Raw genomic sequence first — 55741 nt, forward strand, 5'->3', positions numbered from 1 at the left:
CGATCTACAAGCGTATCTCCAACAATATGCTGATTTCGAGCACGCAGGAGAAGACGCAAGCCGATCGCCAGATCGCCGATCTGCGCATCAAGACACCGACACGCGGCGCGCTGGCATCCAGCCTGTCGGGCGGCAACCAGCAGAAGATCGTCATCGGCAAATGGCTGGCGCACGGCGCCAAGCTGTTCATCTTCGACGAACCGACGGTCGGCGTCGATGTCGGGACCAAGGCCGAGATCTACCGCCTGTTCGGCGCGCTGCTGTCAAAGGGCGCCGGCATCATCCTGATCTCGTCCTATCTGCCGGAAGTCTATGAACTCGCCGACACGCTGCACGTGTTCCGGCGCGGCAAACTGGTGGCGACGCACGGTTTTCACGCCGCCAGCCACGAGGATATTCTCACTCAGGCGCTCGCCGAGAAACAAGAAAAGCTGGGAGGACAGATATGAGCACCGAGGCGATTGCCGTCGAAAAACCGAAGCGCAACTATAATGTCCTGTTTGGGCTGACGCTTTTGGCGCTGCTGGTTCTGCTCTGGATCCTTCTCTCCGTGGCGACGACGAGCTTCGCCTCCGCCAACAACATGGCCAATCTCTTGCGCCAGGGCTCGATGATCGCCATCATGGCGGTCGGCCAGACTTTCGTCATCATCACCGGCGGCATCGACCTGTCGGTCGGCGCCGTGGTCGGTTTCGCCACGGTGGTCGTGGCCATGATGATCAATGCCGGCTTCCCCATCTGGCTCGCCATTCTGGTGACGCTGCTGGTCGGCGTCGCCATCGGCATGTTCCACGGCTTCGGCATCGTCAAGATGGGCCTGCCGCCCTTCATCATCACGCTGGCAACGCTGACCTCGCTGCGCGGCATCGGCCTTTTGATGACCAACGGCAATTCGATCAACATCAACAGCGACACCTTCACCGCCTTCTCGCGCAATTCCTTCATCGGCATCCCCAACCTGTTCTGGATGGTGATCCTGGTCGGCATTCCGGCCTATATCTTCCTGCACCACAGCCGCTGGGGCCGATACCTGTTTTCGGTCGGCTCCAACGCCGAGGCTTCGCGTCTGTCCGGCGTCAATGTCCAGCGCACCATCTACATGGCCTACACGCTGTCGGGCCTGTGCGCCGCCTTTGTCGGCGTGCTGCTGGCCGCCCGCATCGGCATCGGCAACCCGACGCAGGCCGAGGGCTGGGAGCTGCAGGCGATCGCGTCTTCGGTCATCGGCGGCACCTCGCTGTTCGGCGCCGTCGGCTCGGTGCACGGACCACTGCTCGGCGCCTTCATCCTGGCCACCATCAACAACGGCGCCAACCTGCTCAACGTCAACTCGTTCTGGCAGCGCATCATCACCGGCGCGCTGATCATCATCATCGTCTACTTCGACGGCCTGCGCCGCCGCGGCAAGTAGCGACCCCGCAATCAACCGCCGGTTCGCCACACCAACGGGCCGGCGATTTCATGACTGGATTAGCGCATGAAAGCCGTCCTCTGCCGTTCGCCCGGCGATCTTGTCCTTGAAGACCGGCCTTCACCAGAGGCACCGCCTGCCGGCTGGGCGCTGGTGGCGGTCAGCCATGTCGGCATCTGCGGCACCGACTACCACATTTTCGAGGGCAAGCACCCATTCCTCGCCTATCCCCGCATCATGGGCCATGAGGTGTCGGGAACGATCCTCGAGACCGGCGACGGCGTCGATCTTGCCGTTGGCGAGCCGGTCGTCATCAACCCCTATCTTTCCTGCGGCAAGTGCATCGCCTGCTGGCACGGCAAGCCGAATTGCTGCGTCAGGATCGAGGTGCTGGGCGTGCATCGCGACGGCGCCATGTGCGAACGGATCCTGGTGCCGGCGCAAAATCTCTATCCGGCCAACGGCCTGTCGCTGGCCGACGCCGCCGCAGTCGAGTTCCTGGCCATCGGAGCGCATGCCGTGCGGCGCGCTCGCGCCGACCCTGGCGCCCGCACGCTGGTCATCGGCGCTGGCCCGATCGGGCTCGGTACCGCCATCTTCGCCCGCATCGCCGGGCTCGACGTGACGCTGCTCGACATGAGCAGTGAAAGGCTCGCCTTCGCCGCGAACGAGCTTGGTTTCCAGACCCTCGACGGCTCGCGCGGCGCGGTGCCCGATCTGGTCAAGGGAGCGACATCAGGCGAAGGCTTCGATGTCGTCTTCGACGCCACCGGCAACACCCAATCGGTGCAGTCGGCTTTCGCCCATGTCGCGCATGGCGGAACGCTGGTGCTGGTCTCCGTCGTCAAGGACGACATCAGCTTTTCCGATCCGGAATTCCACAAGCGCGAGATGACGCTGATCGGCAGCCGCAACGCGCTGCGCGCCGACTTCGATCACGTCGCCGCCTCGATCCGCAACGGCGCCGTGCCCCTGGCCAAGCTCGTCACACACCGCACCACACTCGCCGGCACGCCGCGCGATCTCGCCCGCTGGGCACACGAGAAATCCGGCCTGATCAAGGCTGTGATCGAGGTCGGATAGAGGCGCCTGTTCGACACGAATTCGGAGATCGTTGAGCGCCCAACTTGGTAGATCTGATGCTTTGGCGACTAGCCGCAACATCCATCGCTTCGTCATCCTATGGCGGAGCGAGGAGCGAAGCGACGCGGCGCAGACCATAGGATCCATGCCGTGACCTGAGAGCGTTGCTTCGGTGCAGAATTCTGCGCCGCTGCGCTCTTCGCCCGAGATCGCGGCATGGATCCTTGGGTCTCCGCGACGGAGCTGCGCTCCTGCTTCGCCCAAGGATGACGACGTTAGCTACAGCGCCGACAGCTTCAGCTCCACCCGCTCGGCCGGGAAGCGCGACTCGGAAAACTGGATCGGCTGGCCGTCCGGCGTGACGTTGACGGCAACCGTGACCAGCACGATGGCGCCCGGCAGCAGGTCGAGGTCGGCAAGGTCCGCCGCATCGGCATGGCGCGCCGACAGCACGGTCGATTGCCGGAGATAGTCGTCGATGCCGAAACGCGCCAGCGATGCGGTGATCGAGCCGGTTTGCGCCATCGCGGCATCGATGCCGGCAAAGCGCCGGGCCTCGAACCAGCCGGCAGCACGCGACACCGGCCGTCCGTCGGCTTCGCCGCGCGTTTCCAACCGGATCACATCGGCTCCCCTGGCAAGGCCAAGGCCCTCGGCAACGCGCTGGCTGGCCGGCTCGATCGACGAGGCGAGCAGGACGATGTGCCGTTCCGTCGTTTGCCCTTGCAGCCCTGTCGAAAAGCGTGTGCGCGCGCCGATCGGATAGGACAGCCGCTTGCGCGACAGTACGAAGGTGCCGCGCCCCTGCTCGGCCCGCAGCACGCCTTCCCTTACAAGGGCCGATATGGCGCTGCGCACCGTGTGACGGTTGACGCCATAGCGTTCTGCCAGCGCCACCTCCGGCGGCAACGCTGCATTCTCCGTGAAATCGCCGATGGCGATCGCATGCAGGATCTTGTCGGCGATCTGCCGCCACAGCGAAACGCCACTGCGCCGCTCGATGCTGTCCGCTGCCAGCCGCCCGACTATCATTGCCCCAACCTTCCAGCGCCCAGTCTTATATCGCTGTCATCCACCCGTCATGGACACGCGTTAGATAATAGGTATAATTTGTATAGTTGTCTATATCAATAGACAAATTGACAAAGAGGAATGCTGCTGATGCGAGGACAGGAAGCCCGCGACCAGGCCGAGCGCAAGGCCGCCATGGCGACACTGGCGCAATCCAGCGGCGATGACATCGTCCGGCTCTGGAATGAAGCCGGATTGCCTTCGGAAGCAGAACTGCTGCGCGGCCCCGAGACCGGGCTGGTCACCGTGCGCGGCCGCATCGGCGGCGGCGGCGCGCCCTTCAACGTCGGCGAGGCGACCGTCACCCGCGCCACCGTCCGGCTGCCCTCCGGGCAGGTCGGACATTGCTATGCGCTTGGCCGCGACAAGCAGAAGGCGAAGCTGGCGGCCATCGCCGACGCGCTGTGGCAGGATCCTGCCCGCCGCAATGAAGTCGAGACCGGACTGATAGCGCCCCTGCGGTCGGCTCTGACCGCAGCGCATGAAAAACGCCGCGCCGAGACGGCGGCAACGAAGGTGGATTTCTTCACCATGGTTCGCGGAGAAGACTGATGGACATTGCAGCGCAATCGATAGAGGGCGGTTTCGCCGATCCGGTCTTCAATGCCCAGACGGTGTTCCGCGCCGTCATGGACGCAATGGCGCGGCCAGGCAGCGTGCAGCCGCTGCCGGCCTTCGCCCGCCCGCCGGCGCCGCTCTCGGCGGCCGCCGGCGCCATCGCACTGGCGCTGTGCGATAACGACACCCCGCTCTGGCTCGACCAGACCCTGCAAGCTTCCACCGCGATCAGACCCTGGCTTGGGTTCCACACCGGCGCGCCATTGGCCAACACACCGGCCGATGCGCATTTCGCCTTCATCGCGGCCCCGGCCGAGATGATGTCGCTCGATGGTTTTTCGCAGGGCACCCAGGACTATCCCGACCGTTCGACCACGCTGATCCTGCAAGTCGGCGATCTCGTGTCCGGCACGCCGCTGTTGCTCGAAGGTCCCGGCATCGAAACCAGCGCCACGATCGCGCCGGCACAGATGCCGCGCCATTTCGTCGAGCAGTGGAAGCAGAACATCAAGCGCTTTCCCAGAGGCGTCGACATCATACTCGCCACATCAGATGGCATTGCCTGCCTGCCGCGCACGACGCGCATCAAGACAATGGAGGCGTAAAAAATGTATGTCGCGGTAAAAGGTGGCGAAGCCGCAATCGCCAACGCCCACAGCCTGCTTGCCGACCGCCGACGCGGCGACCGTTCGGTGCCGGCCCTTCGCCTCGACCAGATCGTCGAGCAGCTGGCGCTCGGCGTGGATCGGGTGATGAGCGAAGGCTCGCTCTACGACCGAGAGTTGGCGGCACTCGCAATCGTCCAGGCGCGCGGCGACCTGATCGAGGCGATCTTCCTGGTGCGCGCCTATCGCACCACGCTGCCGCGCTTCGGCTACACCAGGCCCATCGACACCGCCGGAATGCTGGTCGAGCGGCGCGTGTCGGCGACCTATAAGGACCTGCCCGGCGGCCAATTGCTCGGGCCCACATTCGACTACACCCACCGGCTGCTCGATCCCGAGCTTGCCGCCGGCGCCGACGTCGCCGAGCCCTTGCGGCGCGAGACGGAAGCGCAAGCCATGCCGCGCGTATCGGCGATCCTCGCCCGCGAAGGCTTGATCGAACCGGACGGCGACATGCCGCAGGACCATGTCCCCGGCGACATCACCCGCGAGCCGCTGGAATTCCCGATGGCGCGCGACATCCGCCTGCAGGCGCTGTCACGCGGCGACGAGGGCTTTTTGCTGGCGCTCGGCTATTCCACCCAGCGCGGCTATGCCCGCAACCATCCCTTCGTCGGCGAGATCCGCATCGGCGAGGTCGAGCTTGAGCTCGACGTGCCCGAACTGCCCTTCGCTGTCCCGCTCGGCACTGTCCGCGTCACCGAATGCCAGATGGTCAACCAGTTCAAAGGCTCAGCCAAGGCGCCGCCGCAGTTCACCCGCGGCTACGGCCTGGTCTTCGGCCAGAGCGAGCGCAAGGCGATGGCGATGGCGCTTTGCGACCGGGCGCTGCGCGCCTCCGAACTCGGCGAGGATGTCGTCGCCGCCGCGCAGGACGAGGAGTTCGTCATTTCGCATTCCGACAACGTCCAGGCGACCGGCTTCGTCGAACATCTGAAGCTGCCGCACTATGTCGACTTCCAGGCCGAACTCGACCTCGTGCGCCGCATGCGCGCCGAATACGACGCCCGCGGAAATGCCGACATGCTGGAAGACAAGAAGGAGGCGGCGGAATGAGCCTAGTCGCCCGACCCGCCATCACCGCCACCGCTGTCGTGCGAATGGTCGCCATGCCCGCCACTGTAGCCGCCGCCGATGCCAACGCTCTCGCCATGCGCGCCTTCCCTGGCTGCGGGAAAAACCATTCTTCGGAGGATAAACGCGACCACGCCGACGAACGCCAGCAGCAGAATTCCGATATGCAGCCAAGCGGTCTGGGTCATCCGATTTCGCCCCTGTTTCCGCGTCCTGGACGCCAATTCAATAGCACAATGTGGATGTGATCGCCATGACCGACATCGCCACCTACAACTTCGCCTATCTCGACGAGCAGACCAAAAGGATGATCCGCCGGGCGATCCTCAAGGGCATCGCCATTCCCGGCTACCAGGTGCCGTTCGCCTCGCGCGAAATGCCGATGCCCTATGGCTGGGGCACCGGCGGCGTCCAGGTCACCGCTTCAATCATCGGCCCCGATGATGTCTTGAAGGTGATCGACCAGGGTGCCGACGACACCACCAACGCAGTCTCGATCCGTGCCTTCTTCAAGAAGGTCGCCAACGTCGCGGTGACCACCGACACAGCCAGCGCCACCATCATCCAGACCCGCCACCGCATCCCCGAGCGTCCGCTGACGGCGGGCCAGGTGCTTGTTTATCAGGTGCCTATCCCTGAGCCGCTGCGCTTCCTTGAACCGCGAGAGACCGAAACGCGCAAGATGCATGCGCTGGAGGAATACGGCCTCATGCATGTCAAGCTCTACGAGGACATCGCCAAACACGGCCGCATCGCCACCACCTATGCCTATCCGGTCAAGGTCGAGGGCCGCTATGTGATGGACCCGTCGCCGACGCCGAAATTCGACAATCCCAAGATGCATCGCTCACCGGCGCTGCAGCTGTTCGGCGCCGGCCGCGAAAAGCGCATCTATGCGGTGCCGCCGTTCACCGACGTGGTCAGCCTCGACTTCGAGGATCATCCGTTCGAGGTGCAGACCTTCGACCAGCCCTGCGCGCTGTGCGCGGCCGAGAATGTCTATCTCGACGAGGTCATCCTCGACGACCATGGCGGCCACATGTTCGTCTGCTCGGACACAGACCATTGCGAGAAGCGGCGCAACGCCCCTACCTCCCCCTTGTGGGGAGGTCGCGCCGAAGGCGCGGGGGGTCTTGACCAATCTACGGCCCACTCAACCCCCACCCCGGCGCTGCGCGCCGACCCTCCCCACAAGGGGGAGGGTAAGGAGAAGCAATGACCGACGAACCGCTGCTGCGCGTCTCGGCACTTTCCAAATTCTACGGCTCGCGCGTCGGCTGCGACAACGTCTCCTTCGACCTGTGGCCGGGCGAAGTCCTGGCTGTGGTCGGCGAGTCCGGCTCCGGCAAGACGACATTGCTCAACTGCCTGTCGACGCGGCTGCTGCCCTCCTCCGGCACCGCCAGCTACCGCATGCGCGATGGCCAGTTCCGCGAACTCTACCGCATGAGTGAGGCCGAGCGCCGCTTCCTGATGCGCACCGACTGGGGGTTTGTCCACCAAAACCCGGCCGACGGCCTGCGCATGACGGTATCGGCCGGCGCCAATGTCGGCGAGCGGCTGATGGCGGTCGGCGACCGCCACTACGGCAAGATCCGCGCCACCGCGGTCGACTGGCTGTCGCGCGTCGAGATCGACGAGGACCGCATCGACGACGAACCGCGCGCCTTTTCCGGCGGGATGCGCCAGCGCCTGCAGATCGCCCGCAACCTCGTCACCGGCCCGCGTCTGGTGTTCATGGACGAACCGACCGGCGGCCTCGATGTCTCGGTCCAGGCGCGCCTGCTCGATCTGTTGCGCGGGCTGGTCACCGATCTCGGCCTGGCGGCCATCGTCGTCACCCATGACCTTGCCGTGGCGCGGCTGTTGTCGCAGCGCATGATGGTGATGAAGGACGGCCGCGTCGTCGAAAGCGGCCTCACCGACCGCGTGCTCGACGACCCGCGCGCGCCCTACACCCAGTTGCTCGTTTCCTCGATTCTGCAGGTTTGACGATGAAGTCTCAAAGCGCGTGTTCGCGAAACCTTGGCGCGAGGCACCCCCCTCTGGCCTGCCGGCCATCTCCCCCGCAAGGAGGGAGATCGGCTGTCCCTGCTGCTTTCACCAATTACCAAGGCTGCAAGAAAAGCGCTGCGGGTGAAACTGCCAATCTCCACCCTTGCGGGGGAGATGTCCGGCAGGACAGAGGGGGGTGCCTCGCGCCGACACCTCGCAAACACCCGCTTCGAGATTTCACCGTTATTCCGCACATGCAATTGCATTGGCCAGAGGGGGGTGCTGGCCCGCAAACCAACAGCGATTGGAGGACCTTCTGATGCCGACGCCCCTCGTTGTCTCAGACGTCGCCAAGAGCTTCACCATGCATCTGCGCGACGGCATCAAATTGCCTGTTATCGCCGGTGTCTCGTTCTCGATCAGGGCCGGCGAATGCACCGTGCTCGGCGGCCCGTCCGGTGCCGGCAAGAGCTCGATCCTGAAGATGCTCTACGGCAACTACGCCGTCGACGAAGGCCAGATCATCGTCAGCCACGATGACGGGCTGATCGACCTCGCCACTGCCAGCCCGCGCACCGTGCTTGCCGTGCGCCGGCAAACGATCGGCTATGTCAGCCAATTCCTGCGCACCGTGCCGCGCGTTTCGGCGCTGGATGTCGTCGCCGAACCGCTGGTCGAGCGCGGCGAGGATCGCGAGATTGCCCGCGGCAAGGCACGCGCCTTGCTGGCGCAGCTCAACCTGCCGGAGAAACTCTGGGCATTGCCACCTGCGACCTTCTCCGGTGGCGAGCAGCAGCGCGTCAACATCGCACGCGGCTTCATCACCGAGCATCCGATCCTGCTGCTCGACGAGCCGACCGCCTCGCTCGACGCCAAAAACCGCGATGTCGTGATTGAACTCATCGCCGCCAAGAAGGCGGCTGATGTCGCGCTGCTCGGCATCTTCCATGACCACGACGTACGCGAGGCGGTTGCCGACCGCATCATCGACGTCACCGCTTTCGCTCCCGGAAAAATCGCCGCATGACCAGGAAATTGTCCGAGACGCCGCTGGTCCATCCGACGGCGGATGTGCAGAATTCGACGCTCGGCCGCTGGACCGAGATCGCCGACCGCAGCCGGGTGTCGGAAAGCGAGCTTGGCGACTATTCCTACATGATGCAGGACTGCGCCGTCTGGTGCGCGACGATCGGCAAGTTCGCCAACATCGCCGCCAGCGTGCGCATCAACGCCACCAACCACCCGACCTGGCGGCCAACGCTGCACCATTTCACCTATCGCGCCTCGGACTACTGGGACGACGCCGAGCACGAGACAGAATTCTTCGCCCAGCGTCGCGCCAGGCGAGTCACCATCGGCCACGACACCTGGCTCGGCCACGGCTCGACCATCCTGCCCGGCGTCACCGTCGGTGACGGCGCGGCGATCGGCGCCGGAGCCGTCGTCTCGAAGGACGTCGCCCCCTACACCATCGTCGCCGGCGTGCCGGCCAAACCGATCCGTGAGCGCTTCGACCGCCGCACCGCCGACCGTTATCAGGCGCTTGCCTGGTGGGACTGGGATCATGCCAGGCTGCGCGCTTCGCTCGACGATTTCCGGGAACTATCGGCCGAGGCCTTCCTGGAAAAATACGAAGGATAATTCTTCACATCATCGTCATGGCAGCCACATGGCAGGACCTGTTCGATGACTCTCTCAAGCTTTTTCGAGCAGCAGGCTCCCGTGATCGAAATCAAAACTCCCGCCTTCTGCGGCTTCAGGGACATGGAGCACTTCGAGGACCTGCTGGCCCTGGGCCGGCCATAACTCCACACCTGTGGAGCGTAACAAAACTGACATCACCGCGACACGGCAGGTTCATGTGGCTGCGTTAGGCGAGTGCCTGACGATCAATATGGTCCAGACTGGAACCTGCCCCATGTCAGCAAATTCCGCCACGCTCGAAATCCGCGGTGTCAGCCGCCGATTTGGTAAGAACACCGCCGTCAGCGACATCAACATCGCCATCCCACAGGGTCAGATGGTTGGCATTATCGGCCGTTCGGGCGCCGGCAAATCGACCCTTCTTCGCATGATCAACCGTCTCATCGATCCCAGCCAGGGATCGATCTTTTTTGACGGCGCCGAGGTTTCCCAGTTGCGCGGCTCGCCGCTGCGGCGCTGGCAGCGTGACTGCGCCATGATCTTCCAGCAGTTCAACCTGGTGCCGCGCCTCGACGTGCTGACCAACGTGCTGCTCGGCAAGCTGAACCACCGTTCGACCATCACCAACCTGTTCGGCATGTTCTCGCGCGCCGAATGCGCCGAGGCGGTCGCGGCACTCGAGCGGCTCGACATTGCCCGCATCGCGCTGCAGCCCGCAGGCACCTTGTCGGGCGGCCAGCAGCAGCGCGTCGCCATTGCCCGCGCCATGATGCAGCAGCCCAAAGTGATCCTCGCCGACGAGCCGATCGCCTCGCTCGACCCGCTCAACGCCAAGGTGGTGATGGATTCGCTGCAGGACATCAATCTGCGCGACGGCATCACCGTCGTCACCAATCTTCACACGCTGGACACCGCCCGCACCTACTGCAACCGCATCATCGGCATGGCCGCCGGCAAGGTCGTCTTCGACGGCCCGCCGGAAGAACTCAACCGCGAGGCCGTGCGTCTCGTCTACGGCGCCGACAGCAATGGCCAGGAAATCTCCGAGGCCATCACCTCGACCAGCGTTGCCTTCAGCCGAAAGATCGCCGCATCCGCCGGACCGCTCGAGCCCGCATTCCCGGGATACTGAGAGCGGCCTGGATCGACAGCCCGCGTCAAGGGCACCTGTCAAAATCGAGAACGCTGCCGGCGCGGGGCCGGAACCTACAGGAGAGATTACAGATGTTCAGGAAGATGGTTTTCAGCGCCGTTTCGGTGCTCGCCATGGCGACCAGCATGGCCCATGCCGCCGACATGAAGGAATTTCGCGTCGGCATTCTCGGCGGCGAAAACGAAACCGACCGGCTGCGCAACTACCAGTGCCTCGCCGACCATCTGAAGGCCGAATTCGGCTTCGAAAAGGTCTCGCTGTTCCCCGCTGCCGACTATGACGGCGTGATCCAGGGCCTGCTTGGCGGCACGCTCGACGTCGCCGAACTCGGCGCTTCCGGCTACGCCAGCATCGCTCTCAAGGACCCGAAGGCGGTCACCCCGATCCTCACCACCCAGCAGACCGACGGCGCCACCGGCTACTATTCGATCGGCCTGGCGCTGAAATCCTCCGGCATCACCGATATCAAGTCGGCCAAGGGCAAGAAACTCGGCTACGCCGATCCGGATTCTACCTCCGGCTATCTGATCCCGCTGACCCAGATCCCGAAGGACACCGGCGCTTCGAACGAAACCTTCTTCGCTTCGACCCAGTTCAACGGCGGCCACGAGAACAACGTTCTGGCCGTGCGCGACGGCAAGGTCGATGTGGCGGTGGACGATTCCTCCGGTATCGGCGACTTCAAGGACGGCTACACCTCGGGCACCTTCCACAAGGAAGTCGCCAAGGGCGCCGTCGACCCCAACGACTTCGTCGAAGTCTGGCGCTCGGGCCTGATCCCGAACGGCCCGCTGGTCGTGCGCACCGCGCTCCGCGACGAAATGACCGCCAAGCTCGCCGACTTCTTCACGCAGTTGCCGAAGAAGGACAAGGCTTGCTTCGAAGGCGTCGAAGGCGGCGACTTTACCGGCTACGTCCCGGTCAAGGCGGACTTCTACAACGTCATCGTCGAAGCCCGTAAGGCAGCCATTGGCGGCTAACGGCGAAATCAGGAAGGGCGGCGTCGATAAAACGCCGCCCTTCTTGCATGTCCGATCATGACCCTTTCCGTGACAGCCCCTTCCGGCGCCACTCACCAGATGGCCGACGCCTGGCGTCGCCAGACGTCCTTGCGCCGGCTCTACACCGCCATCGGTGTCGGCCTTCTCATCATCGCGCTTGGCAGCACCATGTGGTTCGCCGACGAGGCCAATGCCGGGCATTTCTTCGACCGGTTGCCGCATTTGCTGGACTTCCTGAGCTGGCTCGTCCCCAAGGACTGGAACGATGTCTGGCGGGCGATGTTCGATATCGCTTCCCCGCATGACACCGGCACCCAGGAATTCAACTTTCCGCTTGGCCGCTCGTATGTCTGGGACAGCTTCTACATCCCCGAATATTTCGAGCTGATGCTGACCACGCTCAACGTGGCGCTGGTCTCGACCTTCATCGGCTTCGTCTTCGCCGTGCCGTTCTCCTTCATCGCGGCGCGCAATCTGACGCCGCATCCGGTGCTGCGGCTGATCGTCAAGCGCCTCATGGAGCTGCTGCGCGCCTTTCCCGAGATCGTCATCGCGGGCCTGTTCGCCGCCATCGTCTCGATCGGCCCGATCGCCGCCATCATCGCCATCGGCCTGCATTCGATCGGCGCGCTGGGCAAGCTGTTCTACGAGATCAACGAGAACATCGACATGCGCGCCGAGGAAGGACTGAGGGCTGTCGGCGCCAACTGGTTCGAGCGGGTGCGCTTTGCCGGCCTGCCGCAGGTGCTGCCCAACTTCATGTCCTACACGCTGCTGCGTGTTGAGATAAATGTCCGCATTTCCACCATCATGGGCGCGGTCGGCGGCGGCGGCATCGGCGAGGAGTTGAAGCTGTCGATCTCGCGCGGCTTCGGCGCCAAGACGATAGCTCTCGTGCTGCTCCTGTTCACGACGATCTTCATCGTCGACCAGTTCTCCGCCTGGCTGCGCCGCAAGCTGGTCGGCGAGCAGGCTTTCGTGGTGGGGGCTTGACCATGGCTGCCTTGACCGCCGATCAAATCCAGTCGATCGAAGAGCGCTTCCCGCAGGTGTTCCAGCGGCCGTTCCACAAGCGCTTCGGGCCGCTGATGCTGCTTGGCGGCATCTTCCTCTACCTGCTCTATGCCCTGTGGTTCTTCAACCTGCCGCAGGTCATGCGGGAATCGCACTGGGAGCGCCTGCCGTTGTTTCTGACCCAGTGGATCAGCTACGACGTGCAGCCGATCTTCCGCCTCGACGAACCGCAGATCACCGCCAAATATCCACGCTTCTCGGTGCTCGGCCCGAATCCAGATCCGGACTGGGTCAAGACCAATGCCGATGGTTCGGTGACGGTCCTTATCGACGGCACCGCCAACTCGATCACCTTCGCCAAGACGCAGGCGACGATAATTGCCCATGGTGAGACCGTTGCGGTCGCGCTTGGCACCGGCAAGCCGCTGATCTCGGGGCCGGTACCCGGCTGGATCACCGCGCATGAAGATGAGGTCGTCGCCGACATGGGCTTTGCCGGCGAGGCCCGTGTCGCCGTTGACCGCGTCAGGATCCGAAAGCGATTTCTCGGCTGGGCAAACTTCGTCTTCGACACCCGCTCGCCCTTCTTCGGCAAGTCGGCAAGCGAAGTCGCCTCGCTGATCGTCTCCGGACCGGAACTGAAACCAGGCACGTCCAATCTGGCGCTGGCCGGCGACAACATCTGGAACAACGCCCAGTGGCAGCATGGCGATGTCTGGACGAAGCTCCTGCAGACCATCGTCATGGCCTTTCTCGGCACCATGCTTGGCGGCATCGTCGCCTTCCCGCTGGCCTTCTTCGCCGCCCGAAACATCACGCCCAGCCGGCTGGTCAACCAGGTGCTCAAGCGCTTCTTCGACTTCATGCGCTCCATCGACATGCTGATCTGGGCGCTGTTCTTCACCCGTGCCTTCGGGCCGGGACCGCTGGCGGGCAGTGCAGCCATCTTCTTCACCGAGATCGGCACGCTCGGCAAAACCTATTCCGAGGCGCTGGAGAACATCGACGACAAACCGCGCGAGGGTATTACCTCGACCGGAGCCAACGGCCTTCTGGTGCAGCGCTACGGCGTGCTGCCGGAAGTGGTGCCGGTGTTCATCAGCCAGACGCTCTACCAGTGGGAATCCAACACCCGCGGCGCCACCATCATTGGCGCTGTCGGCGCCGGCGGCATCGGCCTGAAGCTGTGGGAAGCGATGCGCACCAACTCCAACTGGGCCAACGTCTTCTACATGGTGCTGCTGATCCTGGCCGTTGTCTTCATCTTCGACAACATCTCCAACTTCCTGCGCCGCCGGCTGAGCCAGACGATCCACGACTACAACAGGATCCAGGCCGAGCAGGGGTGATCGTCCTGTGGTGCACAATTGGGCGAAAAGTCGGCGGGACAGCACCCCCCTCTGGCCTGCCGGCCATCTCCCCCGCAAGGGGGGAGATTGGGCGGTTCCGCTGACGGCGCCGTCCTTCCAACGCCGAAGATTAGCGAAGGCCGACGGACATCCGATCTCCCCCCTTGCGGGGGAGATGTCCGGCAGGACAGAGGGGGGTGTGAAGGAACGCGGCGGCAGGTGTGTTGGAAGGCTTTGCTCCGTCCCACCATGACGAAGGGTGCCTAAGCGGCTTTCCTCCACCCGTTCCTGATATGCTTATACCCATCCCGATAAACCGCTTCCGGGCTCTCGGAAAAATCGCGCCACACCTTGGTCGCCGCCGCCAAATCCTTCAGCGAACGGCCGAACGCTTCGATCGTCAGCCAGCCGTCATAGCCGCTCTTGCGAATGGCCGAGAATGTTTCCTTCCACGGAATGTTGCCGCGCCCCGGCACGCCGCGATCGTTTTCCGAGATGTGGATATGAACGACATTCCTGCGGTGTTTTGTGTAGGCATCGATCGGGTCGGCCTCCTCGATATTGGCGTGGAAGGTGTCGTACATCGCCTTGATGTGCGGCCGGTCGATGGCATCGATATGCTCGGACAGGTCCGCCATCGTGTTGAGCAGGTAGCATTCGAAGCGGTTCAGCGCCTCGAGCCCGATGGTAACGCCCTTGTTGCCGGCATGGTCGCCGATAGCGCGCTGCGAGGCGACGGAGCGCTTCTTCTCGGCGGCCGTCGGCCCGGAGCCGGAAAAGGCGCCGAGCGTCGAATGCAGCGGGCCGCTCAGCGTGCTGGCGCCAAGCGCATCGGCGCAGTCGATCGCCCATTTCATATAATCGACACCGGCCTTGCGCGTTGCCGCATCGGCCGAGATCAGGTTCATCCGGGGATCGCCCATCGCTGAAACCGCGGTCCGCTCCAGTCCGATGCGGTCGAGCAGTTCGCCGAGTTTTTTGTAGTCGTCGGGCGTGCCGGCGAAGATCGGTATCTCAACGCCATCGAAACCGGTTGCCTTGATGTCGCGCAACAGCGGCTCGTGTGTTTTGGACACGGCCGTCGTCCATAAGAACATGCACATGCCGATTTTCATCGACGCCCCCCTCCCCTTGGATCCCCCGGACCGCCTCTATTTCAGAGCTTCGTCCACGCCCCATTCTTCTTCGATGACTTCACGCAGGCCTCGATGAAGGCCATGCCCTCGACGCCGTCCTGGATGGTCGGGAAGACGACGTCCTTGGCCGGCTTGCCGCCCTTGCGGCGTGCCGCGCGGATAGCGCGCGCGGCCTCCTGGTAGATGTTGGCGAAACCTTCGAGATAGCCCTCGGGATGGCCTGACGGCACGCGGCTGACACGGCCCGCCACCGGCAGCGCGCCGGCGCCATTGCGGGTTATCAGTTGTTTCGGCTGGCCGAACGGCGTGTACCAGAGATAGTTCGGGTCGGCCTGCACCCATTCCAGCCCACCCTTCGAGCCATAGATGCGCAGCTTCAGCCCGTTCTCATGGCCGGGCGCCACCTGGCTTGCCCAGATCATGCCCTTGGCCGGGTGCGTCTTGCCGACCGGCTTGAAGCGCAGCATGACGTTGACGTTGTCATCGAGTAGCCGGCCCGGCACGAAGGCGTCGAGATCGGCCGACAGGGAGTCCAGTTCCAGCCCCGAGACAAAGCGGGCGAGGTTGTAGGCATGCGTGCCGATATCGCCCAGCGCGCCGCCGGCGCCTGCCTGCTTGGGGTCGGAGCGCCACGCCGCCTGCTTCTGGCCTGTCGCGGCAAGGTCCTCGGTCAACCAGTCCTGCGGATATTCGGACTGCACGATGCGTATGTCGCCGAGCACACCCTTGGCGACCATCTCGCGCGCCTGGCGGATCATCGGATAGGCGGTGTAGTTGTGCGTCAGCACGAACACCTTGCCGGTCTTCTCGACTATCGCCGCAAGCTTTTTTGCTTCGGCGAGCGTCGCCGCCAGCGGCTTGTCGCAGATGACGTGGATGCCGGCCTCGAGGAAAGCTTTTGCCGCTGGCACATGGACATTGTTGGGCGTGACGATGGCCACCGCCTCAATGCCATCGGGGCGCTTCGCCTCGGCCTTGGCCATCTCGGCATAGGATGCATAGCTGCGTGCGGGGTCGAGCCCCAGTTCGGCGGCCGAGGCCTTGGCACGGGCCGGGTCGGCTGACAAAGCACCGGCAACCAGCACGAAATCATTGTCCAGCCGCGCCGCGATCCGGTGCACTGCGCCGATGAAAGCGCCTTGCCCGCCGCCGACCATGCCATAGCGGATCGGGCCGCCTCCCGTTTCCGACTTCGATGCGCCGACCATATCTTGCTCCTCGCTGTTGCTCACCTCCCCTTGAGGGGAGGTCGATCCGCGCAGCGGATCGGGTGGGGTCGTTGAGGCAGAGTTCGGCATGAACCGACCCCTCCCGGCCCTTCGGGCCACCCTCCCCTCGAGGGGAGGGGAAACCGCGTCAGATTCCCATCATGGCGCGCAGCAACTTCTTGTCGGTGGTGCCACCGGCGAAGTCGTCGAATGCCTTTTCGGTCACGCGGATGATGTGGTGCTCGATGAAAGGCGCGCCCTCGGCCGCACCATCCTCCGGATGCTTCAGGCAGCACTCCCACTCCAGCACCGCCCAGGAATCATAATTGTACTGTGTCAGCTTGGAGAAGATGCCGCCGAAATCCACCTGTCCGTCGCCCAGCGAACGGAAGCGGCCGGCACGGTTGGTCCAGCTCTGATAGCCGGAATAGACGCCTTGCCGGCCGGTCGGGTTGAACTCTGCGTCCTTGACGTGAAACGCCTTGATGCGCTCGTGATAGATGTCGATGAATTCGAGATAGTCGAGCTGCTGCAGCAGGAAATGCGACGGATCGTAATTGATGTTGCAGCGCTTGTGGCCGCCGACCGCATCGAGGAACATCTCGAAGGTGGCGCCGTCGAACACGTCTTCCCCGGGATGAATCTCGTAGCCTATATCGACGCCATTATCCTCATAGACATCGAGGATCGGCTTCCAGCGCTTGCCGAGCTCAGCGAACGCTTCCTCGATCAGCCCGGCCGGCCGCTGCGGCCAGGGGTAGAGGTAGGGAAAGGCCAGCGCTCCCGAGAAGCTGACCGAGGCCTTGAGGCCAAGGTTCTTCGAGGCCTTGGCCCCGAACTCCATCTGTTCGACCGCCCATTTTTGCCGTGCCTTGGGATTGTTGTGCACTGAAGCCGGCGCAAAGCCGTCGAACTGCGCGTCATAGGCAGGATGCACCGCCACCAGTTGCCCCTGCAGATGCGTCGACAGCTCGGTGATCTCGACGCCGGCATCCGCGCAGATGCCCTTCACCTCATCGCAATAGGCCTTGGAAGAAGCCGCCTTCTTGAGGTCGAACAGCCGCGCGTCCCAGGTCGGGATCTGCACGCCCTTGTAGCCGAGACCGGCCGCCCATTTGGTGATCGACGCCAGTGAGTTGAACGGCGCGGCGTCGCCCGCGAACTGCGCCAGAAACAGCCCAGGGCCCTTCATTGTCGTCGGCATCGGCATCCTCCCTCATTTCTCTCGACCGAGCATAGCGCCGATTGGAAACAGGGCCAGCCACTTTGGTCTTTTCTCAACGGGTGCTTGCACGCACCGCCATTCTGGTATTACCAAATGTGGAAATTTGGTCAAGCCATGCAATGCGCCACCAAGACCCTAAAATCACCCGGTGCAGGCCTATATATCTCAATATAATCAAGCAAATAATCCCCAGCGAAAGTTGCATCCCAGCGCTTCTTGCCGATCTGGAGAATTTGCTGTAGACCTCGCTTCAGGCCCAATTGGTCGAACCAGTTTGCGAGAAAAGGCTGGGAACGCCTTGGGGAGGAACCTTTGTGTCGCCTTTTGGCGATGCATGTCGCAGGCGAACCATAGAGACGAGTTGGGAAGGACAGACCATGCATCTTTCGACGCACAACTGGATGCGCGCGGAACCCTTGGAGACGACGCTCAAGCGCATCAAGAAATTCGGCTATGAGTCGATCGAGATTTCCGGCGAGCCCGAGCAGTACAAGACCAAGGAGACCCGGGCGTTGCTGAAGGAGCATGGTATTCGCTGCTGGGGCGCGGTGACCCTGATGCTGGGCGAGCGCAACCTTGCCGCCAGGAACCAGGGCCAGCGCGAGCGTTCCGTTCAATATGTCAAGGACGTGCTGACCATGGTCAGCGAACTCGATGGCGAGATCATCACGCTGGTTCCGGCGACCGTCGGCAAGGTTGTGCCTGACGGGACCGAAGAAGAGGAATGGAAGTGGGTCGTCGACGCCACCCGTGAATGCTTCACCCACGCCAAAAAGGTCGGCGTCAAGATCGCGGTAGAGCCGCTCAACCGCTTCGAGACCTATCTGTTCAATCGCGGCGCCCAGGCACTCGCTCTGGCCGACGCGGTCAGCCCCGAATGCGGCGTCTGCCTCGATGCCTATCACATCCACATGGAAGAATTTAACGTCTATGACGCGATCCGGCAGGCCGGAAAGCGCCTGTTCGACTTCCATGTCGCCGACAACAACCGGTTTGCCGCCGGCCTCGGCCAGATCGACTGGCCGAAGATCGTCGCCACCTTGCGCGAGATCGGCTACGACGGCGCGCTGACCAACGAGTTCGTCGCGCCCGTCGACCGGACGCCGGCAGCCCCCTATCCCGACATGGTCGAGCGCAATCCGGTCGACATCTCGCCCGAGCAGCTGAAGTTCATCCAGGACCACGGCTCCAGCGTGCTCACCGAGAAATTCTACACCGACCAGATGCGCATCAACGCCGAAACGTTGCTGCCGCTGATCAAGTAGTCGACTGCCTCTGGGAAATTCGCCCTTCCGCCCTGACCGGCGGCGGGGCTGGGGAAGAATATGCGTATCAAGTCCGTCCAAGCCTGGTGGATCCGCGTTCCGATCGAAGCCGCTCGGCAGCACCGCAGCGACTTCGGTCAGGTGACGACCTTCGACGCCGCCATCCTGCGCATCGAGACCGATGACGGGCTGGTCGGCTGGGGCGAAGGCAAGAACGCCGCTGGCAGTGCCGGCAGCTACGGTGCGCTCGTCCACATGCTGAACCATGAGGTCGGGCCGCAACTGGTCGGCCGCGATCCGGCCGACATCGGCGTCATATGGGAGATGCTCTACAATGGCGTGCGCCACGACAGCGCCGCGCGTGGCGGCCACGCCATGCCGCAACTGGCGCGGCGCGGCATGAGCATCGCCGCCATCAGCGCCGTCGACATCGCGCTGTGGGACATTCTTGGCAAATCGCTTGGCGTTCCGGTCTGGCGGCTGCTCGGCGGCCGCAAGCTCGATCGCATGCCGGCCTATGCGTCCGGCGGCTGGGCAGCCGCCGACGCCATCGGCGAGCAGTTGAAGTCCTATATCGCCAAGGGCGGTTTCAAGGCACTGAAGATGCGCGTTGGCGCCATGGATGGCGCGGCACACATTTCCGCCACCCGCGTGCGGGCCGCACGGCAGGCGCTCGGCCCCGATGTCGAACTGATGGTCGACGCGCACGGCACCTACACGGTGGCCGAGGCCAAGCGCTTCATCCACCTTGTCAACGATTTGGACCTCGCCTGGTTCGAGGAACCTATTATCGCTGACGACAAGCCCGGCATGGCTGAAGTGCGGGCGTCAGGTGCCGTCCCGATCGCCACCGGCGAAAGCGAGGCGACACGCTATGCCTTCCGCGACCTTGCCGTGCTCAAAGCCGCCGACATCTTCCAGCCTGATCCCGCTTTCTGCGGCGGCATCAGCGAGGCGATGAAGATCGGCACCATCGCCAGCGCCTTCAATTTGCGCTTTGCACCCCATTTGTGGGCCGGCGCGCCCTGTTTTTTCGCAGGCTTGCATGTCTGCGCCGCCTCGCCGTCGAGTTTCACCGTCGAATATTCGCTTGGCGCCAACCCGATGATCCATGATCTGGTCGAAGAGACTGTCGAAGCCAGGGACGGTATGATAGCGATCCCGGAAAAACCGGGTCTGGGATTCACCATTTCGGAGCGGTTCCTGGAGGCGCACGCGCAACGCGGTTGACGATGAAAGAAAAGAACCTCCTCGCAGAACTCGCTGCCTACCTGTTCTCCCATTCGGACAAGGAGAGCGGCCGAACGCCTTCGGAACGCGAACTGGCGGAGCATTTCGCCGTCAGCCGCGGTCAGATCCGCGAGGCGCTGGCCATCCTGGAGGCCATGCGCATCGTCGAGCGTCGAGCCAAGTCCGGTATCTACATCGACACCAAGCAGGCCAGTGTGGAGGCCATGGCGCTTTTTGCCCGCGCAGGCCTGCCGCTCGACCCGATCCAGATCTACGAGACGGTCGAACTGCGCAAGATCCACGAGATCAAGGCGGCCGAACTTGCCTGTTCGCGCGCCACCGAGGAGAATTTCGAGCGGCTGCGCGAAATCCTGAAGGCTTCGGAAGAGCGCATCGCCGCCGGTGAAGGGCTTGCCAGGGAAGACCGCGAATTCCACCTCGAAATCGTGCGCGCCACCAAGAACAGCGTCTTCCACAATGTCTGCAGCGTCTACTACATGATGGGCGAGCAGCGCCTGCCGATCTATTTCAACGACCCCGAGCGCAACCTGCGCTCGCATGCCGAGCATATCCAGATCTATGAGGCGCTGCTGCGCCGCGACGGCAATCTCGCCCAGGCGCTGATGAGCGCCCATCTTCAAGGGGCTGAGAGCTACTGGAAAGGCCTGATCGAGGGCCATGGCGAGGAGCCGCAAAGCCCGGCGCTCGAAAGAGCCTGACCGACATGGCCCGTATCCTCACGACCCACGCCCTGCACCCGCGCGCCTCGGCCATGCTCTCAGGCGCCGGCGAACTCGTCGTCGCCTCCGCCATCGATCCGGCCACGCTGGCCGCCGAGGCTAAAAATGCCGAGATCGTCATCGTGCGCGCGCCGCTGCCACCACAGCTTTTCGACGGCGCAAAGCTGCTGAAGGCGGCAATCCGCCATGGCGCCGGGCTCGACATGATCCCCATGGAAGCAGCGACCGTCGCCGGCGTGCTGGTGGCGAACGTGCCGGCGGTCAATGCCCGCTCGGTTGCCGAGCACGTCATGTTTGCGGCGCTTGCTTTGCTGCGCAATTTCCGCGCCGTCGACCGCGACCTGCGCACCAAAGGCTGGCTCGCCGGCCGCGAGCACGCCAATTCCAACATCGAGCTTGCCGGCAAGACGATCGGCATCGTCGGCCTCGGTGCCGTCGGCCAGGCGGTCGGCCATATCGCCGCGCACGGCTTCGACTTGAAGGTGGTGGCAACGACGCGCAGCATGCAGCCGGCGCCGGACAAGGTCGGCTTCCTGTCGATCGACGCGCTGGTCGAGCAGAGCGACATCATCGTGCTCTGCTGCCCGCTGACGCCGGAAACGCGCGGCCTGATCAACCGTGAGCGGATCGCCCGAATGAAGCCCAATGCGCTGCTGATCAACGTGTCGCGCGGACCGGTCATCGACGACGACGCGCTGATCGAGGCGTTGCAGAAACGCCGTATCGGCGGCGCCGCGCTCGACGTGTTTGCGACGCAGCCGCTGCCGTCGAATCATCCCTATTTCGGCTTCGACACTGTCATCATCACGCCGCACATGGCCGGGATCACCGAAGAATCGATGATGCGCATGGGCGTCGGCGCGGCGGGTGAAGCCTTGCTGGTGCTGGCCAACAAGCTGCCGGTCAATCTGCGCAATCCGGAAGTGGTCGATCACTACCGGCGGCGGTTTCCGGAGAGCCTGTAACACATCGCGGTTTCGCCCCAATTCTCCGCGACGTTGAGAGCCATGTCCGATCCACGCCTCGCATCCCTGGTAGCCGTCGTGTGTTCGCTCTGCGCCATGCCGTCATTCGCGGCCGAAAGCAGCTATGTCTATTGTGACAACGGGCTGCGCTGCTTCAAGGCGCCCTGCCCATCGAACAGCGCGCTCGACCTTGGCACCGGCACGATCATCAAGGGCGTGTCGATCGACCCCAGCGGATTGCCGCAGGCCGACAAGGCGATAACCGATCTTTCCGACGCGCTTTATGCCGGCAAGATCGTCGTCAGAGGCTCGATCGAGCACCGCACCCAGACGATCACCGGCAAGGAGCACAATCTCCCCTGGCTGGTCGCGACCCATATTGTGCGGACCGCCAAGGACAGCGAACGCAAGCACTGTTCGTCGCGCTGATAGGCAGGTCAGCCCTGGTCACGCGCCAAGCAGCTGTTCTATTTCAGCAGCAATCCGCAGCAGGCGCCGGTCGTGCCCGTTGCGCGCCACCAGCATCAATCCGGCGGGCAGCGCCGTGCCCGGCATCGGCAGCGAGATTGCGCAGAGATCGAACTGGTTGGCGACCTGCGTGTTGCGCAGCAGCAGGCCTTCGGTGCGGTCGCGCAACTCGGCATCGTCAGACATCGAAACGATGGTCGGCGCCGTCACCGGCGTGGTCGGCAGAGCCAGCACATCGACCGATGCCAGCCGCTCGTCCATGGCGGCGACGAGCGCAGTGCGGCGGCGCATTGCCCTGATGTAGACAGGCGTCGGCAGCATTGCCGCCCGCGACAAAGGTCCGCTGACATGCGGGTCGACCGGCACCGAAGCCCCTGTCGCCAGCCAGTCGGCATGCACTTCGGCCCCTTCCATCGCAGCGATCGAACCCCGCTTGGTGGCAGCCCGCATATCGGCAAGCAGATCGTCGATCGACAGGTCGGCGATCCGCGCGCCCGTCTGTTCGATCTTGCCAAGGCAGCGGTCGAACGCGGTCGCCACCTCGTCTTCCGTCTCTTCGAAAAGAACGCCGCGTGGAATGCCGACGCGAAGCCCTGCAAGGGCAATCGGCGTCAGCGCGGTCGGCACTTCACCGGCCATTACGGCGTCGGCGGCGGCACATTGGGCGACGGTTCGGGCAAGCGGACCGATCGAGTCCAGCGTGGCGGACAGCGGGAACGCGCCGGCAAGAGGCACGCGCCGCGCAGTCGGCTTGAAGCCGACGACACCGTTGAGTGAAGCCGGAATGCGTATCGAACCGCCGGTGTCGGAACCGATCGATATTTCGCTCGTCGCCTCACCGACCGAGACGCCGGCGCCTGAGGAAGATCCGCCCGGAATGCGGCTGGCGTCCACGGCATTGCCGGGCGTGCCATAGTGCTGGTTGTCGCCGATCGCGGTGAAGGCGAATTCGGTCATGTTGGTCTTGCCGATAATGACCGCGCCGGCTTGCCGCAGCCGGCTGACGATCACGGCATCGCGCAGCGGAGGTGCTGCGGTCCTAAGCATCAGCGAGCCAGCCGTGGTTGGCTCGCCGGCGACATCGAACAAATCCTTGATCGAGACGATGGTGCCGTCGAGCGGCCCTAGCGTCACACTTGCCCGCTTGCGGGCATCGCTGGCATCAGCCGCGGCCCGTGCGGCTTCGGCATAGAGCTTCGTGAACACGCGCTCTTCGCCGGCACGGGCGGCGAGGCGCGCGAGAATGGTTTCCAGATGATCACGAACGGATTGCATTTTCGGTGTCGGACTCCGAACGCCTTGAACGTCCTTGGGGCATGGCTTGCCGAGACTTAACCCGGCGCAGGCGGTTTTGCACCCTGTCTAATGCGAGGAAAATCCGATGCTCTACAAAGGCAGCTGCCACTGCGGCAAGGTCGCCTTCGAATTCAAGGCCGAACTGACGGGCGCCTTGCGGTGCAATTGCTCGATCTGCTCGCGCAAGGGCGCCCTGTTGTGTGCCATCCCGCACGGGACCTTGCAGGTCCTGGCCTGGGGCGACGATCTCGGCACCTACACATTCGGCAATCATGCCATCGCGCACCGGTTCTGCCGGGCCTGCGGCATCCATCCCTTTGCGGAGGATGTCCGCGAAGGCAGCGAACGCAGTGCCTACATCAACATCAACTGCGTGGCCGATCTCGACCCCTCGACCCTGTCGGTTTTCGATTTCGACGGGCGGTCGGCCTGAGTTTGTTCGCCCCTGCCATCACAACGGCGCCGGCCCGAAAGCCGTGATGGTTCTCGGGCCGACGCGCAGTGTCAGGGAAGCCTGATTGCGGCCAGGCTACTCGGCCTGCTTCGGGCCGCGCAGGAACACAACGATGGCCGCCAGCAATGTCGCGGCGCCGCAATAGGCGAAGGCACTGGCGACGCCGGTGTGGTCGACCAGCAGGCCACCGAAGACGGCGCCGAGCGCGATCGCCACCTGGAACGTCGCCACCATCAGTCCGCCGGCACTTTCTGCCTGATCGGGCGCGGCCCGCACCAGCCAGCTCTGCAGCCCGACCGGCACCGCGCCGAAAGCAAAGCCCCAGACCGCGACGGCGGCAGCGGCGATCGTCGGCGAAGCCCCGAAAATCAGCATCGAGGCGGCGGCCATTGCGATCAGCAACGGCGCCAGCGCAACGGCTGCCTTGAGGCTGCGCTCGGCCAGGATGCCGCCGGCGACATTGCCGAAGAAACCGCCAATGCCATAGGCCAGCAGCACCAGCGAGATCGTCTCGATGTCGAGCACGGGCACCTTCTCGAGGAACGGACGGACATAGGTGAAGCCGGCAAAGTGTCCCGAAGCGACCAGCAGCACGACCAGCAGCGCCACCCTGATCGACGGACGCTTCAGCACGTCGAGCAAGGTGCGGAAGCTTGCAACACCCACGGGAGGCAATTTCGGAATGGTGGCCAGTTGCACCAGCAGTGCCAGGGCGGCGACGACGGTCGCAATCATGAATGCCGTGCGCCAGCCCCAGATGTCGCCGACATAGGCGCCGACCGGCGCCGCGCAGACGGTCGCCAGCGAAACGCCGGTCAGGATGATCGACATGGCGCGCGGCATCAGCCGCATCGGCACCAGCCGCAGCGCCATCGCTGCCGACATCGCCCAGAAGCCGCCAAGTGCTACGCCGAGCACGACACGGGCAAGCAGAAGCACGGGCAGCGATGAGGCAAAGGTGGCCAGAAGATTGGACAGGATCAGGAATACAGTCAGCATCCACATCACCAGCCTGCGATCCATACGCCTGGTGATGATGGCCATGGTGGGTGCGGCAATGGCTCCGACGATCGCGGTTGCCGTCACCGCCTGTCCGGCCACGCCTTCGCTGACGCCGAGATCGCGCGCCATCGGTGTCAGCAGGCTGGCGGGGAGAAATTCAGCGGTGACGAGGCCAAAAACACCAAGTGCCAGCGAAACAACGGCGCCCCAGGCCGGCTCGGTTCGTTCGTCAGAGTCCGCAGGGTTCAAAAGTGTGGCGTCGATGACGCCTGTCGCCTGTTCGGCCATGGTCAGTCTCCGAGTTGTTTTGCAGCGCAGCATCTGGCTGCAACGCAACATAGGCAGTGACCACCTGGAGCTTCCATGCTAGAAACCCCATCATGCTTGACAATTCGTCCAAAATTCCGATCACTGGCGACCCGCTCACCGACATTTTGCGTGGCTTGCGCCTCGATGGCGTCGAATACGGCCGCTTCGAACTGAAGGAACCCTGGGGCATTCAGTTTCCAGCCCAGCCAGCGGCGCGGTTTCATTTCATCGGCCGCAAAGGCTGCTGGCTGAAGCAGCCATCCGGCGAATGGGTGGAACTCAAGGCAGGCGACGCGGTGCTGCTGCCGCGCGGTGCGGCGCACGTGCTGGCCAGCGAGCCCGGCGCCCAGGCCTGGCCGATCCATGGCTACGAAGTCGAGGAGGTCTGCAAGGACGTCTACTGCACGTCGAACGAAGGCATGTCGGAATGCTGCCGGCCGGGAACCCTGTTGTTTTGCGGCAGCATGTACTTCAATCTCGATGGCCTGCATCCCCTGCTCGGCATGATGCCGGATGTGATGCGCACGCATGAGTTGGAAGCCTATGAGCCTGGCATTCCGCATCTGCTGGAATCGATGGCGCGTGAGGTGACAATGGAGCGCGTCGGCTCCGGCGGCATCCTGGCGCGGCTGGCCGACGTGCTGGCCGCCACCGTCATCCGCTCATGGGTCGAGCGCGGCTGCGGTGACGCCTCCGGTTGGATCGCCGCCGTCAGGGACCCGGAAATCGGACGCGTGCTGGCAGCCATCCATCTCGAACCGAACCATGACTGGACGGTCGAGTCGCTGGCCCGGATGATGGGCGCCTCGCGATCGGGATTTGCCGAGCGTTTCGCCACCACCGTTGGCGAAACCCCGGCAAAATATGTCACCCAGGTCAGAATGCATCAGGCACGGCAATGGCTGGTCCGCGACCGGATTAAGATCTCCGTCGTTGCGGCGCGTCTCGGCTATGAATCGGACGCCGCCTTCAGCCGCGCCTTCAAGCGCGTCATCGGCTCGGCGCCCAGCCATCTCCGGGCCGAGGAACAGGCCGATATCCGCCAGGCCAGCTGACGCACAGGGTTCCGAACTCAGCTTGACAAAGGCGGCACCCAGTTCGGCGGTCCCGGCAGTTTTTTTGCCGGCAGCTTTTCGCGATAGGAATTTTTTCTTGACTCCGTGACCTCAGCTATGCTACATTTTTGCCCATGGTGCTGATTTGCGCCAGTGACCCGCCGCACAGGTGGGTTTTGCGTCTGATACTACGTCAGCCGACGCCCCGGCGGAGGAACCCGTTGGCCCGAGTTTGTTGCCCCTGAGCTGACGCATGGAGGCCGTGACGGACTGGTGATTCCAGGCTAGAGAAATCAGCATGGTTTTCACCTCGCCCAAGACTGGCCTGCCGGCCTCGGACGGTCCGCTAACCGACATCTTGCGCGGATTGTGGCTCGATGGCGTCGACTATGGCCGCTGCGAACTTTCAAACCCATGGGCCGTGTTGTTTCCTGCCCAGAAGGCAGCAAGGTTTCACTTTATCGGCCGCCGCCAATGCTGGCTGTTTTCGCCAGCCGGGGAATGGATTGAGCTGACACCCGGCGATGCATTGCTATTGCCGCGCGGTGCCGAGCATGTCGTTGCCAGCGCGCCTGGCATTCCGGCCGTGCCGATCGAAAGCTACACTGTCGAGCCTTTGCAGGACAATGTCTTCAATGTCTCCAACGGCGGCCACGGCCCGAAAACCTTGCTGTTTTGCGGCAGCATGCACTTCAACCTGGACGGGTCGCACCCCTTGCTGGGCATGATGCCGGACATGATGCGCGCCAAGGAATTGATGGCTGGCGAGCCAGGTATTCCGCATCTGCTGGAAGCTATGGCCGGCGAAATCACCATGAACCGGGCCGGCTCTGGCGGCATGCTGGCGCGACTGGCCGACGTGCTGGCTGCAAGCATCATCCGTTCCTGGGTAGAAAACAGTGGCGGCGACACCAGAGGCTGGACCGCGGCGATCAAGGATCGCGACATCGGCCGCGTACTTGCCGCCATTCATCTGCAGCCCGACAGGAACTGGACTGTCGAAGCGCTGGCGCGCGAAATGGGCGCCTCGCGATCGGCCTTCGCCGAACGCTTCACGGCCATCGTTGGCGAAACACCGGCGAGATATGTCGCCCGGATACGCATGCACCAGGCGCGGCAATGGCTGATCGACGATCGGATGCGGGTTTCAGTGGTCGCCGCCAGACTGGGTTACGATTCCGAAGCATCGTTCAGCCGGGCGTTCAAGCGCATCCTAGGCATCGCGCCCAGCCACCTGCGCACCCTCGACTGCACCTCCGAAAACCGCTGAGGCGATCCCGGATCCGCGGCCGTGGCTTGCCGGGTCTGGATGAATTGCCGGGTCTGGATGAATTGCCAAGCCTTCCGGACGCAATGCCATTGCCGGGCCACCCGCATGCAATAGCTTGCCAGAACCAAGCAGCCAGAGGCCGGCGTCCAGTCGGTCCGAAGAGGAGAACCAATGCCAAATTATCCGAAGGTCATCGCACTCGCCGTCATGCTTGCGGTTCCCGGGCGCGCCTTTGCCCTCGAGGACAGCTACCTGCCGGCCGACAAGATCCCCTATGTGGCGGAAGTACCCGACCAGCCGCATCGTCTTGGCCCATTGTGGGGCGAGCGGGCCAAGGGCCCGGCAGGCACGTTGCTGAAGGTTCCCGGCAACTGGCGTGCACCGGTCCATGCGCACACCGCGGATATCGCGCGGTGGTCATAAAGGGGCTGTGGGCGCACTGGCAGATGGATGGCGGCGAGGCGACCAAGGTCGAACTGCCTCCTGGATCCTATTGGACCCAGAAGGCCGATGAGATGCATGACGACGCCTGCGTCTCCGACACGGAATGCGTGATCCTGCTGATCAACGACACGCCCTACGAAACCTACTTCCAGAAATAGGCTGGGATGCAGCCTATGAGGCGTGTCGCAAGCTGACGCCGCTGCCCTTGTCGAACAGCACCACCTTGTCGGGGTTCCAGGCAAAGCGCACCGCCTGCTCGATGGCGACGTCAGTCCTGGCCGGCACGGTGGCACGCAGCGTCGCGTCGCCGACGCGCAGCGTCAGGATCTTTTCGACGCCGTGATTCTCGACGTCGTGGACGCGCGCCTCGACCGGCGCGCCGCTCTCGAGATAGACGTCCTCGGGACGAATGCCGAAGACGAGCGGGCGACCGTCGGTCGCCGCACCCGCCTTTAGCCCCCCAAAAGTCTTGGCGCCCTGCGAAAAAGGCAGTTCGAAGTTCAACGGAGCCATCACCGCGCGGCCGTTCACAAGCTTGCCGTCGATGAGGTTCATCGGCGGCGAGCCGACGAAGCTTGCCACATAGGTGTCGCGCGGGTTGTTGTAGATCTCGTGCGGCGTACCGGTCTGGACGATGCGGCCATGGTTGAGCACGCCCACCTTGTCGCCCATCGACATCGCCTCGATCTGGTCGTGGGTGACGAACAGGAAGGTGGCGCCGAGCTGCATCTGCAGGTTCTTCAGTTCAGTCCGCAGCGCCTCGCGCAGCTTGGCGTCGAGCGCAGACAGCGGCTCGTCCATCAGGAACACACGCGGCTTGCGCACGATGGCGCGGCCGATCGAGACGCGCTGCATCTCGCCGCCGGACAGCCGATCCGTCTTGCGGTCGAGCAGATGCTCGATCCGCAGCGTACGGGCGGCACGGTCGACGCGATCCTTGATCTCGGCGTCGGGCAGCCGGCGGATTTTCGGCTTGAGCGGGAATTCTAGATTTTCGCGCACCGTGTAGCGCGGATAAAGCGAGTATTGCTGCAGCACCAGCGCCACGTCACGCTCGGCCGCACCCCAGTCGGCGACGTCGACGCCGTCGATGAAGACCTGGCCTTCGCTCGGCTTTTCCAGGCCGGCGATAAGCCGCAGCGTCGTCGTCTTGCCGGCGCCCGTCTCGCCCAGCAGCACGAAGAACTCGCCATCGGCAATATCGAGATCGAGCCCGGTGAGCGCAGTGTGGTTGCCGAAGGTCTTCGAGATGTTCTTGAGCTGGATATGGGCCATCAGAGTCTCACCTCAAGCGACTTGCCGCTTGCCTTGTCGAAGAAGTGCGCCTGGGTCGGGTCGATCCTGGCGAAGACCCTTTCACCGGGTCCGGCAACGAAGCCGCTCTTGGTGCGGGCCCGCAGCAACTCGGTTCCCACCTTGAGATCGACGATGTCGAAGGAGCCGAGCGGCTCGACGATATGCGTGTCGACAGCAACGAAGCCCTCGGTTGCCTCGCGCCGAATGAGCACGCCCTCCGGTCGGATGCCCAGCGCGAGCTGCCGCCCGGCATGGCCGTTGAGCTTCGACAGCAATGCCTGCGGAAATTCGAAGCCGGAAGCCGCGCCGCCGACCGTTACCGAGACCGCGGATCCGGTCTCGGCGACTGCGGCATCGGTGACATTCATCACCGGGCTGCCGACGAATTGCGCCACGAACAGATTTGCCGGCTGCGAATAGACCTCGTCGGGCGTGCCGACCTGCTGCAAGACGCCTGCGTGCATGATGACGATGCGGTCGGCCAGGCTCATGGCCTCGATCTGGTCGTGCGTGACATAGATGGTGGTCGAGCCCTGCTTGATGTGCAGCCGCTTGATTTCCGCGCGCATCTCCTCGCGCAGCTTGGCGTCGAGCGCGCCGATCGGCTCGTCCATCAGCATGGCCTTCGGCCGCCGCACCAGCGCCCGGCCGATGGCGACGCGCTGCATGTCGCCACCCGAGAGCGCCGACGGCTTCTTGTCCAGCAGGTCGGTGATCTGCAGCGTCTTGGCGACGGAGCGAACCTCGCTGTCGATCTCCGTCTTGCTCTTGCGCGTGGCACGCAAGGGGAAGGCGATGTTCTCGTAGACGCTCATATGCGGATAGAGCGAGAACGACTGGAACACCATGGCGATGTCGCGGTCGGCGGCCTTCAAATGCTGTACCGGCTTGCCGTCGATGAAGATGTCGCCCTCGTCGATGGTTTCCAGCCCGGCGATGGCGCGCAGCGTTGTCGTCTTGCCGCAGCCCGACTGGCCCAGCAGCACGATGAACTCGTTGTCGGCGATCTTGAGGTTCAGGTCCTTGATGACCTGGACGGCGCCGAAGAATTTCTGGACGCCGCGAAGCTCGATCTGGGTCAATGCTGTGCTCCCGGATTGCGCACCTGGCCGGTACCGGCCTTTTCCTCAGGTGCGATCTTGGAGGTGACGTTGAAGCCGACCAGCCCGATCAGGATGATGGTCAGGCCATATGTGTGCAACAACAGGTTCCAGGGCTGGCAGAGTGCTATGATGCCGAGCACCATCAGCACCTGCGAACCGGGCTCCAGATATTTCTGGTTGATGGCACGAAAGCTCATTTGCGAATCGCTCCGAAGGACATGCCGCGCAGCAGATGGTTGCGGAGCAGGAACGTGAAGATCGCGACCGGCAGCAGGAACAGAAAGGTTCCGGCGGCGATCACCGTCCAGTCCGGCAGGCCCGAGCCGACCTGGCTCGGGATGAAGGGCGGTGCGGTCTGGGCGCGGCGGTTGGTCATGATCAGTGCGAAGGCATATTCGTTCCACGCGGTGATGAAGCAGAACACCGCGGTGGCGGCGATGCCGGTGGCCGCCTCGGGCAGCACGATCTTGAAGAAGGCCTCCATGCGCGTGTAACCGTCGACCAGGGCCGCCTCTTCATACTCTTTCGGTATCTCATCCATAAAACCCTTCATCAGCCACACCGAGAAGGACAGGTTGAAGGCGGTGTAGAGGATGATCAGGCCCACATGCGTGTCGTTGAGGCCGACCGCCCGGTACATCAGGAACATCGGGATCGCCACCACCACCGGCGGGAGCATGCGTGTCGACAGGATGAAGAAGAGCAGGTCAGCCTCCCCCTTCACCTTGAAGCGCGAAAAGCCATAGGCGGTGAAGGTGCCCATGCCGACCGCCAGCACCGTGGAGGTGATGGCGATGATCAGCGAGTTCATGAAGCGGCTCGGATAGCCGGACCATTGCACCTGGCCCTTGCCGTCGCGCACGATCTTTTCACCGCCGTCGAAGACGACGCGCTCCCACCAGGGCGCTGCCGCATACTCTTCCGGCGTCGGCGCGCTGCGCAGTTGCGAGCGCTTGGTGAACAGTTTGACGAAGGGCGATATCTCCGGCTGGAACACCACCGTCGGCGGGATGGTCGTGGCAAGATTGCGCGGCTTGAACGCCGTCGAGGCGATCCAGTAGATCGGCGCCAGGAAGATGATCGTCACCAAAAGGACGACAACGATGGCGACGCGATTGAAGCCGATTTCGGAAGAAGTGCGGACGGCGGCCATCTCAGCGCTCCTTCACCTTGTTGAGGTATTTGACGTAGATGTTGGTGATAGCCAGCACCATGATCAGCACGATGTAGGCAAGCGCGCAGGAGCGCCCGGTCTGCCATTCCTGGAACGCCATCTTGTAGAGCCGGATCGAGATCACCTCGGTGGTTGGCTGGCTGGTCAGGATGTAGGCGAGATCGAAGGTCTTGAACGCCTCCATGGTGCGGAAGATGATCGCGATCATCAGAATCGGCGCGACCAGCGGCAGCGTAATGCGAAAGAAGGTATAGAACGAGCCGGCGCGGTCGATCGCCGCCGCCTCGTAGAGGTGCTTCGGCACTGCCGACAGGCCGGCAAGCGACAGCAGCATGACGAAGGGCGACCACATCCAGATGTCGGTGATGGCAACCGCGTAGAGCGCCATGTCAGGGTTGGACAGCCATTCGAAATTGCCGAGGCCGAGTGCATAGTTGATGACACCCCATGACGGATCATAGAGCAGCTTCCAGAACAGACCGACGACGGCCATCGACAGCATCATCGGCAACAGCAGCAATGTCGTCAGCAGGCCCTTCAGCGGGATATCGCGGTTGAGCAGCAACGCCACGCCAAAGCCGACGATGACCTGACCGACCACGGAGACGATGACATATTTGGCGGTGATGGCGAAATTCGACCAGATGAACGGGTCGTTGAGCAGTTCGCGATAATTTTGCAGTCCGACGAAATTGGCCGCCGCCGGGCTCGACGCGCGAAAGTCGGTGAACGAATAGCCGAGCGAATAGAGCAGTGGAAAGATGTTGAAGACGATCAGGAAAACGATCGTCGGGATGATGAAGAGATTTCGGATCGTGAGGTCGCTCATGCCGCGGGTGGCGGAGCGCGAGTTGGGATCCAGCGTGGTCATGACTGCAGTGGCCAAAGCCAGTTCCTTCCTTGAGAAAAGAAAACGGAAGGGGTGGGCTCCCACCCCTTCCGAGCGTTAGTGCCGCTTACTTCACGCGGTTGTACTTTTTGAACGTCGCGTTCCAGTCCGCGGCGAGCGCATCGAGCACTTCCTTGGCCGTGCCCTGATTGCCGGTGATGTACGGATAGACGCGTTGGTTCATCGCGATGAGCAGCTCGGCATATTCCGGCGTCGCCCAGAAGTCCTTCACCTTGAACATGGTTTCGTAGAAAGCCTTGTTGTAAGGCGTGGCGTTCTGGAATTCAGGCGACTCGAGCACCTTGGCACTTGCCGTGTAACCGCCGAGTTCCGCCCACTTCTTCTGCGTCTCGTCTTTGATGAACCATTCCAGGAACTTCATCGCCTCTTCCTTGTTGTTGGAATAGGAGATGACGGAGATGCCCTGGCCGCCGAGCGCGGCGAACTGGTCGCCGTTCGGGCCGGCAGGGTTGGCGAAGAAGCCTGTGTTCTTGGCATTCGGGTTCGAGGCTTCGTTGATGAGCGCCGGGAAGAAGGCGAAGTAGTTCATGCTCATCGCAGCCAGATTCTCGGTGATCGCCTGGTTGTCCTCGATGAAGAAGCTCTTGGCCCAACCAGGAGGTGTGAAGGAATAGAGTTCCTTGTAGACCTCGAGCGCCTTGACGTTCTGATCGGAGTTGATGATCCCGTCGACCTTGTAAGTGGCATAGTCGCCAAGTTCGCCGCCGTAGGAGAAGATGGCGTTCTCGACGCCCATCACCAGGGCATCATATGAATTGTCGGTGTAGATGGCGACGCCGTAGCGCTTCTGGTCGGGACGGTGGAAGAATTCGGCAATGTCGCGCAGCGCCTTGAAATCCTTCGGCACGCCGAGATCGTAGCCATACTTGGCCTTGAACGCTTCCATTTCCTTGGGGTCCTCGAACCAGTCCTTACGGTAGGACCAGCCGACTGCGTCACCCTCGGCCGGGATCGACCAGTACTTGCCAGAGGCCGACGGATATTCGGCGTAGTACTTGACAGTCGCCGGCGCCATCACCTCCTTCAAATTATGCTTGTTGAAGAAGTCGGTAAGGTCGACATAGTGGCCCGCCTCGGATGCGGCACCGATCCACTGCGAGTCGCCGACCACCATGTCGTAGGCGCTGCCCTTGGCGTTGAACTCGGTGAATGCCTTGGTCTGGAAGTCGGACCAAGGCGTGGTTTCGACCGTGACCTTCACGCCGGTCTCGGCCTCGTAGAGATTGACGAGTTCCTGCAAATAGTTCGCCGGATCCCACTCCGCCCAGAATATGGTGAGTTCTTTGTCCTGCGCGTAAACGGACGTTCCGCAGGCAAGCGTTAAGCCGATACCAGCAAGTGCGCTGGTCACTAACTTGCGCATAATGATTTCCTCCCTTGTGCGCGTTCTACCTTATCGTGCGAGCCGGCAACGGGGCCGGCCCTGGTAGTTCCTCCCGTGATCGCACCTTCCCGGTTTCGAGCCTCCTCGCCCCTGCCGGAAAATGGATCGCAGCCCTCACTTTCGATCCGCTTTTCTGATCCAATCTGGTATTACCAATTTTGCATGCACGTCAAGCCCTTTCTTGACAGCTGGACGTGGTCATTGCCATCGGATTCCGGCTTTATCTGCCTGTTTTACCAAGATTTTCCTACTCAGTGATATGATTGGGTATTGTCCGACACCCCACTCAACGGCTAAGATCAGTAGCGTGCATGCCAATCTGGTCGAACCAGATAGGCTCTATTTCATGACTGCCTTCGGATCGGGGCTGCCTCCTTCATCGACCGATTCCGCGACTGCTGCACGCACCAGCGCCCCGGCTGCCCACTGTGCGACCGCCCTCGTCCGGCGGCTGTCCAGTCCCCAGATATCCTTAAGCACAATCAGCACCTCGACGCCGAAGATCAGCGACAGCGCCTGCGCCAGCCGCTTGAAGTCGCGCGGCGGCAAACGGCCCTCGAGCGGCGCGATCGCATCTTTCAGCAAGTCGATGCGGTGGCCGCGCGTAAAGGCGGGCTCGCCGCCCAGCGTGCCGGCCTGACGCCGCGCCCATTGATCGAGCGACAGCTTCAGTGCTGCCTTGAACGTGGCCTCGAAGGCCTCGATGCGCGGCATGGCCGTATCGAACAGCTCCGCGACCCGGCGCTCGGCATCGGCGGAGGTCGATTGCCAGGTGAGGATTGGCCCCAGCCCCTCGTCGACGACGGCCTGCACCAGTGCCGACTGGCTCGGGAAGTAACGATAGGCGGTGGCACGGGAAACCTCGGCCGCCTCGGCGACCTCGCTGACCGAGGGCGTGACGCCCGCCTGCATCAGCCTTGTTGCCGTCTCCAGCATCAGCCGTTTGGTCCGCGCGCGCGGCCCACGTTCGGGCACTGGGCCGGTTGCCCGTTCAGCGTCGTCGCTCGCAGCCGATTGTTGACGTGAGACATTCATACCAATACGATACGCGCGTCTCAAAAATTTGCAATGGTGTCCGCATCGTCGAGTGGCCCGGGCAATGAGCGATGGGGGCGGCATCGCCCGCCGGGATTGGGGGAGCGCAATGAAGCGTATCTATGTGGTGGGTACCGCGGACACCAAGGGCGAGGAACTCGCCTTCCTGGCCGATGCGATCACTGCTGCGGGCGCCCTGGTTTGTCGTGTCGATGTCGGAACGCGCGACGCAACCATCCCCGTCGATATCAGCGCGAGGGAAATCGCCGACCATCATCCCGGCGGCCGCGGCGCCGTGCTCGGCGGCAATGACCGTGGCGCCGCGGTCGCCGCGATGGGCATCGCCTTCGCCCGCTTTGCCCAATCGCGCAACGACATCGCAGCCATGATCGGCATCGGCGGCGGTGGCGGCACCTCGATCGTCACGTCGGGCATGCGCGCCCTGCCGCTCGGCCTGCCCAAGATCATGGTCTCGACGCTCGCCTCCGGCGATACGGCTCCCTATGTCGATGTCTCCGACATCATCATGATGCCTGCGGTGACCGACATGGCCGGACTGAACCGGCTCTCCCGTGTCGTGCTGCACAATGCGGCTCAAGCCATATCAGGCATGGCGGCCAGCCCGGCGCCGCCGCCCGGCGGCAAACCATCGATCGGCCTCACCATGTTCGGCGTCACCACGCCTTGCGTGACCGCCATCGCCGACCAGCTCCGTTCCAGATATGACTGCATGGTCTTCCACGCCACCGGCACCGGCGGCCGCAGCATGGAAAAGCTGGCCGACAGCGGCCTACTGTCCGGCATCATCGACATCACCACGACCGAAGTTTGTGATCTGCTGTTCGGCGGCGTGCTGCCGGCGACAGAGGACCGTTTCGGCGCCATCGCCCGCGCGAGGCTGCCCTATGTCGGTTCGGTCGGCGCGCTCGACATGGTGAATTTCTGGGCGCCTTCGACCATCCCGGAATACCATCGCGGCCGGCTGTTCTACGAGCACAATCCCAACGTCACGCTGATGCGCACCACGGCGCAGGAATGCTGTGCGATCGGCGAGTGGATCGGCACCAGGCTCGCCCGCTGCGAGGGGCCGGTGCATTTTCTCATCCCGGAAAAGGGCGTCTCGGCGCTCGACATCGAGGGCGGCGCTTTCTTCGATCCGGAGGCCGACGCCGTCCTGTTCGCGTCCATCGAGCGCACCATCAACCCGAACGGCACACGCCGCGTGACACGCCTTCCGCTCCACATCAACGACCCGGAATTCGCCAAGGCTGCAACAGCGGCCTTCCTCGACATCGTCAGACAGTGAGAGATCTCAAAAAATGCCTGCCATACCGCGCAAGGACATATTGAAGAAATTCAGGGGAATGATCGACAAGGGCGTGCCGATCGTCGGCGGCGGCGCCGGCACCGGCCTGTCGGCCAAGGCCGAGGAGGCCGGCGGCATCGACCTCATCATCATCTACAATTCCGGCCGCTACCGCATGGCCGGGCGCGGCTCGGCCGCCGGCCTGCTCGCCTATGGCAATGCCAACGAGATCGTCAAGGAAATGGCCTATGAGGTGCTGCCGGTGGTCAGACACACGCCGGTGCTGGCCGGCGTCAACGGCACCGACCCGTTCGTCATCATGCCGCTGCTGCTGGCAGAGCTGAAGACGATGGGCTTTTCCGGCGTGCAGAACTTTCCCACCATCGGCCTGTTCGACGGCAGCATGCGGCAGAGTTTCGAAGAGACCGGCATGGGCTTCGGCCTCGAGGTCGACATGATCGCCGAGGCGCACAAGCTCGACCTCTTGACCACGCCCTATGTCTTCAACCCGGACGAGGCCCGCGCCATGACAAAAGCCGGCGCCGACATCGTCGTCGCCCATATGGGTGTGACGACAGGCGGCTCGATCGGCGCCACCTCGGCCAAGTCGCTCGACGACTGCATCGTCGAGATCGACGCCATCGCCAACGCGGCGCGCTCGGTGCGCAAGGATGTCATCCTGCTTTGCCATGGCGGGCCGATCTCGATGCCGGACGACGCCCGCTACATCCTCTCCCATGCCAAGGGCCTGCACGGCTTCTATGGCGCCAGCTCGATGGAACGGCTGCCGGCGGAAGCCGCGATCGCCAAACAGACGGCGGATTTCAAGGCGGTGACGCTTGGTGGTGAGAAGACTAAGAAAAAGAAGGGATGAGAGAAATGACCGACAAGAGCAAAATGTTTGTCTATCCGAAGGACGTCAGCGCCTTCGGCTTCGACTGGGGAAAATTGGCGCTGACGGTGGCGCCCGAAGTGAATGGCGCGACCCGGTTTTCCGGCGGTGTGGTGGACCTGCCTTCCGGCAAGGGTCACACGCGCCACAACCATCCGGGCGCGGAAGAAATCATCTTCGTCATCTCTGGTCATGGCGAGCAGATGGTCGAGGACGAAAAAGGCAATCCGGTGGTCGCAAAAGTTGGCCCCGGCTGCACCATCTATGTCCCGGAAAGCCGCTTCCATTCGACGCTCAACACCGGTGACGGGCCGATGCAGCTTTTCGTCGTCTATTCGCCGGCAGGACCTGAACTGGTTTTGCGCGAGCTGCCGGATTTCAAGCTGATTCCGCCGGGGCAGTGATGAACTCGTTCTAGGGTAGCGCTGCCCCTCATTGTCCTGCCGGACATTTCTCCCCGTATAGTGACGGGGAGAAAGACGCAGTCATCGGCGCTTTCGCTAGTTTTCACGCCGCAAATAGGCGCCGAGGGCGCGGCTGCCCTCTTCTCCCCGTCACTATACGGGGAGAAGGTGCCGGCAGGCGGATGAGGGGCAGCGCCCGCCTTCGTCCTAAAGAGTACCACCCCTGTTCCACCCCCGCCCCCGATCACCGAACATCACATAGCCGGTTTCGGTAACCGCCAGCGTGTCCTCCAGCTTGATGAAGCCGCGCGTCGGGTGAAGCATGGTTGTCTCCACCGACAGCACCATGTTCTTCTCCAGCGGCTTTGCCGCATAGGTGCCCTCATAGGTCACCGGATGGTTGGTCATCAGGAACGGCGCCTCATGTGTGATCAGCCCCATGCCATGGGCGAAGAAATCCGTGTAGGGCGCGACCTTCGAAGCCTTCAGCACGCCCTCGGCATGGGAAATCATGTCGCCGCCCAGCGTGCCCGCTTTGACTTTTGAGAAGGCCGCCTGCTGCACCGTCTCGACCTCGGCCAGCAGATCTTCCAGTTCGGCATCCGGTTCGCCGAGAATGCCCATCCGGCAGAGGTCGCCGATATAGCCATGATAATTGCCGCCGGAATCGATTGACAGCACCTCGCCTTGCTTCCACGCCTGCGGTGAAGCGGCGCGGTTGTGGCTGGAACCCAGCGTCAGCAGGCAATACTCGAAATGGATGCCGCGATTGGTTTCCTCGCGCCGCAGATGCTCGATGATCTCGCTCTTGGTCGTGCCTTCGCGCGCCCATTGGATGGTCGCCAGCATGGAATCGGTGATCAGTTCGGAGGCCGTGCGCAGCTTCTCCAGTTCCGCATCGGTCTTGATGGCGCGCATGCGCTCCAGCATGTCGGTCGCGTCGATCAGCCTGGCATCCGGCAATGCCTTGCGGATCAGCGTATAGGCATCCGACGGCAGAAAGCCGGGCTCGATGCCGATGCGGGCGCCGGCCTTGCCGATCTTCTGCAGATGCTCGACCGCAAGGTTGGCGGCGTCGAGCGTGCCCCAGCAGGCGGCGTGCAGCGTCGGCGTCCAGAACGGGTTGTTCTGATGCTCGCCGCCCTCCATGCGGTTGCCGATATAGGCGGCATGGTCCGGCCCGCCCTTTTCGTACACCACGATCGGCAGGTATCGGCTATGGCCGATCGCATCCATGGCGGCGAAGAAGATGAACTTGTAGCCGCCCAGCAGGTATTGCGTGTTGTGCTTGGAGGTGGCGAGCAGCACGTCGATGCCGGCCTCCTCCATCAGCCGGTCGACCCTTGCGTGGTCGAACGGGATATTGCCGACGGCATTCTTGCCCGGAGCAATGTTCATCTCTCTCTCCCTGAATTGCCTGGGATCGCCGGCTGTTTTGCTCCCGATCCCCTAGCTGGCACAAATCTGCACCATTTTGCCCACTCTGGTCCAGCCAGAAATGGGAAAAACAGCACCGTTCGATGTCACCATATCGTCATTCGTTCCATATCAAGCCAATCTGGTCCTACCAGATTGATCGGATTGACCGGCTTCCTCCAAACTGGTCCAGCGGACGAAAATTTCAAAGCCAAGCGAGGATGCGCCAATTCCGTCTCTGGCGAAACCCTCGGCAAGGCTCATAATCGCCGCCGCAAGGGATGCTGGCGGGCTTGCCGGCGTCCGAGGGGTATTGGCGCACCCGGTCGGGTCGCGGAGAGGACGGAGTTCGATCATGTCAGGTTTCACGATTTCCAGACGCACGATGCTTGCCGGCTCGGCAATGCTGCTGGCCTCCACCGCCATGCCGGCACCTACCTGGGCGCAGACGCCGAAGAAGGGCGGGCGGCTGGTGCTTGCCGCCGATTCCGAACCACGCAACCTCAACCCGGCGATCGTCGCCTCCAACGGCGTCTTCTTCATCTCCAGCAAGATCGTCGAAACGCTGGCCGAAGCCTCATTCGACGGCAACGACGGACTCGCGCCACGGCTGGCGCTGAGCTGGGAGGGTGCCGCCGACGGGCTCTCAGTGACGTTCAAACTGCGCGACGGCGTCAAATGGCATGACGGCAAACCGTTCACCTCGGCCGACGTCGCCTTCTCGGCGCTGCAGATCTGGAAGCCGCTGCAGAATCTCGGCCGCACCGTGTTCAAGGATCTGGCCAGCGTCGACACCCCTGACGATCTCACCGCCGTGTTCAAATTCGCCAAGCCGACGCCATTCCAGCTGATCCGCAACGCGCTGCCGGCGCTGAGCAGCGTGGTGCCGAAGCACATCTATGAGGTCGGCAAGATCGCGGAAAACCCGGCCAACAACGCGCCGATCGGCACCGGACCGTTCAAATTCGGCGAGCACAAGGCCGGCCAATATTACCGGCTGACCAAAAACACCGACTACTGGGGCAAGGACGAGCCCTATCTCGACGAGATCATCTATCAGGTTCTGCCGGATCGCACGTCAGCGGCGAGCGCGCTGGAGGCCGAGGAGATCCAGCTTGCAGCCTTTTCCGCCGTGCCGCTGGCCGACCTCGACCGCATCTCCAAGGTGCCGGGCCTGAAGGTGATCTCCAAAGGTTACGAAGGGCTGACCTATCAGCTCGTCGTCGAGATCAACCATCGCCGCAAGGAGCTGGCAGACGTGAAGGTCCGCCAGGCGATCGCGCATGCCATCGACAAGGATTTCGTCGTCAAGACGGTGTTCCTCGGCTATGCCGCGACAGCCACCGGCCCGGTGCCGAAGAACGATCCGCAATTCTACACCGCCGACGTGCCGACCTATGCCTTCGACGTCGCCAAGGCCAACGCGCTGCTTGACGAGGCTGGCTACAAGAAAGGCGCCGACGGCAACCGCTTTTCGCTCAAGCTGCTGCCTGCGCCCTATTTCAACGAGACCAAGCAGTTCGGCGACTATCTGCGCCAGGCGCTCGCCGCCATCGGCATCGACGCCCAACTGGTCAACAACGACTCGGCCGCGCACATCAAGGCGGTCTACACCGACCACGCCTTCGACCTCGCGGTCGGCCCGCCGGTGTTCCGCGGCGACCCGGCGATCTCGACCACCATCCTGGTGCAGAGCGGCATTCCGGACGGCGTGCCGTTCTCCAACCAGGGCGGCTACAAGAACGACGCGCTCGACGCGCTCATCGCCAAGGCATCAGAAACGCTCGACACATCAGCCCGCACCGACCTCTACAAGGAATTCCAGAAGGAGGTGGCCACCGACCTGCCGCTGATCAACGTCGCCGAATGGAGTTTTATCAGCGTCGCGCGCGACACTGTCGGCAACATAGCAAACAACCCGCGCTGGGCGGTGTCGAACTGGGCGGACACGTATCTGGAATCGTGACAGAATTGCGCGGATGAAAGTTCGCGAGAAAAGGGGAATTTGGCCGAAGGCCGAGTTCCTTCACACCCCCCTCTGTCCTGCCGGACATCTCCCCCGCAAGGGGGGAGATCGGCTATTTGTCCGCCCCGCCAATTATGCAACCTCGAAAATTGGCGAAGCCGTCGGTGACATCCAATCTCCCCCCTTGAGGGGGAGATGTCCGGCAGGACAGAGGGGGGCGCTCAGGCGCGACATCTCTCTTGGGCGACTCAGTGCCAAGCCTCCGACGCCCGCATGACCCGCGCCCTCACGCTCATCCGCCGTCGCCTTATCGGCAGCGTCTTCGTGCTGCTGATCGTCGTCGTCGGCACGTTCCTTTTGCTCGAGGCCGCCCCCGGCGACGCGGTCGACGCCTATATTGTCTCGACCGGCGGCGACGCCGGCATGATCGAATTGTTGCGTCATCGCTGGGGCCTCGACCAGTCGGAGCTGACGCGGCTCGCCAACTATCTCTGGGCGCTGTTGCATCTCGATCTCGGCCAGTCGGTGACCTTCTCCAGGCCGATCCGCGACGTCATCCTCGAACGCCTGCCCAACACGCTGCTGTTGATGGTCAGCGCCACCGCGCTCTCCTTCGGGCTCGGCTCGGCACTCGGCATCTACGCCGGCGCACAGCCGGGCAGCTTCCGCGACCGCTTCCTGTCGATCGGCTCGCTGGCGCTCTATGCAGTGCCGGGTTTCTGGCTCGGCCTGGTGCTGATCGTCGTCTTTGCCGTCGACCTGCGCTGGCTGCCGATCGGCGGCATCGAAACCCTGGCCTCGGACAAAACCGGTCTTGACCGCGCCGCCGACATCGCCGTCCATCTCGTCTTGCCTGTTTCCGCCCTCGGTTTCATCTATCTGGCGCTCTATCTGCGCATGATGCGCGCCGGCATGGCCGAGGTCTGGCGGCAGGACTTCGTCCTGGCCGCGCGCGCCAAAGGATTGTCACGCCGCCGCATCGTGCTCGCCCACGTCGCCCGCAATGCACTGCTGCCGCTGGTCACCATGCTCGGCCTGCAGTCGGCGCAGATGCTCGGCGGCAGCGTCGTCATCGAGAGCGTTTTTTCCGTGCCCGGCCTCGGCCGGCTGGCGCAGGAGGCGGTCGCCTCCCGCGACACGCCGCTTCTGCTCGGCATTATCCTCACCAGCGCAGTCCTGGTCCTTGTCATCAATTTGCTCGTCGACATCGCCTACGCCTTCCTCGATCCGCGCGTAGGCGCCAGCGAGGCCGGCGCATGAGCCCGCTCCGCCGCTTTCTGCGCACGCCCGAGGCGGTCGCCGGCGCCATGCTCCTGGCGGCGCTGATCGCCATGGCGCTGTCGGCGCCGCTGCTGTTCCCCGGCGACCCGCAGGCCATCGCCGGCCCGGCGCTGCTGCCGCCGTTCCAGGACTGGTCGCTGCCGCTCGGCACCGACCGGCTTGGCCGCGACGTGCTGGCCGAGCTTTTTCATGGCGCCCGCACATCGCTGGCTGTCGGGCTCGCGGCCGCGGCCGCCGCACTTGTCGTCGGCGCCGTGGTCGGCACATTGGCCGGCTTTGCCGGCGGCCTCGTCGACGAGGTGCTGATGCGCATCACCGACGCCTTCCAGACCGTGCCGAGCTTCCTGCTGGCACTGGCCTTCGTCAGCGTCGTCGGACCGTCGCTCGGCGTCGTCGTGATTGCCATCGCGCTCGGCACCTGGACCGGACCAGCCCGGGTCGCCCGCGCGGAAGTCCTCTCCATTCGCGAACGCGATTATGTCGCCGGGGCCAGGGTCATCGGCATGCACCCGCTGGCGATCGCCTTTCGCGAGGTGCTGCCCAATGCCCTGCCGCCGGTGCTGGCGATGTCGTCGGTGATCGTCGCCGCCGCGATCCTCACCGAAGCGGCGTTGTCGTTCCTCGGCCTCGGCGACCCCAACCGGGTCACCTGGGGCGGAATGATCGCCGAAGGCCGCGCTGTCCTGCGTACCGCGCCCTTCCTGTCGATTGTCCCGGGCATAGCGCTGGTGCTGACCGTGCTCGGCGTCTATCTCGCCGGCGAAGGCATTGTCGAGACGACAGCAGTCAGGAGAGGCCTGTCGTGACCACGCTCGCTTCGATCCGCGACCTGACGGTGACCTACCGCCGTGACGGCAATGAGGTGGCAGCGCTGAGGAGTGTAAGCCTCGATATTGCCAATGGCGAACGCCTCGCCATCATCGGCGAAAGCGGTTCAGGCAAAAGCACGCTGGCGCTGGCGCTCGCGGGGCTGGTGCCGGGATCCTCCAGGATTGGAGGGCGGATCGACTGGTTCTTGCCATCATCGCCGCCCTCTGGCGCCAAGGCACCCCCCTCTGTCCTGCCGGACATCTCCCCCTCAAGGGGGGAGATTGGCAGTTCCCCCGCAGGCCCTCTTTCTGCATCTCTGGCGATGGGCGAAAGTGGAGACAAGGGCGTAATCTCCCCCCTTGAGGGGGAGATGTCCGGCAGGACAGAGGGGGGCCTCGTAAGGCGCAAAGTCCGAAAGTCTTCCCTCAAACAGAGCTACATCCCCCGCCTCGGCCGCGACATCGGCTTCGTCTTCCAGGACCCCTCCGCCAGCCTCGATCCTGTCATGACCATCGGCAAGCAAATCGCCGAAGTCGCCCGCACCCATCTCGGCCTCACCTGGTCCCAATCCTATGCCAGGGCCAAAAGCCTGCTCGAGCGCGTCCGCCTGCCGGACCCGGACTCGGCCTTGCGCGCCTTCCCGCATCAACTCTCCGGCGGCCAGAAGCAGCGTGTGGCGATCGCCGCCGCCATTGCGGCCGGTCCGAAGTTGCTGATCGCCGACGAAGCGACCAGCGCGCTCGATACCATCGTGCAGGCCGAGATCGTCGCCTTGATCCGACGCCTGGTGACCGAGGACGGCATGACGCTGCTGTTCATCAGCCACGACATCGCGCTGGCGGCCGAGCTTGCCGAGCGTATCGCTGTTTTCCGTCATGGCCAGTTGGTCGAGCTTGGCAGGACGGCGCAGATTGTCGGCGCCCCGGCCCAGCCCTATACGCGTGCATTGCTCGACGCCCATATCGGCCTCGACACCAGGCCGTTGCTGAACCGAGCAAGGCTCCACGCATGAGCCTGCTGGCGGTGTCCAACCTGACCAAGCGCTACCGTCGCGGCGACAAGACCATCGCTGCCGTCGACGATGTCTCCTTTCACATCGACCCCGGTGAGACGCTAGCGTTGGCCGGACCTTCCGGCAGCGGCAAGTCGACGATCGCGCGGTTGGTGCTGCGATTGATCGAGCCGGACGCCGGGCGCATCGAATTCGAAAGCGACGATTTCCTGGCCCTGCGCAGCACAGCACTGCGAGCACGCCGCGCACGCCTGCAAATGGTGTTCCAGGATCCATTGGCCGTCTTCAATCCGCGCGCCACGGTGGCGCGTGTGCTCGACGATCCCTTGCGCATCCATGGTATCGCCTCCCGCGGCGAGCGCCCGCACCGCATCGCCGCCTTGCTGGAGCGCGTCGGGCTGACGGCGAACCTCGCCCCGCGTGCCATCCATGAGATCTCCGGCGGACAGCGGCAGCGCGTCGCCATTGCCCGCGCCATCGCCACAAAGCCGTCGCTGATCGTGCTCGACGAGGCGGTGTCGGCGCTCGACGTCTCCGTACGCGGGGAGATCCTCGAGCTTTTGCTCGACCTGCAACGCCAGGAAAAGATCGCCTATCTCTTCATTTCACATGATCTCGGCGTCATCAGGTCGGTCGCCCACCGCGTCATCCTTCTCGATGCCGGACGGATTGCCGAAAACGGCGATGCCCAAACCGTCATCGACGCACCGCAATCGGCCATCGGCAAGGCGCTGGTGGCGGCAGCACCGAGATTGAACCGGACCCTGATGCGGCTGGCGTCGGCCGGCCTCGATTGAGACCCGGCCGCCGCCACCCGTTCGCTCAATAGCCGACGGTGAAGCGCTGCCTGATATGGGCCGGCTTCTCGATCTCGTCGACCATGACGATCGCATAGTCCTCGAAGGAAATGCTGCTGCCCTTGTCGGAGGCGAGAAGTGTATCCTTGCCGAGGCGGAATTTGCCGGTGCGCTCGCCAGGCACGAACATGGCGGATGGCGACAGGAACGTCCAATCGAGGTCGTCGACCGTCTTCAATCTGTCCAGGAAGTCGGCGCCCTTCTGCGCTTCGGCCTTGTAGATATCAGGGAAGTCGGGGCTATCGACCAGCCGCTTGCCCGGTGCGACTTCGAGACTGCCGGCGCCGCCGACGATCAGATAGCGCTTCACGCCGGAGGCTCGCACCGCCTCGATCAGCGTATCGGCATCGCTGTCCAGGAAATGCACGGAGCTGATCACCGCGTCATGGCCGCGGATCAGGTCCGCGAGACCTTGTCTGTCGAAGACATCGCCTTTCCTGGCCGTCACGCCCGGAAGGGCGACGATCTTTTCCGGGTTGCGCGCAATGCCGGTGACGGTGTGGCCGCGATCGGAGAGTTCCCTGAGAAGGCGTGAACCGACGGCGCCCGATGCACCAATGAGAGCGACTTTTGCCATGTCTGTTTCCTTATTTCTTGTTGGGGGTCTGGAGGATGGGATCACGCCGCCGCGATATGGGCGACAAGATTGTCGAAGCTGCCGAACAGCGCGTTCGAACCGATGAGCCGGGGCGCATCATTGCGGATGACCGAGAGCGAAGGCACGCCATCGGCATGCAGGCGCTGGAACAGCGCACGGCCACGGCCAACCAGATCGCGGTGAGCCGTCAGCAATGTTTCGGTCGGCGCCTTGAGCATTTCGGCGGCGTCCGCCATGCCGGCGGCGGCGAGCACCTCGGCCACACCGCCGATCGTCACGACATCGCGTCCTTCTACATAGCGCGCATGCTGGATCGTCTTCAGCGCCGCAAGCCGGCGGCTGGGATCTTCCAGGCCAGCGGCACTGATGCCGAGTGTGGCGGCATGTGAATCGAGCAGGGTCCCACGGACATTGAGGACATTGTGCCGGTAGGCCGGCGTGAAGGATTGTCCGGTCAGGCGCTCGATGCGCTGGTCGTTCGCCCAGGCATGCGCCGCAAAGCCTTCATCCATCGGACGTGCGCCGGCGCCGGAAAACAGGCCGGTCGGCAGCAGTTCGACGTTCAGGCCGGCGGCCGACAACCGGTCGAGCATCGGGGTGGCGCCATAGCACCAGCCGCAGAGCGGATCGAAAAGATAGGTCACTTCTGAATTGCTCATAGTCGCTGCCATTCCTGCCCGGCCACCGGACTCGTCGAGGCCGTCGCTCATATGGCAGACGGCAGCCTTGCGATAAATGGCGCCCAATTATACAAACTGTCTGATCTGATCATACAAAGGGCAGCCAGCTTGGCCGAACTTCTGAACCTCAATCGGCTCGCCTACTTCACCACGGTGATGGAAACCGGCTCATTCACCGCCGCGGCCGACCGGCTTGGCGTCGCCAAGGCCGTGGTCAGCCATCAGATCGGCAAGCTCGAAGAGGAGCTGGGCGCAACGCTGCTGCAGCGCACGACCCGGCGTGTCACGCCGACCGAAGAGGGCCGCCTCTTCTATGACCGCGCGATGATCATCCTGCGCGAAGCGGAGGCGGCCTATGGCGAAATCTCGCGCGGGGCCGTCGAACCGAGCGGAACGCTGAGGCTGACGGCGCCACTCGACTACGGCACCAAGATCGTGGCTCCGGTCATGGCCGCCTATCTCAGAACCTACCCGCATATGCGCGTCGAGGCGATCTTCGACGACGCCGTCAGCAATCTGGTGGACGAGCAGATCGATCTCGGCATCCGCGTCGGCTGGCTCACCGATTCCTCGAACCAGGCGCGGCGCCTGGGGACGATCCGGCAGATCGTGGTGGCGAGCCCTGGCTTCGCGGCGAGCCTGCCGCCCGACGTGACGCCGCGCCAGGCAAGATCGCTGGCCTGGGTCGGCAACACCCAGTTGCGCGGCATCGGCCAATGGCTGTTTTCCAGGGACGGCGAAACGGTGCTGACCGAACTCAATCCGGTCATCATGTGCGACAAGAGCCCCGCCGCCCTGGCTTGCGTGCTCGTCGGCATCGGGCTCGGCGTCTTTCCGGACTACAGCGTCAGCGACGATATCGCCGAGGGGCGGCTGGTGCCGGTGTTTGCCGACTGGAGCCTGCCGTCAGGCGGCATCCACGCGGTCTTTCCGCCGGCCCGGTTCCGGCCCGCCAAGGTGCGCACCTTCGTCGATCTGCTCGCGGCGGCCGAGAGACGGCGATCGCGCGGTGTTGCCGCGGCTTGAAGCCGATGGCGGTCAGCGGACCTCTTGCAGGATCATCTCGGCTGCCTTTTCCGCGATCATGACGACCGGCGAGTTGGTGTTGCCCGAGACGATTGTCGGCATGATCGAGGCATCGACCACGCGCAGCCCGCCAAGCCCGTGAACACGCAGGCCCTCGTCGACCACCGCCATCGTATCCGAACCCATCTTGCAGGTGCCGACGGGGTGGAAAATCGTCGTGCCGATATCGCCGGCCTTGCGGATGAGCTCTTCGTCGCTGTCATACTGCGTGCCGGGCAGCATCTCTTCCGGCGCAAAGCGCGCCACCGCCCGGGCCTTCATCAGGCTGCGGACATGGCGCAACGACGCGACGGCCACGCTGCGGTCTCCCTCGGTGGAAAGATAGTTCGGCCGGATCTTCGCCGCCTCCTGCGCGTCGGCTGAACCCATGTGCACGCTGCCCCGGCTTTCCGGACGCAGATTGCAGACCGAGACGGTGACCGCGGGAAAGCGATGCAGCGGCTCGCCCAGACGGTCGGTGCTCAGCGGCTGCACGTGATATTCGAGATCGGGCGTTGCGAGGCGTGGATCGCTCCTGGCGAAGATGCCGAGCTGACTCGGCGCCATCGACAGTGGCCCGCTGCGCTTGAGCGCGTATTCCAGCCCCATCGACGCACGGCTGACCAGATTGTGGTAGCGCTGGTTGAGCGTGGCGGTGTTGGCGACCTTGAAGACGGTGCGAATCTGCAAATGGTCCTGCAGGTTTTCTCCAACGCCCGGCAAGGCATGACGAACATCCAGGCCGATGCTCGAAAGCAGGTCGGGGCGGCCCACCCCCGACAGTTCGAGCAGCTTCGGCGAGTTGATGGCACCGGCCGCAAGGATCGTCTGTCCAGCGCGGATCTGGTGTAGGCGGCCGCCTTGGCGGAAAACCAGTCCGGTGACGCGCCGGCCGTCGAATTCGAGCCGTTCGGTCTCCGCGCCGAGCACCACGCGCAGGTTCTTGCGCCCCGCGATGCCGCGCAAAAACGCCTTCGACGTGTTCCAGCGCACGCCCTTCCTTTGGTTGACCTCGAAATAACCCGAGCCTTCATTGGTGCCGGTGTTGAAGTCTTCGGTGCGCGGAATGCCGAGTTCCTCGGCAGCGTCCCGAAAGGCGTCGAGGATCGGCCACGACAGCCGCTGCCGTTCGACCCGCCACTCGCCGCCACCGCCGTGCATGGCACTCTTGCCGCCGTGATAGTCTTCCGATTTGAGGAAATAGGGCAACACGTCGTCCCAGCCCCAGCCGGCATTGCCGGCCTGCCGCCAACCATCATAGTCGGCAGCCTGGCCTCGCATGTAGATCATGCCGTTGATCGATGAACAGCCGCCGAGCACCTTGCCGCGCGGATAGTTGAGGCTGCGTCCATTGAGACCGGCTTCCGGCTCGGTCTTCATCATCCAGTCGGTGCGCGGGTTGCCCATGCAGAAGAGATAGCCGATCGGGATATCGACCCAGTGATAGCGGTCGCTGCCCCCGGCCTCGAGCAGCAGCACATTGTTGCGCGGATCGGCGGAGAGCCGGTTGGCGAGCACGCAGCCGGCGGAGCCGGCCCCGACGATGACGTAGTCGTAACTGCCGAACGGGGACGGTGGAGCTTCGGTCACGTGCGCGCCTGCTGTCCGGCGATGCGCTCCCACATCGGGGTCATCGCCTGGTTGATCTCGCCGTACAGTCGATACCGCCGTGCATACGCGTCGGCAACCGCCTCGTCAGGCACAAAGTGTCGAGCGGCCGCAGTCATGGCGGCGGCACCTGCGCTGTAGTCCGCGAAGATGCCGACCCCGGTGCCCGCCGCGATCGCCGCTCCCAGCGCGCCGGTTTCGCGGCTGCGCGCCACAGTGACGGGCACGCCGAGCACATCGGCGAATATCTGCGGCCAGACGCTGCTGCGCGAGCCCCCGCCGGACAGCACCACCTGGTCGAAATCAGCGCCCGCTCTGTGCAAGGTCTCGACATGGCGCTTATGCTCGAAGGCAACGCCCTCGAACAGCGCACGCAGCAGATGGGCTCGGCTGTGCCAGCCGGCGATGCCGTAGAACCCGGCGCGCGCATGGCCATTCTGCTGCGAGCCGTAGAGGAAGGGATGATAGATCGGGATGTCGCTGTTGGGATCGGCTGACGCCACCAGTTCGCTGCACAATTCGAACGGCGACTTGCCGGCTTCGCCGCCATGTTCGAAGAATTCGCGAACGATCCATTCGAGATTGGCGGCCGAGGTCGCGCTGGATTCGATCGCCAGATAGCGCTGGCGATCGAAAGTCGACAGCATGAAGATCGAAGGGTCGCGGATCGGTTCGTCGGTGATGATCTGGTTGATGCTCCAGGTTCCAGCGATAACCGAGGCGGCGCCGGTTCTGGTCACGCCCGAACCGACCGCGCTGGCGACGACATCGAATAGCCCGGCGACGACCGGCGTGCCGATGCGCAGTCCAGTCAGGGCCGCCACCTCCGCGCCCACATGGCCGGCAATGTCGGCCGATTCCAGCACTGGCGGCAGCAGGTCCACGCAATCGCCGAGCCCATAGGCGGCAAGCAGGTCCGGCTCGTAGCGACGGTCCCGCATCTGCAGCAGGCCGCAGCCCGACATATCTGAAGTATCGCTGCTGCGCGCACCGGTCAGGCGGTTGACGACGAAATCCTTGCACAGGAACACAGTTCCGATGCTGGCAAACAAAGCCGGCGAAAAGCGCTTGAGCCAGGCTAGCAGGGTCGGCGTCTGCGCCGCCCACGGCCGTTGCAGGCAATGTGCATAGGTGCGGTCGCCGACATTCTCTTTTGCCCATTCGGCGACGATGTCGACCGCGCGTGTGTCGAGCGACTGGATGCCGATCAACGGCGCACCCTCGCGATCGAGCGCGTAGAGCCCGTTGCCATGACCGGCGCAGCCGATGGCAACGATCTCGCGGGCGTCGATACCGGCTTCAGCGATGCATTGGCCGATGACCGAAACCGCGTTGCGCCAGAGTTCGTCGAGGTCGCGTTCGACATGTCCGGGCTTTGGCATGGACGAGCGGCCGTCACGGGCGGCGAATGCCAGCTCGCGGCCGGACAAGTCGAAGAGGATGGCCTTGATGACGGTGTTGCCGGCATCGAGGCCGAGGATGTAGCTTGCCATTGGCGCCTCCCGAGGCCGCAGCCTATGCCTGGTTGTACAGATCCCAGGCCACGCCGCCATTGGCATCGTCATGAATGATCGCCATCAGCCCGCGCACGACGGCGCTCGGGTTGGCATGCTGGTAGATGTTGCGGCCATAGACCATGCCAAGCGCACCCTGTGCCATCAAGGCAGCCGACTTGTCGAACACGGCACGCAGATCCTCCTTGCCGCCGCCGCGCACCAGCACCGGGCAGCGCGCCGCCTCGACGACGCGGTGGAAGTCGTTGGGATCGGTGGTCGGATCGGCCTTGACGATATCGGCACCCATCTCGCGGGCAAGCCGGGTCAAGGTGACGATCTTTTCGGCATCGCCGTCGACCATGTAGCCGCCATGCTCTGCGACCGGCAGCATGGCCAGCGGCTCGATCATCAGCGGCAGGCCGTATTTCTCGCAATCGGCGCGCACGCGGGCGATGTTCTGCACGCATTGCCGGAACAGGTCCGGCTCGTCGGGCAGCATGAACAGATTGACCACGACGCAAGCCGCATCCATCTCGATGGCGCCAAGCAAGGGCTCGGCTTCGTTCTGGAGCACCGCCCACATCGCTCGGTGGCGTATCCTGTTGTAGGGATTGCCCATGTCGATGCGCATCACCAGCGCCGGCTTGTCCTTGCCAGGCACGGCCTGCAGCAGGTCGGCCTGGCCGTAGTTCATCTGGATGGCGTCGGGGCCGGCCTTGACCAGCTGGGTGACGACGCTGGCCATGTCTTCCAGCCCGGCAAGGAAACTCGGCTCGTTGCAGACGCCGTGATCGATGGCGACGTCGAGACAGCGGCCGCCGCCGAACAGACGGTTCATGCGGACTTTCTTGTTTACGCGCATAGGGCGCTCCTTTGATGCGTCTGGAGATCGATGCCGTGCCGGTAGGCCAGCAAGGTGAGGAAGGTCGAGCGCTCAATGGCGGCCTCGCTGGCGCTCCAGCCCTTGTGCGCCGCCAGCATGTCGAGAACGGCATTGACGAGGTCGAAGCTGAGACCGCCCGAAATGGCGATGGTGGTGCGGCGCAGGAACAGGTCGGCGAGGCACTCGACCTGCTCGCGCTCGATGATGCGCCCTATCTCGCTTGCCGAATAGTCCGACCGCGGCAGCATCTGTTCGCCCGCCGGGTGCGAAACGAAATCCCTGGCCGACGTGCCATAGCGTTGCAGAAGTGTGTGCGCGCGCTCGACCGGCAGGCCATGCTCGGCAGCGAATGATGCGCACCAGGCGTCCGGATCGGTGGGAAAATCGCGGCCGCCACCGATGGCCATGTCCTGCGTTCCCTGGCTGCGCGCGAGGCCGAGCCGCTTCAGCGCCATGTCGGCGGCCAGCGCTCCAAACGAACGGAAGGTGGTCCACTTGCCGCCGATCATGCACAACGTCGCCGGCAGATGCCCGCTCGCTTCCACGAACTCGCAAACATGATCGCGCGGTATGCGGCTCGTAAAACTGTCCTCGCTGGCCGGCAAAGGACGCACGCCGGCGAAGCGGAACACGATCTGGTTTTCGGTAACCTTGATCGAGGGAAAGACGAAAGCGAGCGACTGCAGGATGTAGCGCTGCTCGTCCTCCTCGCAACGGACTAGGTCTGGATCATCGACCCGGATGTCGGTCGAGCCAATCAGCACCTTGCCCAGATAGGGAAACAGGATGCAGATGCGACCGTCCTCGTTTTCGTAATAGACCATGTGGCCGCCGAGCGCGTCGAACAGTTCGCTGTTGTCGACGATCAGATGCGAGCCCTTGGTACCGCCCATCATCGTCTGCGCCGTCGCCCCGATGGCCTTGTTGGTCAGGTCGATCCAGCCACCGGTGGCGTTGATGACCAGTTGCGCCCGCACCGGCAACTTCTCGCCGGTCAGCGTGTCGGTGATGACAAGGCCGTCGCCGGTCGACGACGCCTGAGCGTAGTTCAGGGCGCGCGCGTTCGCCCCGCTCGTCGTGGCGTCCAGCAGCATCTCCAGGCCGAGGCGCTCGGGCCGGCTCACCCAGGCGTCGTAATAGGTCGCCGAATTGCGGATCGCCGGGTTGATCGCCGGCCATGTCTTCAGGGTTTCGGCGCGGCCCCTGAACCGGTGCGTCGGCATCAAACGCCGTGCAGCGGTGAAAAGGTCATACATGGCAAGCCCGGCTTTGATGACCAGCGCCCCGCGCCGGCTGGGCCGCCGCGTCAGCCCCAGGAAACGCACCGCACCGTTGGCGAGACCGGAGAAAATGTCGAAGACCGGCACCGTCGTCGGCAGCGGAGCCACATAGTGCGGGGCATTCCTCAGCAGCCGGTCGCGTTCGAGCAGCGATTCGCGCACCAGTTTGAATTCGCCGTTTTCGAGGTAGCGCAGGCCGCCATGCACCATGCGCGACAGGGCGGCACTGGCACCACTGCAATAGTCGCCCTTTTCCGCCAGCACGACATCGACCCCTTGCAAGGCCAGTTCGCGAAAGACGCTGATGCCGTTGATGCCGCCACCAATGACGAGCACGGCAATGTCCGGCCGGTCGCGCAGACCGGCGATTGTATGACTACGCTTCATCGGGGCTGTTGCCTTTTTTGCTCAGGCATCCATCGCGGTGAGATGCGCGGCTGCCGCGGCGTCGATTGCCGCTAGCTCGCTTGCCGCAAGCGTGATCTCGCCGGCCCGCGCATTGTCGAGCGCCTGTTCAGGATTGCGCGCGCCGCACAGGGCGAAGGTGATGCCCGGCTGGGCGAGCGTCCAGGCGATGACGATCTGCGCCATCGACGCCTGGTGGCTTTCCGCGATCGGGGCGATTGCCTCTTTCAGCTTTGCGACCTTCTGCCGGTTGGCCGTGGAGAAGCGTGGGTTGTCCTTGCGTTGGTCGTCGCCGCCGAATGTGCGCTCAGGGTCGACCGTGCCGGTAAGTAGCCCCAACCCCAGCGACGAGTAGCTGAGGGTGGCGATGTCATGGCGGCGAGTGATCGGCAGCAGGCTGCCTTCGATCTCGCGATCGATCATCGAATAGCGCTCCTGGATCGCATCGATCTGGCCGGCGTCGATATAATGGCCGAGATCCTCGACGCTGATATTGCTGGCGCCGATGGCGCGGATCTTGCCGGCTGCCTTGAGCTTTTCCAATACCGCCATCGTCTCGGCGATCGGCGTCGTCGGGTCCTGCCAATGGGTGATGTAGAGGTCGATATGATCGGTGCCGAGACGCCGCAAGCTCTGCTCGACCTCATAAGCGATGCCATCGGCGCCGAGATAGCGATGCACAGGCTTGTCGTCCTGATCGAAGAAATGGCCGCCCTTGCCCGAATGCCAGTTCAACCCGCATTTGGTCGCGATCACCACTTTGTCACGCTTGCCCTTGATGGCGGTGCCGACGATCGCCTCGCTGCGGCCAAGACCGTAGGCCGGCGCTGTGTCGATCAGGCTGAGGCCGGCATCGATCGAGGCTTCGATCGCCTTGACCGACTCCTTCTCGTCGGTGCCGCCCCACATCCACCCGCCAATCGCCCAGGTGCCCAAGCCCACGGCCGACGCCGATATGCCGGACTTGCCGATCTGCCGCTGGAGTTGTCGAGAATTCATGCTGCCTCCTGTTCGGCCAGTTCGAGGATCTGGAGCCCCGTGGCCTCGTCCGTGACGATGGTGTCGAGATGGTTGCCGCGCAGGGCGGCGAGAATCGGCGCGACCTTGCTGGGGCCGCTTGCAATGCCGATCGAGCGCGGGATGGTCGCGAACTCGTCCAGCGTCAACGAGACCAGCGAACGGTTGAGCGAATAATTGCAGAGCTTGCCCTGGCGGTCGATGAGATGGGCGAGCAGCTCGCCTGTCGCCCCGGACTTTTCGATCGCCTGGCGATCGGCATTCGAGGATGGATGCAGGTCGTAGTAGCTGGAATCGTCGGTCAGGATGGAGCCGACACCCACCACCGCGACATCGGCCTCGCGCGCCTTGCGAAACACGTCTGCGACGGAGCTGATGCCCATCAGCATCTCGCGCTGCTGCGCGGTATCGGCAAACAGCGGCGCATGGATCTGATAGGCGCGGCCGCCGAGCTTGTCGGCCATCAGCGAGGCGACGTGGTTGACGTCGGTGTAGTGCTTGCCCTGCACCAGGCCGGTTGCGGGAATGATTTCGACGTCGTAGCGGCGCCCCGGCTTGAGACCGGCGACCAGCGCGCTGACACCCTTGCCGCCGGTGATCGAAATCGTGTCGCCATCCTTGATGGTGTCGAGCAGCAGCCCAGCCGCCGCCTCGCCGACGCGCTGCAGGGCCGTGTGCGGATTTTCGGAGACCGACGGAACCACCATCGCCCGCTCGATGCCGCCCAGCGCAACCAGCCGCGCTTCCAGGTCGACCAGATGGTCGATCGGCGACTTGATCTTGATCTCGACGAGGCCGAGCTGGTGGCCGCGCTTGATCAGCCGGTTGACCGTCGCGTGCGAGAGGCCGAGTTCCCCGGCGATCTCGGCCTGGGTCTTTCCTTCGACATAATGCAGGACAAGCGCCTGGTGCATCTGGCGGACAGCGGCGATGTCGTCGCGGGTGTTGGGAGGGGCCATGGTCTTGCTTCGCCGCCTTTGAGGTTCAGGACTTCTTGCGGTGCAGGAAGTGATCGATCGACACCGCCGCCAGCAGGATGCATCCCTTGATCATGTCCTGCCAATAGACCGAGACATCGAGCAGGATAAGCGAGCTCGTCACCACCGAGAGCAGCGCCATGCCGAGGATTGCCCCGAAGATGGTGCCCGAGCCGCCATTCAGCGAGGCGCCGCCGATGACGGCCGCGGCGATGATGTTGAGCTCCATGCCGGCGCCGAAGGTCGGCGTCGCCGCGCCAAAGCGCGCCATGTAGATGACGCCGGCCAGTCCAGCGAGGGTCGAGCACAGCACCGTGACCCAGAACTTCACCTGATTGGTTCTGATGCCGGAGAACTGCGCGGCCTTCTCGTTGGAGCCGGTGTAGAAAACCTTGCGGAAGGCCGTGGCGCGACGCAGCAGGAAGTCGAAGATGGCCACCACGACGATGAAGATCAGGATGACATAGGGAATGTTGTTGAAACTGCCCTGGCCGATGGCCTTGAAAGCCGGCGGCAGTGTGAACAGCGACAGCGGCGTGCCCTTGGTGACCACCAGGCACATGCCGCGCACGATGACCATGGCCGCCAGCGACGTGATGAAATGATTGAGGCCTATCACGGTCACGAAGAAGCCCATCGCCGCGCCGATCAGCGCGCTGACGCCGATGCCGATCAGGCTTGCCGTCCAGGGGTCGAGGCCGGCGAGGAACAGCGCACCCGAGACCACCATCGAGAAACATACGACCGAGCCGACGGAAAGGTCGATGCCGCCGACGATGAGCAGGATCGTCATGCCGACGA

At 63.8% G+C, this 55741-nt stretch carries 54 protein-coding genes and 2 pseudogenes (2 of these 56 cut by a window edge); 32 read left to right on the plus strand and 24 right to left on the minus strand.

Annotation, left to right across the window (positions count from 1 at the left end; translation table 11 throughout):
- The 3 genes from NKJ37_RS22060 to NKJ37_RS22070 all read left to right on the plus strand — a co-directional run.
- Positions 1–449: the 3' end of a sugar ABC transporter ATP-binding protein gene (locus tag NKJ37_RS22060; protein WP_352774968.1), read on the plus strand. Its footprint begins 1105 nt before the window's first position; 449 of the gene's 1554 nt are visible here — the last part of the coding sequence; its start codon lies beyond the left edge, outside the window; the stop codon is at positions 447–449.
- On the plus strand, positions 446–1411 hold the full coding sequence (locus tag NKJ37_RS22065; protein ID WP_023812479.1) for an ABC transporter permease: 966 nt from the start codon (positions 446–448) through the stop codon (positions 1409–1411). Before NKJ37_RS22060 ends, NKJ37_RS22065 begins: the two co-directional genes overlap by 4 nt.
- 66 nt (positions 1412–1477) lie before the next feature.
- Entirely contained in the window at positions 1478–2494 is a 1017-nt protein-coding gene (locus NKJ37_RS22070; protein ID WP_352774969.1) for a zinc-binding alcohol dehydrogenase family protein, read from the plus strand.
- 279 nt (positions 2495–2773) lie between these two features.
- Here NKJ37_RS22070 and phnF read toward each other — a convergent pair whose 3' ends face one another.
- Positions 2774–3523: a phosphonate metabolism transcriptional regulator PhnF gene (gene phnF / locus NKJ37_RS22075; RefSeq protein ID WP_023812477.1), complete on the minus strand. Its 750-nt coding sequence runs from the start codon at positions 3521–3523 to the stop codon at positions 2774–2776.
- A gap of 132 nt (positions 3524–3655) precedes the next feature.
- On the opposite strand from phnF, the gene phnG reads away from it, so the two are divergent.
- Genes phnG through NKJ37_RS22090 form a run of 3 tightly spaced genes read left to right on the plus strand, consistent with a single transcriptional unit; the run spans position 3656 to position 5844 of the window.
- Positions 3656–4117, plus strand: coding sequence for a phosphonate C-P lyase system protein PhnG (gene phnG, locus NKJ37_RS22080; protein ID WP_023812476.1), 462 nt, complete (start codon positions 3656–3658; stop codon positions 4115–4117).
- Positions 4117–4728: a phosphonate C-P lyase system protein PhnH gene (phnH, locus tag NKJ37_RS22085; protein WP_352774971.1), complete on the plus strand. Its 612-nt coding sequence runs from the start codon at positions 4117–4119 to the stop codon at positions 4726–4728. The genes phnG and phnH overlap by 1 nt, the downstream gene beginning before the upstream one ends.
- A 3-nt stretch (positions 4729–4731) precedes the next feature.
- The gene (locus NKJ37_RS22090) at positions 4732–5844 is read left to right on the plus strand and encodes a carbon-phosphorus lyase complex subunit (protein WP_352774972.1); all 1113 of its coding nucleotides are present in this window, start codon (positions 4732–4734) and stop codon (positions 5842–5844) included.
- A 2-nt stretch (positions 5845–5846) separates the two neighbouring features.
- On the opposite strand, the gene NKJ37_RS22095 is transcribed toward NKJ37_RS22090, so the two are convergent.
- Entirely contained in the window at positions 5847–6050 is a 204-nt protein-coding gene (locus tag NKJ37_RS22095; RefSeq protein WP_023812473.1) for a hypothetical protein, read from the minus strand.
- A gap of 65 nt (positions 6051–6115) precedes the next feature.
- Here NKJ37_RS22095 and NKJ37_RS22100 point away from each other — a divergent pair.
- From NKJ37_RS22100 to phnE (NKJ37_RS22135), 8 genes and pseudogenes are all read left to right on the plus strand, one after another.
- Positions 6116–6943 (plus strand): annotated as a pseudogene (locus tag NKJ37_RS22100) (alpha-D-ribose 1-methylphosphonate 5-phosphate C-P-lyase PhnJ); the annotation flags it as partial.
- Between the two features lie 134 nt (positions 6944–7077).
- On the plus strand, positions 7078–7854 hold the full coding sequence (gene phnK / locus NKJ37_RS22105; RefSeq protein ID WP_023760811.1) for a phosphonate C-P lyase system protein PhnK: 777 nt from the start codon (positions 7078–7080) through the stop codon (positions 7852–7854).
- 322 nt (positions 7855–8176) lie between these two features.
- The gene (phnL, locus tag NKJ37_RS22110; protein ID WP_023812471.1) at positions 8177–8884 is read left to right on the plus strand and encodes a phosphonate C-P lyase system protein PhnL; all 708 of its coding nucleotides are present in this window, start codon (positions 8177–8179) and stop codon (positions 8882–8884) included.
- The gene (locus NKJ37_RS22115; RefSeq protein WP_128306073.1) at positions 8881–9498 is read left to right on the plus strand and encodes a DapH/DapD/GlmU-related protein; all 618 of its coding nucleotides are present in this window, start codon (positions 8881–8883) and stop codon (positions 9496–9498) included. The genes phnL and NKJ37_RS22115 overlap by 4 nt, the downstream gene beginning before the upstream one ends.
- Positions 9499–9775: 277 nt before the next feature.
- The gene (gene phnC / locus NKJ37_RS22120) at positions 9776–10633 is read left to right on the plus strand and encodes a phosphonate ABC transporter ATP-binding protein (RefSeq protein WP_352723354.1); all 858 of its coding nucleotides are present in this window, start codon (positions 9776–9778) and stop codon (positions 10631–10633) included.
- 92 nt (positions 10634–10725) lie between these two features.
- Positions 10726–11634 carry a phosphonate ABC transporter substrate-binding protein gene (gene phnD, locus NKJ37_RS22125; protein ID WP_352774973.1) on the plus strand — a complete coding sequence of 303 codons (909 nt, stop codon included), beginning with the start codon at positions 10726–10728 and terminating at the stop codon, positions 11632–11634.
- Between the two features lie 57 nt (positions 11635–11691).
- Positions 11692–12648 carry a phosphonate ABC transporter, permease protein PhnE gene (gene phnE, locus NKJ37_RS22130; protein ID WP_128306075.1) on the plus strand — a complete coding sequence of 319 codons (957 nt, stop codon included), beginning with the start codon at positions 11692–11694 and terminating at the stop codon, positions 12646–12648.
- Positions 12649–12650: 2 nt separating this feature from the next.
- Positions 12651–14018, plus strand: a complete 1368-nt coding sequence (phnE, locus tag NKJ37_RS22135; protein ID WP_352774975.1) for a phosphonate ABC transporter, permease protein PhnE — start codon at positions 12651–12653, stop codon at positions 14016–14018.
- A gap of 263 nt (positions 14019–14281) precedes the next feature.
- On the opposite strand, the gene NKJ37_RS22140 is transcribed toward phnE (NKJ37_RS22135), so the two are convergent.
- From NKJ37_RS22140 to NKJ37_RS22150, 3 genes are all read right to left on the minus strand, one after another.
- On the minus strand, positions 14282–15133 hold the full coding sequence (locus NKJ37_RS22140; RefSeq protein WP_352774977.1) for a sugar phosphate isomerase/epimerase family protein: 852 nt from the start codon (positions 15131–15133) through the stop codon (positions 14282–14284).
- 41 nt (positions 15134–15174) lie between these two features.
- Positions 15175–16362, minus strand: a complete 1188-nt coding sequence (locus NKJ37_RS22145; protein ID WP_352774979.1) for a Gfo/Idh/MocA family protein — start codon at positions 16360–16362, stop codon at positions 15175–15177.
- Positions 16363–16510: 148 nt separating this feature from the next.
- On the minus strand, positions 16511–17566 hold the full coding sequence (locus NKJ37_RS22150; protein WP_128304518.1) for a sugar phosphate isomerase/epimerase family protein: 1056 nt from the start codon (positions 17564–17566) through the stop codon (positions 16511–16513).
- Positions 17567–17964: 398 nt separating this feature from the next.
- Here NKJ37_RS22150 and NKJ37_RS22155 point away from each other — a divergent pair, with 398 nt between their 5' ends.
- Genes NKJ37_RS22155 through NKJ37_RS22175 form a run of 5 tightly spaced genes read left to right on the plus strand, consistent with a single transcriptional unit; the run spans position 17965 to position 22216 of the window.
- Entirely contained in the window at positions 17965–18852 is an 888-nt protein-coding gene (locus NKJ37_RS22155; RefSeq protein WP_023812461.1) for a sugar phosphate isomerase/epimerase family protein, read from the plus strand.
- A 60-nt stretch (positions 18853–18912) separates the two neighbouring features.
- Positions 18913–20082 (plus strand): mandelate racemase/muconate lactonizing enzyme family protein, encoded by a 1170-nt coding sequence (locus NKJ37_RS22160; RefSeq protein ID WP_023812460.1) that lies wholly within the window; start codon positions 18913–18915, stop codon positions 20080–20082.
- Between the two features lie 2 nt (positions 20083–20084).
- On the plus strand, positions 20085–20801 hold the full coding sequence (locus NKJ37_RS22165; RefSeq protein ID WP_023812459.1) for a FadR/GntR family transcriptional regulator: 717 nt from the start codon (positions 20085–20087) through the stop codon (positions 20799–20801).
- Positions 20802–20806: 5 nt separating this feature from the next.
- On the plus strand, positions 20807–21787 hold the full coding sequence (locus NKJ37_RS22170; RefSeq protein ID WP_128304519.1) for a hydroxyacid dehydrogenase: 981 nt from the start codon (positions 20807–20809) through the stop codon (positions 21785–21787).
- A 42-nt stretch (positions 21788–21829) separates the two neighbouring features.
- Positions 21830–22216, plus strand: a complete 387-nt coding sequence (locus tag NKJ37_RS22175; protein ID WP_128304520.1) for a hypothetical protein — start codon at positions 21830–21832, stop codon at positions 22214–22216.
- A gap of 18 nt (positions 22217–22234) precedes the next feature.
- Here the strand turns inward: NKJ37_RS22175 and NKJ37_RS22180 are convergent, their stop codons facing one another.
- Positions 22235–23530, minus strand: coding sequence for an amidase (locus NKJ37_RS22180; protein WP_128304521.1), 1296 nt, complete (start codon positions 23528–23530; stop codon positions 22235–22237).
- A gap of 106 nt (positions 23531–23636) precedes the next feature.
- Here NKJ37_RS22180 and NKJ37_RS22185 point away from each other — a divergent pair, with 106 nt between their 5' ends.
- Complete coding sequence (locus NKJ37_RS22185; protein ID WP_023812455.1) at positions 23637–23984, plus strand: GFA family protein; 348 nt, start codon at positions 23637–23639, stop codon at positions 23982–23984.
- Between the two features lie 96 nt (positions 23985–24080).
- On the opposite strand, the gene NKJ37_RS22190 is transcribed toward NKJ37_RS22185, so the two are convergent.
- Positions 24081–25295 (minus strand): MFS transporter, encoded by a 1215-nt coding sequence (locus NKJ37_RS22190; RefSeq protein WP_352774980.1) that lies wholly within the window; start codon positions 25293–25295, stop codon positions 24081–24083.
- A 92-nt stretch (positions 25296–25387) separates the two neighbouring features.
- Here NKJ37_RS22190 and NKJ37_RS22195 point away from each other — a divergent pair, with 92 nt between their 5' ends.
- The 3 genes and pseudogenes from NKJ37_RS22195 (at position 25388) to NKJ37_RS22205 (ending at position 28243) form a co-directional block, all read left to right on the plus strand.
- Positions 25388–26371, plus strand: coding sequence for an AraC family transcriptional regulator (locus tag NKJ37_RS22195; RefSeq protein ID WP_352440818.1), 984 nt, complete (start codon positions 25388–25390; stop codon positions 26369–26371).
- 298 nt (positions 26372–26669) lie between these two features.
- The gene (locus NKJ37_RS22200; protein WP_352440817.1) at positions 26670–27641 is read left to right on the plus strand and encodes an AraC family transcriptional regulator; all 972 of its coding nucleotides are present in this window, start codon (positions 26670–26672) and stop codon (positions 27639–27641) included.
- A 171-nt stretch (positions 27642–27812) separates the two neighbouring features.
- A pseudogene (locus NKJ37_RS22205) lies at positions 27813–28243 on the plus strand (DUF4437 domain-containing protein).
- A gap of 13 nt (positions 28244–28256) precedes the next feature.
- Here NKJ37_RS22205 and NKJ37_RS22210 read toward each other — a convergent pair.
- The 7 genes from NKJ37_RS22210 to NKJ37_RS22240 form a co-directional block, all read right to left on the minus strand.
- Positions 28257–29360, minus strand: a complete 1104-nt coding sequence (locus NKJ37_RS22210; RefSeq protein WP_128304526.1) for an ABC transporter ATP-binding protein — start codon at positions 29358–29360, stop codon at positions 28257–28259.
- Entirely contained in the window at positions 29360–30463 is a 1104-nt protein-coding gene (locus NKJ37_RS22215) for an ABC transporter ATP-binding protein (RefSeq protein WP_352440816.1), read from the minus strand. The genes NKJ37_RS22210 and NKJ37_RS22215 overlap by 1 nt, the downstream gene beginning before the upstream one ends.
- Positions 30460–30681 (minus strand): hypothetical protein, encoded by a 222-nt coding sequence (locus NKJ37_RS22220; protein WP_127268335.1) that lies wholly within the window; start codon positions 30679–30681, stop codon positions 30460–30462. The genes NKJ37_RS22215 and NKJ37_RS22220 overlap by 4 nt, the downstream gene beginning before the upstream one ends.
- A complete protein-coding gene (locus NKJ37_RS22225; RefSeq protein ID WP_127268334.1) occupies positions 30678–31637 on the minus strand; it encodes a carbohydrate ABC transporter permease in 960 nt (319 codons plus the stop codon). The genes NKJ37_RS22220 and NKJ37_RS22225 overlap by 4 nt, the downstream gene beginning before the upstream one ends.
- 1 nt (position 31638) lies before the next feature.
- Complete coding sequence (locus NKJ37_RS22230; RefSeq protein WP_023812446.1) at positions 31639–32544, minus strand: carbohydrate ABC transporter permease; 906 nt, start codon at positions 32542–32544, stop codon at positions 31639–31641.
- A 70-nt stretch (positions 32545–32614) separates the two neighbouring features.
- Positions 32615–33931 (minus strand): ABC transporter substrate-binding protein, encoded by a 1317-nt coding sequence (locus NKJ37_RS22235; protein WP_127268333.1) that lies wholly within the window; start codon positions 33929–33931, stop codon positions 32615–32617.
- Positions 33932–34291: 360 nt separating this feature from the next.
- Positions 34292–34987, minus strand: coding sequence for a TetR/AcrR family transcriptional regulator (locus NKJ37_RS22240; RefSeq protein WP_352774983.1), 696 nt, complete (start codon positions 34985–34987; stop codon positions 34292–34294).
- Between the two features lie 109 nt (positions 34988–35096).
- Here NKJ37_RS22240 and NKJ37_RS22245 point away from each other — a divergent pair, with 109 nt between their 5' ends.
- From NKJ37_RS22245 to NKJ37_RS22255, 3 genes are read left to right on the plus strand one after another with little or no spacing between them, the layout of a single operon-like run.
- Entirely contained in the window at positions 35097–36293 is a 1197-nt protein-coding gene (locus tag NKJ37_RS22245; protein WP_352774984.1) for a Tm-1-like ATP-binding domain-containing protein, read from the plus strand.
- 13 nt (positions 36294–36306) lie between these two features.
- Complete coding sequence (locus NKJ37_RS22250; RefSeq protein ID WP_352774987.1) at positions 36307–37167, plus strand: phosphoenolpyruvate hydrolase family protein; 861 nt, start codon at positions 36307–36309, stop codon at positions 37165–37167.
- A 5-nt stretch (positions 37168–37172) separates the two neighbouring features.
- The gene (locus tag NKJ37_RS22255; protein ID WP_352774989.1) at positions 37173–37589 is read left to right on the plus strand and encodes a cupin domain-containing protein; all 417 of its coding nucleotides are present in this window, start codon (positions 37173–37175) and stop codon (positions 37587–37589) included.
- Positions 37590–37796: 207 nt separating this feature from the next.
- On the opposite strand, the gene NKJ37_RS22260 is transcribed toward NKJ37_RS22255, so the two are convergent.
- On the minus strand, positions 37797–38987 hold the full coding sequence (locus NKJ37_RS22260) for a M24 family metallopeptidase (protein ID WP_352774992.1): 1191 nt from the start codon (positions 38985–38987) through the stop codon (positions 37797–37799).
- 373 nt (positions 38988–39360) lie between these two features.
- Here NKJ37_RS22260 and NKJ37_RS22265 point away from each other — a divergent pair, with 373 nt between their 5' ends.
- The 5 genes from NKJ37_RS22265 to NKJ37_RS22285 all read left to right on the plus strand — a co-directional run bounded on the left by NKJ37_RS22265 (position 39361) and on the right by NKJ37_RS22285 (position 44871).
- A complete protein-coding gene (locus NKJ37_RS22265; RefSeq protein ID WP_352774994.1) occupies positions 39361–40971 on the plus strand; it encodes an ABC transporter substrate-binding protein in 1611 nt (536 codons plus the stop codon).
- Between the two features lie 273 nt (positions 40972–41244).
- The gene (locus NKJ37_RS22270) at positions 41245–42231 is read left to right on the plus strand and encodes an ABC transporter permease (RefSeq protein WP_352774997.1); all 987 of its coding nucleotides are present in this window, start codon (positions 41245–41247) and stop codon (positions 42229–42231) included.
- Complete coding sequence (locus NKJ37_RS22275) at positions 42228–43058, plus strand: ABC transporter permease (protein WP_128308121.1); 831 nt, start codon at positions 42228–42230, stop codon at positions 43056–43058. The genes NKJ37_RS22270 and NKJ37_RS22275 overlap by 4 nt, the downstream gene beginning before the upstream one ends.
- Positions 43055–44074, plus strand: coding sequence for an ABC transporter ATP-binding protein (locus NKJ37_RS22280; protein ID WP_502902007.1), 1020 nt, complete (start codon positions 43055–43057; stop codon positions 44072–44074). The genes NKJ37_RS22275 and NKJ37_RS22280 overlap by 4 nt, the downstream gene beginning before the upstream one ends.
- Positions 44071–44871: an ATP-binding cassette domain-containing protein gene (locus tag NKJ37_RS22285; protein ID WP_352775001.1), complete on the plus strand. Its 801-nt coding sequence runs from the start codon at positions 44071–44073 to the stop codon at positions 44869–44871. The genes NKJ37_RS22280 and NKJ37_RS22285 overlap by 4 nt, the downstream gene beginning before the upstream one ends.
- 25 nt (positions 44872–44896) lie before the next feature.
- Here the strand turns inward: NKJ37_RS22285 and NKJ37_RS22290 are convergent, their stop codons facing one another.
- On the minus strand, positions 44897–45508 hold the full coding sequence (locus NKJ37_RS22290; RefSeq protein WP_127322455.1) for an NAD(P)-dependent oxidoreductase: 612 nt from the start codon (positions 45506–45508) through the stop codon (positions 44897–44899).
- Positions 45509–45549: 41 nt separating this feature from the next.
- Positions 45550–46188 carry a DsbA family protein gene (locus NKJ37_RS22295; protein ID WP_127397363.1) on the minus strand — a complete coding sequence of 213 codons (639 nt, stop codon included), beginning with the start codon at positions 46186–46188 and terminating at the stop codon, positions 45550–45552.
- Between the two features lie 129 nt (positions 46189–46317).
- Here NKJ37_RS22295 and NKJ37_RS22300 point away from each other — a divergent pair, with 129 nt between their 5' ends.
- Positions 46318–47235: a LysR family transcriptional regulator gene (locus NKJ37_RS22300; RefSeq protein ID WP_352775006.1), complete on the plus strand. Its 918-nt coding sequence runs from the start codon at positions 46318–46320 to the stop codon at positions 47233–47235.
- Between the two features lie 12 nt (positions 47236–47247).
- On the opposite strand, the gene NKJ37_RS22305 is transcribed toward NKJ37_RS22300, so the two are convergent.
- The 7 genes in view from NKJ37_RS22305 to NKJ37_RS22335 are tightly spaced (at most 25 nt apart) and all read right to left on the minus strand, a layout consistent with a single transcriptional unit that may run on beyond the window.
- Positions 47248–48864, minus strand: a complete 1617-nt coding sequence (locus NKJ37_RS22305; RefSeq protein ID WP_352775009.1) for a GMC family oxidoreductase — start codon at positions 48862–48864, stop codon at positions 47248–47250.
- Positions 48861–50375, minus strand: a complete 1515-nt coding sequence (locus NKJ37_RS22310; RefSeq protein WP_352629600.1) for an FGGY-family carbohydrate kinase — start codon at positions 50373–50375, stop codon at positions 48861–48863. The genes NKJ37_RS22305 and NKJ37_RS22310 overlap by 4 nt, the downstream gene beginning before the upstream one ends.
- A gap of 22 nt (positions 50376–50397) precedes the next feature.
- Entirely contained in the window at positions 50398–51240 is an 843-nt protein-coding gene (locus NKJ37_RS22315; RefSeq protein WP_352629602.1) for a class I fructose-bisphosphate aldolase, read from the minus strand.
- A complete protein-coding gene (locus NKJ37_RS22320; protein ID WP_352629605.1) occupies positions 51231–52928 on the minus strand; it encodes a glycerol-3-phosphate dehydrogenase/oxidase in 1698 nt (565 codons plus the stop codon). Before NKJ37_RS22320 ends, NKJ37_RS22315 begins: the two co-directional genes overlap by 10 nt.
- A gap of 21 nt (positions 52929–52949) precedes the next feature.
- On the minus strand, positions 52950–53945 hold the full coding sequence (locus NKJ37_RS22325; protein ID WP_352629607.1) for an aldo/keto reductase: 996 nt from the start codon (positions 53943–53945) through the stop codon (positions 52950–52952).
- Positions 53942–54922 carry a sugar-binding transcriptional regulator gene (locus NKJ37_RS22330; protein WP_352612862.1) on the minus strand — a complete coding sequence of 327 codons (981 nt, stop codon included), beginning with the start codon at positions 54920–54922 and terminating at the stop codon, positions 53942–53944. The genes NKJ37_RS22325 and NKJ37_RS22330 overlap by 4 nt, the downstream gene beginning before the upstream one ends.
- Before the next feature lie 25 nt (positions 54923–54947).
- Positions 54948–55741: the 3' portion of an ABC transporter permease gene (locus tag NKJ37_RS22335; RefSeq protein ID WP_236383556.1), read on the minus strand. The gene runs 130 nt beyond the window's last position; 794 of the gene's 924 nt are visible here — the last part of the coding sequence; its start codon lies off the right edge, out of view; it ends in the stop codon at positions 54948–54950.

Source organism: Mesorhizobium sp. M0140 (genome assembly GCF_040322475.1).
Taxonomy (GTDB): Bacteria; Pseudomonadota; Alphaproteobacteria; order Rhizobiales; family Rhizobiaceae; genus Mesorhizobium.

Bases quoted from the DNA above. Each gene is read 5' to 3' on its own strand.
- NKJ37_RS22175 (WP_128304520.1), top strand. From the start codon at position 21,830: ATGTCCGATCCACGCCTCGCATCCCTGGTAGCCGTCGTGTGTTCGCTC.
- NKJ37_RS22070 (WP_352774969.1), top strand. From the start codon at position 1,478: ATGAAAGCCGTCCTCTGCCGTTCGCCCGGCGATCTTGTCCTTGAAGAC.
- NKJ37_RS22190 (WP_352774980.1), bottom strand. From the start codon at position 25,295: ATGGCCGAACAGGCGACAGGCGTCATCGACGCCACACTTTTGAACCCT.
- NKJ37_RS22325 (WP_352629607.1), bottom strand. From the start codon at position 53,945: ATGAATTCTCGACAACTCCAGCGGCAGATCGGCAAGTCCGGCATATCG.
- phnG (WP_023812476.1), top strand. From the start codon at position 3,656: ATGCGAGGACAGGAAGCCCGCGACCAGGCCGAGCGCAAGGCCGCCATG.
- NKJ37_RS22200 (WP_352440817.1), top strand. From the start codon at position 26,670: ATGGTTTTCACCTCGCCCAAGACTGGCCTGCCGGCCTCGGACGGTCCG.
- NKJ37_RS22115 (WP_128306073.1), top strand. From the start codon at position 8,881: ATGACCAGGAAATTGTCCGAGACGCCGCTGGTCCATCCGACGGCGGAT.
- NKJ37_RS22220 (WP_127268335.1), bottom strand. From the start codon at position 30,681: ATGAGCTTTCGTGCCATCAACCAGAAATATCTGGAGCCCGGTTCGCAG.
- NKJ37_RS22165 (WP_023812459.1), top strand. From the start codon at position 20,085: ATGAAAGAAAAGAACCTCCTCGCAGAACTCGCTGCCTACCTGTTCTCC.
- NKJ37_RS22150 (WP_128304518.1), bottom strand. From the start codon at position 17,566: ATGCCGACGACAATGAAGGGCCCTGGGCTGTTTCTGGCGCAGTTCGCG.
- NKJ37_RS22245 (WP_352774984.1), top strand. From the start codon at position 35,097: ATGAAGCGTATCTATGTGGTGGGTACCGCGGACACCAAGGGCGAGGAA.
- NKJ37_RS22235 (WP_127268333.1), bottom strand. From the start codon at position 33,931: ATGCGCAAGTTAGTGACCAGCGCACTTGCTGGTATCGGCTTAACGCTT.
- NKJ37_RS22330 (WP_352612862.1), bottom strand. From the start codon at position 54,922: ATGGCCCCTCCCAACACCCGCGACGACATCGCCGCTGTCCGCCAGATG.
- phnC (WP_352723354.1), top strand. From the start codon at position 9,776: ATGTCAGCAAATTCCGCCACGCTCGAAATCCGCGGTGTCAGCCGCCGA.
- NKJ37_RS22155 (WP_023812461.1), top strand. From the start codon at position 17,965: ATGCATCTTTCGACGCACAACTGGATGCGCGCGGAACCCTTGGAGACG.
- NKJ37_RS22140 (WP_352774977.1), bottom strand. From the start codon at position 15,133: ATGAAAATCGGCATGTGCATGTTCTTATGGACGACGGCCGTGTCCAAA.
- phnK (WP_023760811.1), top strand. From the start codon at position 7,078: ATGACCGACGAACCGCTGCTGCGCGTCTCGGCACTTTCCAAATTCTAC.
- NKJ37_RS22160 (WP_023812460.1), top strand. From the start codon at position 18,913: ATGCGTATCAAGTCCGTCCAAGCCTGGTGGATCCGCGTTCCGATCGAA.
- NKJ37_RS22285 (WP_352775001.1), top strand. From the start codon at position 44,071: ATGAGCCTGCTGGCGGTGTCCAACCTGACCAAGCGCTACCGTCGCGGC.
- NKJ37_RS22265 (WP_352774994.1), top strand. From the start codon at position 39,361: ATGTCAGGTTTCACGATTTCCAGACGCACGATGCTTGCCGGCTCGGCA.
- NKJ37_RS22260 (WP_352774992.1), bottom strand. From the start codon at position 38,987: ATGAACATTGCTCCGGGCAAGAATGCCGTCGGCAATATCCCGTTCGAC.
- NKJ37_RS22095 (WP_023812473.1), bottom strand. From the start codon at position 6,050: ATGACCCAGACCGCTTGGCTGCATATCGGAATTCTGCTGCTGGCGTTC.
- NKJ37_RS22240 (WP_352774983.1), bottom strand. From the start codon at position 34,987: ATGAATGTCTCACGTCAACAATCGGCTGCGAGCGACGACGCTGAACGG.
- NKJ37_RS22195 (WP_352440818.1), top strand. From the start codon at position 25,388: ATGCTTGACAATTCGTCCAAAATTCCGATCACTGGCGACCCGCTCACC.
- NKJ37_RS22275 (WP_128308121.1), top strand. From the start codon at position 42,228: ATGAGCCCGCTCCGCCGCTTTCTGCGCACGCCCGAGGCGGTCGCCGGC.
- phnD (WP_352774973.1), top strand. From the start codon at position 10,726: ATGTTCAGGAAGATGGTTTTCAGCGCCGTTTCGGTGCTCGCCATGGCG.
- NKJ37_RS22315 (WP_352629602.1), bottom strand. From the start codon at position 51,240: ATGCGCGTAAACAAGAAAGTCCGCATGAACCGTCTGTTCGGCGGCGGC.
- phnH (WP_352774971.1), top strand. From the start codon at position 4,117: ATGGACATTGCAGCGCAATCGATAGAGGGCGGTTTCGCCGATCCGGTC.
- NKJ37_RS22320 (WP_352629605.1), bottom strand. From the start codon at position 52,928: ATGAAGCGTAGTCATACAATCGCCGGTCTGCGCGACCGGCCGGACATT.
- NKJ37_RS22210 (WP_128304526.1), bottom strand. From the start codon at position 29,360: ATGGCCCATATCCAGCTCAAGAACATCTCGAAGACCTTCGGCAACCAC.
- phnE (WP_128306075.1), top strand. From the start codon at position 11,692: ATGACCCTTTCCGTGACAGCCCCTTCCGGCGCCACTCACCAGATGGCC.
- NKJ37_RS22185 (WP_023812455.1), top strand. From the start codon at position 23,637: ATGCTCTACAAAGGCAGCTGCCACTGCGGCAAGGTCGCCTTCGAATTC.
- NKJ37_RS22145 (WP_352774979.1), bottom strand. From the start codon at position 16,362: ATGGTCGGCGCATCGAAGTCGGAAACGGGAGGCGGCCCGATCCGCTAT.
- NKJ37_RS22290 (WP_127322455.1), bottom strand. From the start codon at position 45,508: ATGGCAAAAGTCGCTCTCATTGGTGCATCGGGCGCCGTCGGTTCACGC.
- phnE (WP_352774975.1), top strand. From the start codon at position 12,651: ATGGCTGCCTTGACCGCCGATCAAATCCAGTCGATCGAAGAGCGCTTC.
- NKJ37_RS22225 (WP_127268334.1), bottom strand. From the start codon at position 31,637: ATGGCCGCCGTCCGCACTTCTTCCGAAATCGGCTTCAATCGCGTCGCC.
- NKJ37_RS22170 (WP_128304519.1), top strand. From the start codon at position 20,807: ATGGCCCGTATCCTCACGACCCACGCCCTGCACCCGCGCGCCTCGGCC.
- phnL (WP_023812471.1), top strand. From the start codon at position 8,177: ATGCCGACGCCCCTCGTTGTCTCAGACGTCGCCAAGAGCTTCACCATG.
- NKJ37_RS22250 (WP_352774987.1), top strand. From the start codon at position 36,307: ATGCCTGCCATACCGCGCAAGGACATATTGAAGAAATTCAGGGGAATG.
- NKJ37_RS22255 (WP_352774989.1), top strand. From the start codon at position 37,173: ATGACCGACAAGAGCAAAATGTTTGTCTATCCGAAGGACGTCAGCGCC.
- NKJ37_RS22310 (WP_352629600.1), bottom strand. From the start codon at position 50,375: ATGGCAAGCTACATCCTCGGCCTCGATGCCGGCAACACCGTCATCAAG.
- NKJ37_RS22065 (WP_023812479.1), top strand. From the start codon at position 446: ATGAGCACCGAGGCGATTGCCGTCGAAAAACCGAAGCGCAACTATAAT.
- NKJ37_RS22090 (WP_352774972.1), top strand. From the start codon at position 4,732: ATGTATGTCGCGGTAAAAGGTGGCGAAGCCGCAATCGCCAACGCCCAC.
- NKJ37_RS22180 (WP_128304521.1), bottom strand. From the start codon at position 23,530: ATGCAATCCGTTCGTGATCATCTGGAAACCATTCTCGCGCGCCTCGCC.
- NKJ37_RS22270 (WP_352774997.1), top strand. From the start codon at position 41,245: ATGACCCGCGCCCTCACGCTCATCCGCCGTCGCCTTATCGGCAGCGTC.
- NKJ37_RS22295 (WP_127397363.1), bottom strand. From the start codon at position 46,188: ATGAGCAATTCAGAAGTGACCTATCTTTTCGATCCGCTCTGCGGCTGG.